The sequence below is a fragment of the Paenarthrobacter sp. YIM B13468 genome (assembly GCF_042788025.1).
GTDB lineage: Bacteria > Actinomycetota > Actinomycetes > Actinomycetales > Micrococcaceae > Arthrobacter > Arthrobacter aromaticivorans.
This window is the reverse complement of sequence record NZ_JBHZPI010000010.1, coordinates 1-56,416: the sequence shown is the minus strand read 5'-3', so window position 1 is coordinate 56,416 and position 56,416 is coordinate 1. Positions and strand designations below refer to the sequence as shown.

Sequence of the window (56,416 nt, the reverse complement as noted above, 5' to 3'; positions counted from 1 at the left end):
CGCATCATCATGGGCATGGCTGATGCCACACGACCCACTTTGCCCATCTTCCACCAACGGTTGGCTCGCATCCCGATCAGGAAGACAGTCACTGTTTCACGCCCGATGTCCGCGGTAAAACGTCCGGGAAAGATCTCCTGTGCCATGTCGCTCCTTTTGGTGGGGAATCGGGGAATCCCCAGTTTCGTAACGATGTTATGAAACGATGTTATGAAACACTTGAAGGCATGGCAAGACCCGTCCTTCATGATCAGCACGTCCAGCAACGGCTTCTGGCAGTGACCGCAGAACTTGTGGACCGCGAAGGTCCCGCGCGGGTCACTCTCCGCGATGTTGCCGCAGCCGCAGACACGTCCACCTCTGCGATCTACTCGCTCTTCGGCGGGAAAGCGCAACTCCTGACGGCCGCCGTCGACGACGGTTTTCGCTCCTTTGGGAAGTCCCAGCAGGCTGCGGCAAAAGACGGACTCCGGGGCCTGGGCAGCGCATACCGCGAGTGGGCCTTGGAGCATCCGGCCCTTTACCGGCTGATGTTCGGTGGTGCACTGGCCGCCTATGTAGATTGCAGCCCGACGCCGGAAGTCGCCTCGGCGTCCATGCTTCCCCTGGTGGAGGCGGTGGTTGCCGCCCAAACGGCCGGGAGGATCCGTTCCGATGATCCCTCCGACATCGCAATGGCCATCTGGGGGCAGGTGCACGGGCTCGTCAGCCTGGAGCTGGCCCAAGTGGACAATCACGGCACGGATTGGGCGGGAATCTACGAGGCCTCCCTCGAAGCAGTTGCCCGCGCGTGGGCCCCGTAAACGCAAAGTGACTGGCAGTAGCGGTTGTTCCCAGCTCTGGGAACAACCACTACTGCCAGTCAGTTGGGCGGGAAACCCCTACGCATAAACGTTCTCCAAGAACGCGCCCCACGCCTTGGCAGTGAGGTCCGAGTCTCCGGATCCACCGAACTCATGCACGGTCATGCCAACCGGCGCACCGAAGGCGTTCCGGCCGAAGAAACGGTACATGGTGTCCGATGTCCTGAGCCCGAGGAAGTTCTCATTCGAGAAGTCCACCTCCCCGCTCAGCCGGCCCACGCCGTCGACGTCCACCTCAAAAGGTGTGCCGGCGGCAAGACCATCCACGCCCAAAGCCTTTTTCAGCTGCACAAATCCGTCGGGAGTCTGCGATGAAGCAGGCGCCTGGATATCCGTGAAGACCACGGGCTTCCCATCGAAATACTGCAGGTACTGGCCCAGGGTGTGGAGGTAAAACTCCGTGTGCTTGCTGGCGCCGTCGTACTGTTCGTCCCAGTTGTCGGCAAAGATCCCGCTGTGGACGTAGTGGAGCTTTGCCCGGCCACCCTCCACAGGCTCCAGGACGTGCTCCAACTGGTTGAACCAACCGTTGGGACCCTCCATCCGCGACACAAGATGGGTGGGATATTCCTCCACCGTTTTCACATCGGGCCACTGATCCGTGGGGAACATCCAGGCCGCCGTGTCCTTGGTGACCGCCTGCCACACCCGCTCGGGAGTGCCCGGCAGTTCGGCGTCCGCCACAATTTCGAATTTCCGGTTGTCAGTCATTGCCTTGTTCCTTTTCTGCTGATTTTTCCGTTGACGGGGTCTTGAGTGCGGGGTGAAGTACGACGACGAGCCGGTGCTTGCGTGCCCCGCTCGCCACTGCGGCAGCACCGCCGTCGTGATACTTATCGACGAGCCGCGTCACCGCTACGCCCAGCTCTTCTGCGAAAGCGGCGCGTTCCGCAGCTGAACGGAAGGTAATTTCGCCGTCGATCGCGAAGCTTGCGAGCTTTTTCTTGGCGGCGGCAGCACCGGAGATGAGCTTCCCCATTTCCTGGACCGTGCGGGAGGCGAGCGCCAGGAGCCAGAAAGCTGAGAACCTGTCGGCAAAGCGTTGCGGATCCGGGGCCACCGAAGCCAGGGCGACGGGCGAGATCAGGTACGAGGCCGCCGTCGCCTGAAGGACGCGTTCGGTGACATTGCCCTTGCGGCGTTCTTCCACAAGCTCCACCAAGCCATGCCGCTCGAGTGCCTTGAGGTGATAGTTGACCTTTTGCCGGGGCAGCCCTACCTTGGCGGCCAGTTGAGTGGCCGACCCCGGAACGGCGAGCTCCTGCAGTATGCGCGTGCGGATCGGATCCAGCGAAGCCTCTGCGGCGGCTGCGTCCTCAATCACTTCGATGTCCAACATGCTTCCAGTATGCCTACCGACAATTTTTATTGTCAAGAACTTTTTTATCGTCGGTTTCCAGCTGCGTTGCGGGGCCTGATTTGCGTGCTCCTCGGGCCCAATGCCACGCAGGGCAGGCCCCACAACGAGAGCCACAGTAGAATTGTCCGGTGATGCAATCCCCCCTTCCCGTGCGCGACGGCGTGAACGCGACCCGCCTGCGCCTCCCGGACGAGGGGCCTTGGGACACCGCGATGGACTACATGATGCATCGCTGGGGACACATTGATCCCCAGGGCATCGAGGACCGCTTCGATGCCGGCGAAATCGTTGGCGAAGGCGGAGTGCGCCTGAACAGGAGCACCAAGCTCGAGGACCACACCTTCATTTGGTACTACCGGACACTCCCTCCGGAGACCCGCCTGCCCGTGGAAATCAACATCCTGCACCAGGACGAACACATCCTCGTGGTGGACAAACCGCATTTCCTGCCCACAACGCCCGGCGGCACGTACATCCAAGAGTCCGCCTTGGTCCGCCTGCGGAACCTCCTCGATCTTCCTGACCTCATTCCGATGCACCGCCTCGACCGCATGACCGCCGGCATTTTGCTGCTCTCAACCAACCCCGAGACCCGCGGCCGGTACCAGGTTCTCTTTGAGAAACGCCAGGTCCAGAAGGAATACGAGTGTGTGTCCGCCGCGGCGCCAGCGGACGGCTATCCCGCCGTCGAATTCCCCGTAGTGGTCCGCAACCGTATGACCAAGTCCCGCAGCTATCTGCTCGCCGAAGTTATCGACGGCGAACCGAACGCGGAAACGCGCATCGAACGGGTCAGGACGTTCGACGCCGGTGACGCTACCGATGGCACGGCTACTTCTCCCCGTGCCCTGTACAGGCTTGAACCGCACACCGGCAAAACGCATCAGCTCCGGGTCCACATGGCATCGCTGGGTCTGGGCATCGTCAACGACGCCTTCTATCCGGACCTCCTGGACAAGGCCCCGGACGACTACAGCAAGCCGCTTCAATTGCTGGCCCGCGGCATCACCTTCGTGGATCCCATCACCAAGGAGCGCGTGGAATACCGTAGCCAACTGGAACTCAGCGAAGCCCACGGCTGAGCCCGCCCCGGAGGGAGAACCTATTCCTTCAGGTTGGGCCCGGGTCTACCATGATTCTGCTGGGCAGCATCCGGGAGCGTCTGATGGATAGTTTCGTTGAGGTCCCAGGCGATAAGACTGCATCCGTCTTCGCCTACTCTGCCGCTGCGGTAAGCGTGGCAGGGGTTCTTACGCTTGGCGCCATGTTTGCCATTGAAGTGCCCAAGGGCGGCCCCTTCGTGTTTGGGACCATCAACGACGCCACCGGAGCTGTATTCAACATCCTTGTGGTTCCGGTGATCCTCCAAGTGCACAAACGGCTTCCCGAATCCCGTTGGAATGGGCCCTTGAAATGGATCACTGTGGGCGCTTGTGCTGCCGGCGCAGCAAGTTCCGCACTGCTGGTGTTCAAAGTCTTGGACTTCACACCATCTACCGTGGTGTCCGTTGCTGCCATTACCGTCCAGGCCGCATGGTTTTTGGTGGCAAACAACAGACTTCGCAGCGTTGATCGATACCCCCGGGAACTGGCACAACTAGGACGGTTCATCGGGGGTGCACTGCTTGTGGGGCTGCCCGTGGCCGGCCTTGGCTACCTGATACCCGGCCCGGAATGGCTGAAATATGCGGTCATGGGGGCTGGCTTCGTTGCCGGGTCGGCCTCGTGGGTGGCGTAGCCATGCTGGTACTTCAAAGCAGGCAGGTTCCTGCGCCATAAGGGCGCGGTGCAACCGGCGGGCGATGCACCTATGGGCCGTCCCGAACCGGCCTGAACGACGAGCAGCCCGGCGGCCGGTCAGGACTGAAACACAGACCGGAAGACCGCCGTCGTATCCTCCGAAAACAGCACGAACTCCACCAACTCAAGGGCGCTGGCGGTCGCGGCATCATCTGCAGTTCCAGATGAAAACAACCTCACGGCTTCGAACGCTACTTCCGCGACCTCTCGGGCATCCCAACCATAGATTCCGGCGCTGATCGCGGGAAAAGCGACGGACCGTGCACCCACCTCCACAGCCGCATCCAGGCTTTCCCGGAAGCAAGAGGCGAGCAGGGCAGGATCGGTTTGGCCAGCGTGCCGGTTGGGACCCACGGTATGAATGACCCAGCGCGCCGGGAGCCTAAATCCGGGAGTCACGACGGCGGCGCCAACAGCTAGACCGTCAGGCACTTTGGTGCGACGAACCTCGCGGCAGGCCTCAAGCAGTTCGGGCCCGGCGGCCCTGTGGATGGCGCCGTCCACTCCTCCTCCACCGAGCAATGACGAGTTGGCCGCGTTGACGATCGCGTCGACGTCGCGCGTGGTGATGTCCGCGTGCATGATTTCGATCTGCATTGCGCCAGTCTCCCGCCGAGCGGCGAGACCGGCAAGTGCGGTACCTTGTGCGAATGGACTTCATCGCCCCCGACACGTGGGGATCCGCAATTTACTTGTGGATCGTTCCCATGGTGCTGGGCGATGCCATCTTCCCGCCGATCCCGTCCGAAATGGTGGTCATCACCGGCGGAGCTCTGGCAGCGGACGGACACGCCAATTTCTGGCTCATCCTGCTGCTCGCAGCTTTCGCGTCCTGGCTCGGAGACATGGCAGTCTACTTGGTGTTCAAGCGGCGGGTGAGCCATGTACTGGACCGCTGGGCGTGGGGCCGGAAAGTCCACCGTGGAATCCACGAGGCCATCGCCAAGGCAGGCCGATCCTCCACTTATGGGGCTATCATCGGTGCCCGGTTCGTTCCTGGCGGCAGGCTCGCAACCTCGTCCGCGGCCGGAATCGCCAACGTCTCTGTCCGCGGTTTCAGCCTCTGCGCCGGACTGGGCGCAGTGCTTTGGGCCGTGTGGCAAGTAGGCCTGGGCTACTTTACGGGCTCTACAACCAAACTCCCGTTCTGGGCCAGCTCACTGATCGGAGTGGGCGTCGGCCTGGTCATCGGCGTAGTGGTGGGGCTGATCGTCACGCGGCGGCGCGGGAACCGCTCCCCTGTTGATGAACCGTTCGACGGCGACGTACCCCAACCGGAATAGCGTCTGCCTATATCGGCGCCCAGCGTCCGCGGCTGCGGCGCAGCACGTAAAGGCTCCCGGTCAGCGCAACGCGTTCGACGGCGTCGCGCATCATGGCAGCCGAGGTCCGGGCTTCGTCGTTCTCACCCGTGTAATCGCGGGCATCCACCATGAAGCGGAGGCTGAGCTGCGGGACCCCTCCCACGATATCGAGCTGGTTCGATTCGACATGATGGCGGGTTTCCAAAGCTTCGATGGCCGCCGCCATGACCGACTCGGGAGGGTTGCCAGGCTTGAGGCCAGTGATCTTCAACTTGGTCTGGAACGACGGCATCCAACAACCCTAACGCTCAGGCGCAGGTGCTTTAAGCCGGAACGCTCCCCCACCCCGATCGACATTTCGAGGGGTGAGAGAGCGTTCGGGAAAAACCAAGAGGATGTGCGAGAGCGTCTAGCCTGTGTTCCGAAGGCCGGCCGCAACACCGTTGACGGTTATCAGCATGGCGCGCTGAAGCCGTTCATCAATCTCTGCGCCGGACACCGATTCCTCGCGCACACGGCGAAGCAGCTCCACTTGCAAGTAACTGATCGGGTCCAGATACTGATCACGGATTTCCAGCGATCGCTTCAGGGTGGGCTGGGCGTCAAGGAGTTCAATCTCCCCGGTCAGTCGCTCGATTTCAGCAACCGTGAGCTCGTACTCGTCCCGGATCATGTGGAACAAGCGGTGCAGTTCCTCAGGAACCAAGGAAGAAACGTAGTGTCCCGCGATTTCCATGTCGGTCTTGGCCAACGTCATTTCGACGTTGGAGATTACCGACCGGAAGAAATGCCAACGATCCATCATTTCCATAAGCTGCTCGGCGTCACCGGCTTCCCGTGCCGCCTTCAGGCCTGAGCCCACACCAAACCAGCCGGGAACGATCTGGCGCGACTGCGTCCAACCGAACACCCACGGGATGGCGCGAAGCCCACCCAGGCCAGCCCCGGAATCGGGACGCTTGGAGGGTCGTGACCCAATGTTCAAGGAACCCAGCTGCTCCACGGGCGTGGACGCCAGGAAATAGGCCGGAAGATCTGCGTCGTCGATCAATGCCCGGTAGCGTGCAAAGGCAGCATCGGAAATGGTTTCCATAACGTTCGCGTAGCGCTCGCGCTCGTCTTCGGAGGTTCGCGGAGTCCGGTGCAAGGCAGAGCCCTGCATGACGGCTGCCAAGGACAGCTCAAGGTTCTCGCGGGCAAGCTCGGGAAGTGAGTACTTGTCCGAGATGACCTCGCCCTGCTCGGTGAACTTAATTTCGCCCTCGAGCACACCATTGGGCTGGGCCATGATGGCGTCATACGTCGGACCACCACCACGGCCTACGGAACCACCACGGCCATGGAACAGGCGGACCCTCACGCCGTGCTTGGCAGCCACATCGCGCAGCTTCCGCTGGGTCTTGTGGATCTCCCACTGGCTGGTCATCACACCGGATTCCTTGTTGGAATCGGAGTACCCGAGCATAATTTCCTGGACGTCGCCGCGGAGACGGACCAGTTCACGGTAGGACGGGTCAGAGAGCAACTGATCCACAATCTCAGCGGACGCGCGGAGCTCCTCCACGGTTTCCAGCAGCGGTGCAAAGCCGATCTTGGCGTGCGCCTTTTCCCCGAAGAGGTCAATCAAACCGGCCTCGCGTGCCAGCACAGCGGCGGCCAGGACGTCATCGGCGCCCCGGGTCATGGAAATGATGTATGTTTCCACAACGTCCGGACCGTAAGTGTGCAGGGCCTGGCGGATGCTCCGGAAGACGTCGTAGGTGCCATCCGCGGCGCCGTCGAGCTTGATCGGGTGGCCGGAGAGTGGACGGCGTGAGGCCAGCTCGGCTCCAAGGAATTCGAAACGTTCCTCACGGGTCAACGAGGCGTATGGCTTCTCGCTACCAAGACGGTCCACGAGCTGTCCGACGGCATCGTGGTGGTAATCGGCATGCTCACGGATGTCCAGGGTTGCCAGGTGAAGGCCGAAGGCTGCGATCGCACGGCGAACACGGGCCAAGGCGCCGTCGGCAACAAGACCCGCAGCGTGGTTCCGGAGCGAGGCTTCGAGCAGGCCGAACTCGGCCAACAGCTCACTTGTGGTGGAGTAGTCCCGCCCGGGCTCATGATAGGTCGAGGCGGAAACGCGGCGGCCCGTATTGATGAGCTTGGCCTTGATACACGTGAGCTTGAGTCGATAAGGCTCCTGGGCATTCAGCTCCAGGATGCGTTTGTCCAGACCGGGGAGGTTCTTGAGGTCCACGTCGATCGAATCCAGCAACTCTTGGTCAGCCCCGAACAACGCGGTGGAGTTGGACAGGACCGAGATCAGCTCGTCGATCAACGCGATACTGATCCGAACCGCGTTCTGGTTCTGCAACTGCAGGATTTCGCGTGTAACTGCCGCGGTAACGTTGGGGTTTCCATCGCGGTCGCCACCGATCCAGGAACCGAAACGCAGCGGCGCGCTGGCGGCCGGCAGGACCACGCCGTGCTCGGCAAGGAGTTCAGAGAGGTCAGTCAGCATCTCCGGCATGGCATCGGTGAGGATGCTGTTCAGGTAATAGATCGCGTTCCGCGCTTCATCCACGGGCGTTGGCCGGACCTGGCGAAGCTCATCGGTCTGCCACATTTGGTCGATGATTTCCGAGAGTTGGCGATCCTGGCGGCGTCGGGCAGAGGTTCCCTCTTCCGTGGGCTGGGCCAAGACGTCAGAGAGCTTGCGGACCTTGTCCAGCACTGAGCGTCGCGAGGCCTCTGTGGGATGTGCCGTGAAAATGGGCCGCACATCGAGCTCGTTCACAACGTCCTGAAGGACCTGCGGGCCAGCCTGGCCGGCAATTTCCGTAACGGCCTTCGCAAGCCAGCCGTCCTTCTCCTGCCGGGTCCTAAGCCCGCGGACCCGGTGGACCTGCTCGGCCGCATTGCTGAGGTGGAAATAGAACGCGAAGGCGCGAACCAGATCCGTCGCCTGGTCCAGTGGCAGGGAGGCGAGCAACTCGCGGACCTGGGCTACGACGTCGTGCGCGCTCCATGGACCGGTCGCGTCCGCCCCGCCCCGTGCGGCTTCTTTGGATTCCTTCGTCAGCAGGCGGACCTGCTCCACGAGCTGCAGCAATTCCGGGCCGTGTTGTCGCACCAGGGACTCACCCAACAGGGTGGAAACGCGGCGCACGTCGGCCCGCAGTTCTGCTGCGAGATCGGTGTCTTGATGGGCAGTGTGAACCATGGATACTTACCTTCGGGATCTGGTTTGGCTCGTACACTGCGCTGGATACTGTGAGCCGGGTTACTAATGTTTCCTACGGGATCTTACCCGCACAGGACTCTACTGCGGGAATACGTCTCAGATTTTGGCGTCCCCGGACTGCTGCTTGGCTATCATGTCGGCCGACGGCGGCAGGACCACCTTCCCGGCGAACAGACTGACCTCTGCGGTGCCCGGGCCGGCTACCAATTTCTCGTGCCTTCGCTGCCGCATCTCCTCGCGGGCTGCCGCGGCCTCAATTTTGGTCGGCGCACCAGTGGACGGCTCGATCATGGAAAGGACACTCCCGAGCGTGCCCGTTGCCCCCTTCGCGGAAACGCCCTTCTGCACCAGCCGTGTGCCAGCCCAAACCGACCCCACAATCAGTGCAAGGCTTACTACTGCCGCCATCACGGATTCCATGCCCATGCGCTCAGGGTACGCCTCGGGATGGGCACCGGACAGACCGTAATTACCGGGCCCAAGCGTTCCGCAAGACCTCCCAATGACCGGCGGTCATGAGGCTTGCGGGTGTCACGGACACGGATGTGGCCCCGCCCCGGGCAGCCTCGCGCAAAGCGGTTTCGAACCTTTCCGGGGAGATCGTGCCGTCATCGGACCAGAGCCCGACAGACAATGACATGCGGGAGCCCGCGCGGCGGGTCAGGGCTTTTGCGAGATCCTTCGTCTGCGGCGAGCGCTCGGCGTTAATTCCTACGTACTCCCAAACGTGGAGCCGATCGAGCTGCTTGAGCAAGAGGTCGTAGTCATGGCCGCTGTCGGCGCGGTCCGCCGACGGTGAATCCCGCGGCGAGCGCACATCCATCTCCAGCCGGACACCATAGGGTTCGACGGCGGCTCCCACCCTGCGCACGATGTCAGCCATGGCTTCGCTCCGCCACGTGCTGATCCGGGCATCCGATTGGTCGATCCCGCCTTCGCGGTTTCTGGGCCAGTCATCTTCTCCGGTGGTGGCTTTGAAGTCATCGAAGTCTTCACTGCCAAAGGTGAAATCATCGAACATCAATTCCGTGAGATTCACCGCCGTGGGCCGGTACTTCTTCGCGACGGCACCAGCCAAGGAAGCCAGTCGGGCACCGGCCTTGCCGTGCCGCAGGGACGACACACTGGCGAAGGCTTTGGATGGCTCACCAGCGATATTCCGACCCGCCAGGGAGGGGTCCTCACTCAGTGCACGGTCCAACAGGACATCGATCGTGAGGATCACATCACGTTCCTTGCCATTTTTCGCCAATGCTGAGATCGCCTCCCCCACGAAGTCCCTGCCTGTGCGGGAAACCTCATAAGAGATCGCGTCGGTTTGGCCGGACCAGGGAAAGGCCGTCCAGTCTGTGCGTCCCACGGAGATCGATACGGCGGTGGCGTCCACAGCTTCCAATCGTTCCGCCAAATCCACAAGGTGCGACGGGTCCTCGTTGATGACGTCCTCAAAGCCAAGATTCACCATGCGGTCCGTAGGACGATGCTCCGGTTCTTCTGCGCATGCAGCGACACCCGTCAACGCAACGCCAAGGAGAACGGAGCCCACCAGGGCAGCACTTAGCCTGGCAACCAGCATCGTGGATCCAAGAGCCTTCATACCCCTGCCTCGTAGCGGGGGCCGGCCTCTGTGGCAGTTACGGAAATGACGCCCGTCCGTTGGAGCTTGTTCCAGACGGCAGGGGTGCCGCGGATCTCCTTGATGATTGCGCTGGCTAAAGCCAGGCCAACGAATACCGAATACAGGGGCCATAGGGGCAGCGTCCATAGAAAGCGAAGGTCCTTCCATGAACGGTTCAGGCCAATGGAGAACACAATCAGAGCCAAGGACACAAACAGTCCCAACCAGCCAAGAATGGCGAGGACTTCAGCGGGTACGGGACCTGAACCGGCAAGGTAGAGGAAAGGCAGCACCGCCAAAATGGCAAGTTGCAGCATAGGGATCACCACCATGGTGATGGCGTTGAACAAAAGAAACATGCCAAACAGCCCGTAACGCCGCCGCCCAAGCATCCCGATATGCATCCGGAGCGTCTGGAGCAGGCCCCGCGACCACCGAACGCGCTGCCGCCACAATCCGCCCATCGTTGACGGCGACTCGGCATAGACCAGGGCTGAGGGCTGGAACCTCACCCGGTAGCCGGCCTTATAGACACGCCAAGTGAGCTCAAGATCCTCACCGAGCGTGTCCTCGTGAAAACCGCCGACCAGTTGGACTACGTCACGGCGGAAGGCACCTATATTCCCGGAGACGATTGGCAGGCAATGCAACAAGGACAAGGCCCTACGGACCAGGCCTGTCCCGACGTGGCTTAGGACGGCAAGCATCATCGTTTGAACGCGATTCAGGTTAACCGGCCGGTCGTCGCCGCATACCGCTCCCACCTTGGCGTGATCAAAACCCTCGAGCATGCGCATCAGGGTGTCGGGGGCAAATATCCCATCGGCGTCGACAAACATCAGGATGTCTCCATTGGCCTCGGCGATGCCATAGTTGAGCGCAGCGCCTTTCCCTGCATTCGCTTGGGAGAGAAATCGGACCCGATCATACTGATCTGCAAGTCCTGCCATGATGCTGGCGGTGGAATCAGTGGAACCGTCGTCCACCAGAATCACTTCCAAGCGTAAATAGCGGCTGGCAAGTATCGACTCGACGCAACTGGTGATCACCACGGCCTCGTTATAGCCGGGCACGATCACAGAGACCAGGGGCCGGTCAGTGATGACGGAATAGCGATGCTTGGCAGAGTTGGAACGGTAAAGCCGGTTGAAATACAAGGCCAGTGGAACGTAGACGATCTTGACCACTCCGAAACTGAGAATCAGCACGCCCCCAACCTGGACAAACGCCAGGGCAGCATCAAGAGGTGTCACGCAGGCCTTCCGGTGATTCGACCGGCGACATATCGGTCCAGGACGTTCTCCAGGAGTTCGGGGGCGAACGCACTGTTTGCACCGAACCTCGCGTTGATCTCCAGTACCACCGGACTTCCGTCCTGCAGGCGGCGCACGTCCACGTCGATGGGTCCCATCAACCCGAGCGCGGTCACGGCTGAATCGGCCAATTGGGCCACATCGGCGCTCTCGGCGCCCTCGACCCTCCTGACAGACACGGCATTACCCACGCGTCCCTCTTTGAGTTCTGTCTTCTCCAGCACCACCACAAGATCGTCCTGATCCGGATCAGGCCGATGGTGGAGGACCACGGGCGCGTACTCCGTTCCCGGCGCGAATCGTTGCACAATCCAGGAATCGTCCAAGGAGGACCAGACGTGGGCGGCGTTCCGGCCGCCGTCGGCTGTCTTTTCCAGTACCTGAACCCCGCGTCCCCCGCGGGAAATGCGTGGCTTGACCACTAGGGATCCCCCTAGCCGCGCCATCGCCTGATCGACAGAGGCGAAATCGCCGGGCAACCCGAAATCGGGGACAGCGACGCCTGCATTGGCGAGGCACGTCATGGTGAGGAATTTGTCATTCGCGATTCGAACGGGTGCGGGGTCGGCAATAAGGACCTCGACATTAGGGGCGAAGCCTTGCCGGGCTTCGGAAACCAGGACGAGTTCATCGCTGACGGTGGGCACCACAAGATCGATGCCATGGGCGCCCACAAGTCCCCGCAGTTCCCACAGATAGTCGGGAGAACTGGAGGCCGATACCAAGGAGACCATGTGAGCCTGGGAACCGTTGACCGCTTGCATATCAACGCCCAGGACCCAATGCCCCAGTTCTCTTAGCTGGCGCGCCAAGGAGGAGCCAGCTGGTCCTCCAACGCCTGTTACGAGTACCCGAACCATCAGAACTCCCCTACGGCCGAGCCAAGCAGTCGAACAGGTTCGAAACCCTCTGCATACGTGGTCTTCACTTGCGAGCCCCTGAACGCTGCGAGGCTGCGTACTCTTTCTGCACTCATGTAAGGCTTGCCCTTTTGGTTCCGGTGCATGGCAACGGCGTGAATCTTTACGTCCACATACCCCGCGATATCCACGAAGACGCTGGGATCGAACTGCCGTGTAGATGAGGGACTCTCGAAGCACAGGATGGAGGAGTGCTGGCGGGCTGCCCGCATGGTCGCACTGTGTACGGCCTGATGGTCCTGGTGATAATCGTTACGGGAATGGGTAATCACAACGTCGGGGCGGAAATCGCCCATCACAGCCTCAATCGCCTGGACCATTTCATCCCCATGTTCCGCGAGGCTGGTGTCCGTAAAGTCGTGGACATGCACCTTGGAGGCACCCATGAAATCCGAGCCTGACGCGGCTTCGGTCACACGGATGGCGCTGTCGCCTCCCTTTCCGCCTGAGCTCATCACCATGGTTCGGACTTCATGCCCGGCATCGGCCAATTTGGCGAGGGTTGCACCGCAGGCCAATTCCAGATCGTCAGGGTGGGCTCCTATGGCCAGCACCCTTCGGGGTTGCAAGGCCACACCGTGGTGAATCCTGAAGGCGGGCGCGACAAGAAAGCCCACAATCAACCCCGCTCCTGTGAGCAGGACTACAACCTCAAGCCACGGGCGGTGCGCCGGCTCCATTGCGCATCCCACCAGTGACAGCAGCAACAGGGCGCCCAAACTTGCCATGGCCCATCGGAGGCCATGCGGCGAGCTGAACCTGCGGACGAACCATTTTTGACCGATCGGGACCAAAGCCCAAACCGCCGCCAACGCGCCCAGCAAGCCTGCAACGGCCAACAACGTTGCTTTCATATTTCCCCTAAATTGCACAGATAAAAGGGCGGCTGCCTTCTCAGGGCACCGCCTCTGAGTTAGTGGCCGACGCAATAGGTTCGTGACGCTGTATCTGGCAATGATTCGTGGTCAGTACTTGTGCACAAATTCGCCCGCTGCAAGACCGCTCCCACTCAAGGAATATGTCAGGACACCGGCGCCCTTTTTACGCTTGGACTGGGCGGACACCTGAAAATGGAGGTCGTTCCGCCGGGCCGAAGCTGTAATGCAAGTGACGGCCGTCCGCCCCTCCATGGAGCAGGACCACCCTTCCGGGGCAAGCAGCGAACTCTCCTGGATCCGTGCATCCATCTCCACTGAGAACACGGCTTTGGCCGGTCCCAGGGGCTGTGAGCCGCCGATCCCAAAATCCACCTCCATGGCCGTCATGCCCGCACCACGGTCCTTGGGTATCCGCACCGACGCTGTCACCGCTACAAGTGACGCGGGAAGGGCTGTTGCCGCTGGCGAGGCCGGGTCCGGCGAGGGAACAGACTGTTGAGGAGCCGGCCGGGATTCAACGCCAGAAGGTACCGGGGCAGCGACCAGGGGGTCGGCCCCAGCGTTTGACTCCTCGGGCCCAGCGTTTGACTCCTCGGGGCCGGTATGTGGCGGCGCTGGCTCTACCGCGGCTGGTGACACAGGCGATGGCAAGCTGGGCATCGGGGTCGCCGTGGGAGGTGGGGCCTGGGCCCCTACGAATGACTCCTGACGGGAGGAACTTGCCTCAATGGCCAACTGCTCCATGGGGACATCCGGCGTCAAGCGACCAACGATTCCAACCGCGCCTAGAGCCAGTCCCAATCCGGCCACGGCTACCATGGCCATTACAGCTGGTTGCCCAATAGCCGGCACCACTATCGCAGCCTTGATGGGGACCAGTCCTCCCAGGAAACCCAGTCCGGCACCCTTGGCTGCCAAGGTGGCGAGAGGTACGCCAGTTACCAGCGGGATAAGCACAGCCCGCATGGTTCCCTGAACGTCCTTTAGTTCCGAGAGGGCGCCGGTGCATTTCGAGCAACCACTAAGGTGTTGACGCATCTTGCGTTCAGCAATCCTTGAAAGTCCTCCTCGAATGAATGTACCGAGTTTTGATGCGAATCCCGCGCAGTCACTGTCCAGTTCTTCCGCCACGTGGGCCTGCAGGTATTGCCGCCTCAGGCCTTCCCGTGCCCGGAGCGCCAGCGCTGACACGGCATTCGCTGACAAACCCAGGAGTGGTGCCACCGCCGCTGGCTTCATTCTTTCCACGTCCAGATACCACAGCACGGCCTGCCACCGTTCGGGAAGGGCACGAAATGCCTTTGCCACCGTATGCGATTCGAAGGCTTTGACTACGGCGTCCGGATCCGGCAACGTACGGTCCAGAATGGCGTCGTCACTGCTGGGCACCGACCGCCCGGCTTTCCGGTTCCGATGATGTGACAGGCGGGTGACAGTGGACAGCAGGTACGCCCTGAAGAAGTTGTCCGGCCCCCGTCCCGCAACCAGGCTCTGCAATACGGCTTGGAAAGCCTCGGCCACAACATCCTCGGCGTCGCTTGGATTGTCCACGTTTCGCCGGGCCACTGTGGACGCGACAGACACATGACGTTCATACAGTTCGTCGAATGCGGACATGTCACCGCCACGCACTAACCCGATAAGATGACCGTCGCTCTCAACTCCTGCGCTGGAAGCGTTGTCAGTACCTGTCCCGGATGCCATTTAAGGCACCCCCACAACGTAAAAAATCGTGCCCATATATACCCAGTGGGCACCAAGCTCAGGTCATGACGCGAATTTGTATAGACTCTTTACCAAAGAGATCCTTATCCCGCTTTTCGTCATGAATCCTTATTCGGACGCACTATTCGGATATGACATCGTTCCGGACAAAATCATTCGCTGAATGCACATTTTCCCGACACCTGTTGATGCGCAGATGGCAGACAACCAGCTATCAGCATGGCTGGCGGTTCCCTGCGGACTGGTTCCTGCCCGAGGTCCGGACGGTGGTGACGTCGCTGGCCACCCGGGCCAGTGTTCCACCTCCTACAGCAAGGTCCTTGGGCGCGGCGCGAGCCCGGAAGGGCGTTGGAATCAGTGAAACCATGACGGACTTCCGCGCCCTCTTCCTTGCAGCAGACCGGAACATGGACATCGAAGCCCTCCAATCCCTGGCTGAAGGATGGGCAGAGGCCGCCGAATCCGCACCGCCGATTTCGTGCACGGACGTTCAGACGGGGCTGGCCACGCAAGCCCATTTCCAGCGGCGTATCCACGAACTCTCCATTTTTGGAACGGCATGTTCCCACCCGTACGCTCTTGCGATCCTGTCACTGCCCCAACCCCTTGAGAGCCGCGGCCATCGCTGGACCCTTCTGGCGCGGCTCGGCGAAACTGTTCAACGGCAGCTGCACGGGACAGGTGCTACGGCCATGTACAAGAACTCCGCTGTCCACGTGCTGTTGCCCCTCTCCGCAGGCAATCTTGGGCAGCTCATGGAGTGCAGGACTGCCATGGAAAGCCTGGGTGAAGGAGCTCTCCGGCCCGCGCGCATGCAGTTCTTCCCGTTGGCAAATGCCCCTTCAGAACCAGCGCCTCAGGATTACATTCCCGAAGCAATGTGAGTGAAGCCTGTTGGTGCCGTCACGAACAGCGTCGAGCCGCCACTCACCATGCGACGAGACACGCTTCCGCATTCGAAGGACCATCCAACACATGAAGAATCAGCTCCATCTAAAGTCCGCCTCCTTGGTGGCCGCACTACTGGCTGTTGTGGTGACAGCCTTCGGACTCGCCTGGTCGGCAGGGCCAGCGAATGCTGCCGTGATCCCGGGCGCGGCGGTCACCATCAGCACGGATTCAGTGGTTACAAACCAATGGGACCAAGTAGACCTGACCTGTCAGTGGTCCGTTCCTGACAACTCGCAGCCCGGCGATACCTTCAACCTGCAGCTGCCGCCGGAACTTCGCTGGTTTGGTGCCGCGTCATTTGATCTAGACAACGCCGACGGCGTAACGGTCGCCAAAGCGGCAGCCAACGATGCCGGACAAGTGGTCTTCACCTTGACCGACTTCGTGGCGGACTATCCCAACAACGTGGGTGGGACGTGTAATTTCAGCACGCAATATGCCGTGCAGCCAGGCACCGGCGAAACGACCGAACTGAACTTCACCGTGGGGTCAACAGTGGTACGCGTGCCTGTCCATGTCGACGGTCCATGCACCCAGGACTGCGATCCCGCTGCCCCTACTTCGGCGGGCAAGTCCATGTGGTGGGCCGACGCTCCGCAAACTGAACTTGAATCCATCTTTTACATGCCTCCAATGCCCTCAGAATCAAACGACGTCGTTGTGACGGACACGCCCGCCGCTGGCATGGAAATCGATTGCGACCACATCACTCCGCGCGTCGGCAGCGTTATCAGCAGCTCCGGAAACATCACCGAGCCAATGGACAACGAGCGATACCCCGCAACTGTCGAGTGCACTCCCCAGGAAGCAACAGTGCGATGGGCGGACCTGCCCAGGGGGGAACGGGTAGAGCTGTTCGTCGTCACCAAAGTGACGGACAGGAAGCTGGACGTCTACACCAACAGCGGAACCGTAAATATTGCGGGTGAAGAAACCCCTGTCGGTGCCGAAACGCGGCGAACACGTGCTGACGGAACAGGCGACGGAACGGCAAGCCCCACGGCAACACCCACACCGACGCCGAGCCCCAGCACTGGAACACCCACACCGACGGCAACACCCACTCCGACGCCGAGCGCCAGCACCGGAACACCCACGCCTAGCCCGAGCCCCAGCACCACAACACCCACGCCTAGCCCGAGCACCAGCACCACAAGCCCGGTACTTGTAGCCACGGACCAGCCGACTCAGCCCGCAGAGGTTCCGGGACCAGCGCGACTTGCTACCACGGGCGCTCAAAGCCCGGTGTTCGTCTTCGCAGCCGCTGCACTCTTGGCGTTGGGATCGTTGCTCGGTTTCCTGGGTGTCCGGCGATCTGGTCGTCGTCAGCACTAAACAACAAGAGGCCGAGTCCGATGGCATCGACATCCCGATAGCCACGCAAGAACGCAAGACAAGACCGCAAGGACTCACAGGCTCGACCGCGAATGGATCTCCAAGCGAACGATGGGCCGTGCACACGATGCGCGGCCCATCGTTGCACTCTTCGGGATTCACACTTGAGGTTGCACGCTCGGGGTTGCGCGCTTTCGGGAATGCGCCGGTGCGGCGCATAGTTGAGGAGATTGCAAAGCCGCCAACCGCGGCTCACACCTGCCGAGGAGAACCATGAGCTCGCCCACCACTGCAACAGACGCCCAGCTTGCCCGTTGGGAGCGGTTCCGAGCGTCACGAAATGCAGCACTGGCCTCGAATCACGGCTGGCTGACGCTGACGTCGTTTCAGTGGCTCGAGTCGGAGCCTGCAGAAGTCGAGTTTGCCCCGGGACTGTGGTCAACGGATGGCACGACTGCAACCCTCACGGCCACCACTGCGGACGGCCTGACCCTCGTTGAGACCGGTGAGAGCGTTGATGGCACAGTGACGGCGACCCTGCAGGATGAAGAGTCCCTCATGTGGGTGCAGTACGGCGGTGCCGACGGGAAGCAGGTGGTGGTGGAGCTTGCGATGCGGGCGGACAAGTATGCCATCCGGACCAGGGACGCGGGCTCGCCCGTTTTTACGGACTTCGCTGGGGTTCCCACCTACGATTACAACCCGGACTGGGTGATTCAGGGTCGGTTCGAACCCTATGACCAGCCCGTGGATGTACCTATCGGAACGGCCAACCCTTTGGTGGACGGCGTTCATCGTTCGGTCGGGGAGGTGGTGTTCCGGGTTCCTGGCGTTGCCCATGAAGTCCGCCTCCATGCTGAGGAAGAGAAGCTCGGCGCCTTGAACGTGACCTTCCATGATGAGACCAACGGCGACACCACGGATGAGTGGAGGAAGGTTTTTATCCCCCGCCCACGCCCGGACGGATCCGTGGTGATCGATTTCAACCGCGCCATCAACTACCCGAGCGCTTTTACCCCCTATGGCACCTGCCCGATGCCGGTCCGCGGAAATTCCATTGATGTCCGCGTTGAGGCTGGCGAAAAGATCCCTCAGGAGTAAAGCGCCTGACTATACGATGGCAGAGACCCCCGTTACTGCCCGGCCCACGATCAATGAGTTGATCTCGTAGGAGCCCTCGTACGTGAAGATGGCCTCGGCGTCGGCAAAAATCTTGGCGATTTTGTAGTCGGTGACGATGCCGTTTCCGCCCAGGATGGAGCGGCCCAAGGCCACGCTTTCACGCATCCGTGCACTGCAGTAGGCCTTTGCGAGAGCCACTTGTGCCATATCGGCACCGCCGTGCAGGGCACCTTGCGCGTCGCGGGAAATGCCCTCTTGGAGTTGGGCTATCCGCACCATCATCCCCATGCTGGCCACGGCGTTGCCGAGCATGTCCACCAGATGCTGCTGGATCAACTGGAACCTGGCAAGGGGTTTACCGAACTGCAGTCGTTCCACCGCATACTGGCGCGCGACGTCGAAGGCTGCCAGCTGTTGGCCTACCGCCTGCCAGGCAACCATGATCCGCGAGCCGCGCAGCAGATGGTTGGTATCGGCAAAACTGCTGATACCGCCGAAACGGTCTGATTCTGCAACGTGCACGTCTTCGAAGAGGATGTCGGCGTTCTGGACTGTCCTCAGGGCAATCTTGTTCTCGATCCGGCTCCGAGTGATGCCCGGCAACGAGGCGTCCACGATGAAAGCCCGCACAGCGCCGTCGCTTTCGTCTTTGGCCCACACCAGCATGTAGTCGCAGAACGTCCCATTGCCGATCCAGCGTTTAGCACCGTTAATCACCCAGTAGTCACCGCCGTCGGAGGCTGCCCTTTCCACACACCGGGCTGTTGTCTGCATACCGCCGGCGACATCGGACCCATGCTCTGGTTCGGTGAGAGCGAAGGCCCCTGTGGTACGGAGGTTTGAGGCGTCGTCGAGGTATCTGTCCTGCTGGGCGTCGCTGCCAAAGTCGTAGAGCGACTCAACGAAGAGATCGTGGTGGACCATGAAGAACGTCGCGATGGAGGTGTCTACGCGGGTCATCTCGGCAATGACCAGCCCGGCGAACAGGTGTGTGTAACCGCGCTGGGCCGGGGCACTGAGGCGAAGGGCCGCGAGCTTGGGCAGGATGTGTTCGGGGAACTCGGCTTTGTCCCACCACTGCCCTGCGTAGGGGGCGATCTCGCTGGCCAGGAAGGAGCGGAGTTCGTTGAGTTTCCGCTGTTCCTGGACGCTGAGGAGAGACTCGAAGTCGAAGAAGTCGGCCGTGGGGAGGTCGGCCGCTGAGGCCGGCACCTTACCCACCATGCCGGCGGGTACTGGCCCGCCGCTGTAGTCGCCCATCATTTCAGGCCCATACGGATGGCGCCGTCCAGCCTGATTGTCTCGCCGTTCAGCATGGCATTTTCGACGATGTGTGCCGCTAGATTGGCGTATTCGGCGGCGCGCCCTAGACGGGCGGGGTGGGGAACCTGCTGGCCAAGGGATTCCTGGGCAGCCGGCGGCAACCCAGCCATCATGGGGGTTTCAAAGATCCCGGGCGCAATGGTGGCAACGCGGATCAGGGAGCGGGCGAACTCGCGGGCAAGGGGCAGTGTCATCGCCGCAACAGCACCTTTGGATGCGGCATACGCGGGCTGGCCGATCTGCCCTTCGAAAGCCGCTACGGACGCCGTGTTGATGATGACTCCGCGCTCCGGTCCGCCCAGTTCCGTGGAAACCGGCTCGCTTTCCACCATTGCTGCTGCTGCCAGGCGGATGACGTTGAAGGTTCCGACGAGGTTGATCTGGATGACCTTGTTGAAGGCTTCAAGGGGCAGAACCCCGTCGCGGCCCAGGACCTTGCCCGGCGTAGCGATGCCGGCGCAGTTAACAACTATTCGCAGGGTTCCCAGTGAAGCCGCGGCATCGACGGCGGCCTGCACCTGGGCTTCGTTGGTTACGTCCGCGGGGGCAAAGACGGCCTTGGGTTCCGAGCCTCCGCGGGTAGAACCAGTCGCGTTGGCAGAACCAGCAGCGTTCAACTCCGCCGCGTAATCCTCACCGGCAGAATTTGGCAGGTCCACCAGCACCACCGACGCCCCGCCGTCGAACAAGCGTTTGGCGGTTGCCGCGCCCAAGCCTGATGCCCCGCCAGTTACCAGCGCGACCGTGCCCTTGATGTCCATCCATCCTCCTTGATGCAGGCTCAAATCCGTTAATGCATGTTAACTGGAATTGTGAGCCAGCGCACCTCGGGCCGCCCGATAGGCTGGTTCAATGCCCACCGAAAGCAACCCCGCCGGCCAGCAACCACCCACAACGGAGGCAGCAGTGTGGGCGATTCGCGCAGACGAGGCCGCCCGTTCCGTCACGCGACTCTTCGGCCGACGGCTGCTTTTCCTCCCAGGCACCCACATCGGCGCCGTCAGCATCCCCTCCCGCGGCATCTGCAGCCTTCTCGGTCCATGGCATTACTGGTGGCAGGCGCACTACGTCGACTGCCTGGTGGATACAGGCCGCCGGGAACTGGCCACCAAGAGAAGGTTCGACGGCGACTCCCGCCCGAGCGCGGGACGGCTCGCTTCCCGGCTGGTCACCACCATCCGCCTCCGGAACTTCTTCAGGTTCGTCAACGATTACTACGACGACATGGCCTGGCTGGCACTGTCCACCCTCCGACTGGAAGAGCTGGCCGAGGAGACGCGAAAGCCCGGACGCCGCCGAAATGCCTATATTCGCCGGAAGCTAACGCTCCAATTCGATTCTGCTTCCACGGATGACTTGGGCGGCGGAACATTCTGGAGCACCAAGAGGGACTTCAAGAACACGCCCGCAACGGCCCCGGTTGCCCTGTACTACGCACGAACCGATCACCGTGAGCGGGCCCAAGCCCTGGTGAACTGGCTGAATGCCAAACTCCTTCACCCCGGCCCCGGCCTTTATCTTGATGGACTTCGCATACGGAATGGGGAGATCGTCCTTGAGGACGCGGTCTACACCTACAACCAAGGGCCAATCCTTGGGGCACTCCTGGAACTGGGCGGCGAGGAGAACCTGGACGGCGCCGCCCGTCTGATCGAAGCCGTTGCCCGGGAACTTACGGTTCCCGGCACCCGGGTAATCCATGGCGATGGAACCGGGGATGGAGGTCTCTTTACCGGCATCCTGATCCGGTACCTGGCGCTCGCTGCCAGGGATCAACGGCTTCAGGATTCCGCCCGTGACATCGCTAAAGTGCTCGTTCTCAACACAGCCCAGGCCTTCTGGGATGGCCGCAGGGAGTCCAGTGGTGATCCCAAATCTCCGGGCCTTACCTTCTCCCCCAACCCCTTGCGACCGGCGAGTGAAACGTATCCGGCGGGGACCTCCGTCGAGCTTTCCACCCAACTGCAGGCGTGGATGACGCTGGAGGCAGCGGCCGCGCTGGAAACTTAGTCCACGCTAATTACGGCACGCAATAGTTCCGTAATTGTTGTGATCCTCATCACTTAAACCCTCGTAGCTTTGGAAGCATAGGTTTGCCTAACCTACGCTTTTCTCAGCGGGCTCCCCAAACCCGTCCCGCTCACACGGACCCAAGCCCAAACTTGGCAATCTGTTCTTTGTTCGCAGAAAGAAGCCCTCATGAAGCTCTCCAAAAACGCGCTGGCGGGAATCGCCCTGCTCGCCTCTGCCGCCCTTGGCCTCACCGCCTGTGGTTCCAACGCCGGCACTCCCGCGGCCTCCGGTTCGCCGTCGTCAGACGCGGCTGCCTCCGGCGACGGCATCACGGTTTACAACGCGCAGCATGAGAGCCTCACCAAGGAATGGGTGGACGCGTTCACCAAGGAAACCGGCATCAAGGTCACCATGCGGCAGGGCTCGGATACCGAACTCTCCAACCAGATCGTCCAGGAAGGTGCTGCCTCCCCGGCAGACGTTTTCCTCACCGAGAACTCACCCGCGATGGCGCAGGTTGAGAATGCCGGACTGTTTGCCGATGTAGACAAGGCGACCCTGGACCAGGTCCCCGCTGAATTCCGGCCTTCCACGGGCAAGTGGACCGGCATCGCAGCCCGCTCCACGGTCCTGGTTTACGACAAGAACAAGATCAGCGAAGACAAGCTGCCCAAGTCGATGCTGGACTTGGCGAAGCCGGAGTGGAAGGGCAAGTGGGCCGCTTCGCCGTCGGGAGCCGACTTCCAGGCGATCGTCGCAGCGCTGCTTGAGCTCAAGGGCGAAGCCGCTACGGAAGAGTGGCTCAAGGGCATGAAGGAAAACTTCAAAGCCTACAAGGGCAACAGCACGGCAATGAAGGCCGTCAACGCCGGCGAAGTGGACGCCGCACTGATCTACCACTATTACTACTACGGCGATCAGGCCAAGACCGGCGAGAACTCCAAGAACGTCACGCCGTACTTCTTCAAGAACCAGGATCCGGGCGCGTTCCTTTCAGTCTCCGGCGGCGGTGTCCTGAAGTCGTCCAAGAAGGCAGCCGATGCCCAGGCGTTCCTGAAGTTCATTACCGGTAAGAAGGGCCAGGAAGTCCTGAAGACCGGCACCTCATTCGAGTACGCCATCGCCTCGCAGGTGGACGCCAATGACAAGCTTGTCCCGATCAAGGACCTGCAGGCGCCCACGGTTGACCCGGCCAAGCTGAACTCCACAAAGGTCACCGATCTGATGACCAAGGCAGGACTCCTGTAATTCTGTGACCACTGATCTATCGGCTCCCGACCTCCCACAGTCGCCCGGGAGCACGACGACGGCGGGCAAGGGCAAGCGCCCTCGCCCGCCATTCGGCGTTTCCACGGTGTCGTTGTTGGCGGTGTTGATCGCCCTGTTTTCCCTGATGCCCCTGGGCTACGTCATCTTCATGACGGCAGCGACAGGCTGGGACACCGCCGTCGCACTGATCGTTCGCCCGCGGGTGGGCGAACTGCTGTTGAACACCATCATGCTGATGGTCCTCACGGTGCCGTTGTGCCTCATCCTGGGGGTGGGCGGCGCCTGGCTGGTGGAGCGAACCAAGCTGCGTGGAAACCGGTGGTGGGCGGTTGCGCTGGCTGCACCGCTGGCCATCCCCGCCTTCGTCAACAGCTATGCGTGGGTCTCGGCTGTACCTTCCCTGCAGGGAATCTGGTCCGGCGTCCTGATCGCCACATTGTCCTATTTCCCGCTGGTCTATATCCCCGCGGCGGCCACGCTGGGGCGATTGGATCCGGCGATCGAACAATCTGCCGCATCGCTCGGACTCGGTACCTGGGCCGTGTTCTTCCGGGTAGTGCTCCCGCAGCTTCGTATCGCAATGACCGGCGGCGCGCTGCTGGTGGCGTTGCACCTCCTTGCCGAGTATGGCGCTTTCGCAATGATCCGCTTTGATACCTTCACGACGGCGATCATGGTCCAGTTCCAGTCGACGTTCAACGGCACTGCCGGAAACATGCTGGCCAGTGTCCTGGTCTTCCTTTGTCTGCTTCTTCTCCTTGCTGAAGTCAAGAGCCGAGGCACAGCCCGCTACGCGCGGATTGGCTCAGGCGCCCAAGCGAAAGCAACACGGGCGCCCTTGGGCGGATACCAGGCTCCGGCTCAGCTCGCTTTGCTGGCCCTGACAGCCCTGGCGTTTGGGCTTCCTGTCTGGTTCGTCCTGCGCTGGCTTTCTGCCGGAGGCGCCGAGGTATGGGCCGCCGACGAATTCCTGCCCGCGCTGCTGCAAACCCTCTTGTACGGGGCTGTCGGTGCCGCAGTTACCACGATCGTGGCTTTTCCCATGGCCTACTTGGCAGTCCGGCATCCCAGCTGGTTCAGCAAGATGCTCGAACTGTCCAACTATGTGACCAGCTCCCTGCCCGGCATTGTGGTTGGCCTCGCCTTCGTCACCGTCAGCATCCGCGCAGTCCCCGGCATCTATCAAAGTGCCGGCGTGCTGGTGGCCGCCTATGTCTTGCTCTTCCTTCCCCGCGCACTGGTCAACATCCGCTCCGGGCTGGCCCAGGCACCCAAGGAGCTCGATGAAGCCGCTCAATCCCTTGGCAAAGCTCCGCTGGTGTCCTTCTTCAGGGTGACGCTCCGGCTCACGGCGCCGGCGGCGGCAGGCGGGGCCGCGCTTGTCTTCCTTGCTATCGTCAACGAACTCACGGCCACCCTTCTTCTTTCGCCCAATGGAACCCGCACCCTGGCGACGGAGTTCTGGAGCAAGAGCAGCGAAATCGACTACGCCGGGGCTGCACCTTATGCGCTTTTGATGATCGTGCTTTCCGCCCCGATGACCTACCTTCTTTTCCAACAGTCCAAGAAAGTAGCCGGACAGTGACCGAACAATCTCCCTCCAGGCTCCCGTCACCGCGAGTGGCTCCCTCCATTGTGCCCACCACCAACACGCACTTGGACATCGCTGAGGTCACAAAGAACTTCGGTTCCCAGGCTGTCCTGAAGGGGGTCAATCTTTCGGTGGCCAAGGGTGGAACCACGGCCATTGTTGGTCCTTCAGGCTCCGGCAAAACCACACTGCTTCGCTTGATCGCGGGTTTTGAGCATCCAGACACCGGGACCATTGCGCTGAACGGATCAACGGTTGCGGGCAATGGAGTGTGGTTCCCTGCGCACAAACGACAAGTGGGATACGTCGCCCAGGATGGGGCTCTTTTCCCGCATCTGACCGTGGGACAGAACGTCGCTTTTGGTCTGGATTCCGGAAAGCTCGACGGCGGCCGCCGGGCCGTTGCTTCCCGTGTCCAGGAACTGCTCGAAATGGTGTCGCTGGACGCCTCGATGGCGAAGCGACGTCCGCACCAGTTGTCCGGTGGGCAGCAACAGCGCGTCGCCCTGGCACGTGCGCTGGCCCGCGAACCGGAGCTCATGTTGCTGGATGAACCCTTCTCCGCTCTTGACGCCGGGCTCCGTGTAGCTACGCGCCGGGCCGTTGCCAAGGTGCTCAACGCAGCCGGCGTCACCACCATCCTGGTGACGCACGACCAAGCTGAAGCTCTTTCCTTTGCCGACCAGGTGGCCATCATGCGCGGCGGAAAACTGGCACAGATCGGCAACCCCTTTGTGGTCTACACGCGCCCAGCAGACCGCGCGACAGCCGAATTCCTAGGCGACGCAGTAATCCTGGACGCGTGGATGGAAGGATCCCTGGCCACCTGTTCCCTGGGCGGAATTCCGGTCCGCCGGCCACCGGCACAGGGCAAAGTTCAGCTCATGCTCCGCCCCGAGCAGATCCGGATCGCACCCGACGGCCCGATCCGGGGCGTGGTTGTGGACACGGACTACTTCGGTCCCGAGACCACCGTTCGAATACAGCTCTCCGCTTACACCGCGGCTGACGGCGTCTTATCCGGGAATGGCCACCGTTACCCCGGCGGAGGCGAGATCATCACCATCCGGCACTGGAACGCGTCCATCACCAAACCTGGAACTGTGCTTAGCCTGCGCGTGGTGGGCGAGGGTGTGGCGTTCCCGCCCGAGGCATGATTACTTAGGCCCTGACGCTACTGGGGCCCTGGCGCCGGGCGTTTCTTCTGCGGGTACGGTGCCTCGTGCCGAGCAAGCATCTCCACAAAATCGGCGATCTTGCGCTCCCTCGTGTCTGCCCTTTTGACGAGGTTGGTCCGGTGTATGAGAGCGAAGCGGTTTTGGGACGTCAGGACGTCGAACATGGCCTGCGCCTCGGGAACAGCCGCGATGGCAGCTGCGAGATCATCGGGAACCACTGAATCCGCGGGTCCGGCATAGGCAGCTTCCCATCGCCCGTCGGCTTTGGCAGCGTCCACGGCGGCCCACCCGGCGGCGGTCATTTTCCCTTCCTTGTCCAAGCGGGCAATGTGCCCAACGTTGCGTGCCGACCAGATGCTGCGGCGGCTCCGGGGTGTCATGCGCTGGAAGTAGCTTTCGGCGTCGCGGCTTTTGGATTGGCCGTCGATCCAGCCGAAACAGAGCGCCTCGTCCAACGCGGCGTCGTAGTCCAACTCTGTGACGTTCCCGCCCTTTTTGTGCAGGACCAGCCACACGCCAGGACTGTCAACCGCGTGCTCCTCGAGCCACGCCCGCCACTCGGTGGCATCCTTGACGATCAATTCTTCGAGCTCGATAGGCATGGGTTCATTCTGCTGCAAACCGGACGGCATAGGCTGGAGGACGGAAGCCGAAATGCCAGTGAAGCCATGCCAGGAGGACCCATGTTGCGAGCCCGCCCCATCCACTTCACCTCACGCCCGGAACAGTGGGCTGAGCTGCTGGAAGCCTTGGGCCTGGTCTCCACCTTTGAGGACAAGGATTGGTTCGAGTTCGACGCCGGCTCCGGTCGCCTTGCGCTGCGTCGCGTACAGCATGACGCAGCGGCGCACGACCCCGCAGGTCCTCAGGATGGCACCACGGTCTTCGGCGTCGAGGTTGGCGTGCTGGACGAGTTTGCCCGGCGCACGCAGGAAGACGGGACCATCGCAGAGCTCACCGAGGCTTCGCACGGCCAGACCGTTCAGGTCACGGCCCGGGATGGCTTCACATTCCTGGCTGACCCCGCCCAACGAGCCGCGGACGGCACCTGGGCCACGTCGGACAAAGCAGACCCTGCTCTTGCCGTTGTAGCCATCTGGGTGAGTCCCGGCGTCGACGATTCCGCGCAGGAGCTTCGCAACATCGGCGCCCGGCCCCGGAGCTCGGATGACGAATCAGCAACCTTCACAACCAAAAACGGCGGAATCCTGCGTGTGATCCACGGTGCGGCTGCGGAGTCCGGCGACCTCGCTTTTGAATACGACGGCGATCTGGACCCTCTGCTGCTCAGACTCCACGAAGCAGGAATAGAGGCGCGGATCAGCGAGGGCGTGCTGTACGTCGCCAACCCTGATGCTGTGGGCGGCTCCGCGCCGGCGTCAATCGTGGTTGAGCGGACGCCGGACGTGCGCAACCAAACATAGCCAGCAGCTTAATGCGGCAGCACCCGGGGGCCCTGCCACCGAACTTCGGCCTGGGATGGGGTAGAACTTAACCATGAGCGTACGTACACCCGACCCGTATCCAGGCTGGCTTTCCGACGAAGACCTCTTCGAAGCCCGCGGCCGTCTTCCCATGGTTTACGTGGAGGCAGTCCCCGTCCGCCTTGATCCGCTCGGGTACGTCAATGAAGTCGGCTCCCTCCTGCAGGGTGACGCCGACGGCAACATGGTGCGCTACCTCGTCTCCGGGCGTGTCCTCTACCGTGAAACCATCCGTGCAGCCCTGCTGCGGCACATGGAAAAAGACCTCGGCCCCCTCGCATTCCCGCAGCTGCCCATCAGCCCTGTTCCCTTCACTGTGGCCGAATACTTCCCCGCGCCGTCCCAGACGGGATTCACCGATGACCGTCAGCACGCAGTGTCGCTGGTCTTCATCATCCCGGTCACTGGGGAATGCGAACCGCGCCAGGACGCCCTGGAACTCACGTGGATGACGCCGCAGGAAGTCCTGAGCGAGGACGTGCAGCAGGAGTTCGAGGGCGGCCGCGGGAACCTGGTGCGCCAGGCGCTGGCTTTCTCCGGCATCGTCCTTTAGCTCGGCATCGTCGTCTAGCTCCGTCGTCGTCCTCTAGCGGGTCCCGACCTCCCTCGGCGGCCGGAGTTTGTAGACTGGACGGCGGACCGCAAGAGAACCAAAGGACTTCCGATGACTCACAGCCCAGCCTCACAGCAATACCGCGAAAAGCAGGCTGGGGACCTGCAACCCGGAGACTTTGTGTTCCTGCCCGGAGACGGGCCCGCCGAGGAAATCGGCACTATCGAGGTCCAGAACGATGATTACGGCGTACCCGCGCTGCTGCTCGTGACAACGGTCGACGGCGCTGCGGTACGGGTCGCTCTGGGGTCCAGTGTGCCCGTGGGGGACGGAGTTTCCGCTGGCTTGGGAACGTCTGGCTCTGGGGCATCTGACTCTTCCGCAGTTGGTGTTCCGGAATCCGAAGCCGCCACCGGCAACAGCACTTCCGCGGAAGACGATGTGGACCCTGAAGCTGGGCCCGCCGTCGTCGTCCCGCCGCGCCCGGAGACGCCGCCTGCGCTCGCGCCGGTCCCGGAAGAGCTCGCGCTCATCCCCGAGCCGGAGGGGACGCCTGAAGCTGTAGTCCGCGCCGCCGTCGCCAATCACAAGGGCAAGAACGGCGTCCAGGTGCTCGCCGAGAGGCTGGCCAAGGGCATCAACACCAAGTCTGGAAGCTGCCTCCGGGACCTCAGTAATTTGGCGTTCGATCTCTGCATCGTGCTGCGCGACCCGGATAATGCGCTGAGGGTGGCGGATCTCCTGAACGTGCTGCCCTTTGACGGCAACCCCGACCGCTGGGCGTCGATTAAACGCGCGCTGGCACTCTCAAGCTTCATCTGCCGGGAGGGCGGGCAAACTGAACGTGCGGCTGTGTACGAGAAATTGTTGCGCGCCCATGAGTCAGAGGAAACGGACCCCTTCAAGGCGCGCATCGCCGCCAAGGTCCGCCAGCGCGCACTGAACGAACCGAATCTGTACGACAAGGAAATCTTTCGCGCAATCGACAACGGCAACCATGAAGCGGAGCGGGAATGGCGCTTCCTTCGCCTCGAATCGCTGCTGTTCCTGCGGGCCCACGGTGGATCCGAAACCCTGGGAGAAGAGGAATTGGGCCGTCGGATCGGCATCGAACTGGATGCAGTGCGCGCCTGATCATTTCAAGACCTGTTTTACGGACGCGAACGGCGGTAGATTCGGGGCCATGACGAACAATCTGAGCGTTGTGGTTAATGCCGACGCGCAGCAGGTTTGGACAATGCTGCGCGAACCCTCGCTGGTGGCTCAATGGCACGGGTGGGAAGCCGATGACCTCGCCGACGAAATCAAACAGATCTACTTCCATCCCGATGTGGTGGAAAATCCGGATCACACCAAGCTGACCGTCCATGGCGGGGATGAATTTGAACTCCACCCCGTTTCCGGCGGTACCGAAGTCAAGGTCACGCGCGCAGCGCTGGACCACGATTCCGAGTGGGCTGAGTGGGACGAGGACATCACCCAAGGGTGGCTCACGTTCCTGCAACAACTCCGCTTCGCCCTTGAGCGGCACCCGCACGGTCATCGGCGAACGCACTTCGTATCGCTTCCCGGCAGTGGTGGTCCGGCCATCGAAAAGCTGGGGCTGGGCGATCTCCCGCCGGTCGGCGATGACTACTCCCTCACACTTGGCACCGGCGAGAAAATCTCCGGCCGCGTGTGGTTCAAGAGCCGGCACCAAGTGGGCCTCACCGTACACAGCTACGCGGAGCACGGCGATGGGCTGCTAATCGTGGCGGAGCAGCTGCCGATTCCGGAGAAAAGGCCCGACGGCGGCTCCATGGTGATTGCCTCCACGTACGAGTTGGGGGCTCACACCTTGGCGGACATCCGGTCGTCGTGGGACAACTGGAAGGCTGAGAACTACAGCTCCTAGGCGGGCTCCGCAGGTTACCCGCGGTAAAGCTGGCACACTTGGTAGCGTGCCAGCTTCCGCTTTCCTGCCCTCGTCCTCTCCGTCCACTGCCTTGCCGGGTACTTCTTCACGGGCATCCGGGTTCTCCTTTTCGGTGGGCCAGCGCCTGACCGAAACGTGTTCGCCGTCGGACGCGTTGGTCGACGCCAATGGCGGCACTTTCCTGGGCCGAACCGGAACTATCACCACCCCGCACGGAACCATCCAGACGCCCGCGTTTATCGCCGTCGGGACCAAAGCGACGGTCAAGGCCGTGCTGCCCGAGTCCATTGCCGGGCTGGGTGCGCAGGCAGTGCTCGCCAACGCCTACCATCTATACCTGCAGCCGGGTCCGGAGATTCTCGACGCCGCCGGCGGGCTGGGCGCTTTCATGAATTGGTCCGGGCCGACGTTCACGGATTCAGGTGGGTTCCAGGTCATGAGCCTGGGCTCGGGCTTCAAGAAGGTCATCGACATGAAGAATGTGGACACGTCGGGGCCCGATGACGCGGTGGCACCTGGCAAGGAACGGCTGGCACACATTGATGACGACGGCGTGTGGTTCAAGTCGCACCTCAACGGGGACCGGCATCGCTTCTCCCCCGAGATCTCCATGCAGGTCCAGCATCAGATCGGCGCTGACATTATGTTCGCGTTCGACGAGCTGACAACCTTGCAGAACTCCCGGGCGTACCAGGAGGAGTCGCTGGAGCGGACGCGTTTGTGGGCACTGCGGTGTTTGGAAGAACATGCCCGTTTGACTTCCGCCCGCGTCGGGAAGCCGTACCAGGCGCTGTTCGGCGTGATCCAGGGTGCGCAATACGAGGACCTGCGCCGAAAGGCCTGCCGGGACCTCGGGGCCATGCCCTTTGATGGATACGGGATCGGCGGCGCGTTGGAGAAGGAGAACCTGGGCACCATCGTGCGGTGGTGCAATGAGGAACTTCCCGAGGACAAGCCACGGCATCTGCTGGGCATTTCCGAGCCAGACGATATCTTTACGGCAATCGAGAACGGGGCCGACACTTTCGACTGCGTCTCACCCACCCGTGTGGCCCGGAATTCCGCGTTCTATACGCCCTCCGGCCGGTTCAACCTATCCGGTGCCCGCTATAAGGCCGATTTCGGACCGCTGCAGGATGACTGCGACTGTTACACCTGCGGAAACTATTCGCGTGCGTACATCCACCACCTCTACAAGGCGAAGGAGATGGTCTCGGCGACACTGATCTCCATCCACAATGAGCGTTTCGTGGTGAAGATGGTGGACGATGCGCGGTTGGCCATCGAGTCCGGGGATTTCTTCGAGTTCAAAGCTGAGACGCTGGGCCGGTACTACTCGAAAGGCAGGGCGTCGTAGCTTAGTACGGCTAGGCCGCGACTACCCCGTAGCTCGGCTCGCGCTTCTTGATCCAGCCAACAACCATTACGGTGACAGGCACGAACAGGAACTCCACGCCGGTCTTGTAGACGAAGCCCACCAAGACGTAGTTGGCGAACATTCCAAAGTCCGTGATGCCAATGACCGAGGCTGCGATGCTGCAGAAAATCAGGGTGTCCACGAATTCACCCACCACGGAGGAACCCATAAGGCGCGCCCAAAGGGTCTTTTCACCAGTGCGTGCCTTCATCTTCACGAGGATCCAGGAGTTGATGGTCTGTCCGGCAAGGAAAGCCAGCAGCGAGGCAAGGACGATCTGCGGCACGGGTCCAAGCGCCCCCTCGATTGCTGCCTGCTTCGCGGTTCCATATTCGTCGTCGAAGCCGGGCAGCGCGATGATCACCCAGTAGCAAAACGAGGCGAACACCGAGAGCGCGAACGACGTGACGATGGCTTTGCGCGCAACCTTGAAGCCATAGACCTCGCTCATTACGTCGCCCAGGATGTAGGCCAGCGGGAACAGGAAGAACCCGCCATCTGTGATGATGGGGCCGAGTACCACTCCCTTGGAAGCGCCAATGTTGGACAGGATCAGCACCACGGCCATGATGGCCAACATGATGCCGAAGTATGGGGAGCCGATCGAAGCGAAGCGGGGTGCGGGCTTGCTCAATGTGCTGGAGCCAGAGGGCGAGGTCATGGGTCATCCATTTCGTAGTGGTTCGCGCAGGCGCCCGTGAAGCACGGCGCCCCGCTGTATTAGCACTGTGGTTGGTGAGGCATTCAGCCCGACACCGGTTTTATTGTCCCACCCCCGGATGCTCTCTCACATCCCACACCGTTTTGGCCCATCCCTCTCTCACATAACCGAGGGCTTTTCTGGATCCTCGCTCACATAATCCCCCCGTTTGGCGAATGCTCGTTCACATCACTCGATCACGCCAATGGTCCTGAGTGGCGACAATGGAAGTCGAAGTATCGGGGAACCCTGTCCGAGTAGTCAGCGTAGGACTGGCCGAATTCCCGCCGAAGCATCTTCTCTTCCCACAACGTGCCAAAGTGTTCCACCAGGATTCCAGCGGGCAGAGTAGCGAGCGTCCAGGGCGAACCTCTGAAGATCCCCACGCCCGAGTGGATCAGCCACCACCCGAGGTACATCGGATGGCGGCTGGCGGCATACGGGCCGGTGGTGACCAGGCCCTCGGGGCGCTCCAACGAAAAGGTGCCGGTCGTTTGGCGCCGACGTTCCGCCACCGCCCACGCGGTAAAACCAACCCCTGCCAGAGCCAAGCCGAGGCCGACGGTTCTGCGCACGGTCCCGGGCGCTTGAACAGGAGCAGCATGCAGACGGTCAAGGGCCGCATCCAGCACCAAGCCAACCACTTGGCCCGGTGGCAGTGGGGTGGTCCGGTAGAGGCTGCCCAAAGCGCGCACTGTCCGGTCGATCGACCCGAGAACGGAGGCCATGCCTGAAGACTAATCGCACCTGGCCCCCGTCCACCAGCCACTCATTTGCGCTGAACGGGACAGCTCGAAATCTCGCGCATAGGCTTCGGAGCAAGCGGCCATGTGAGAGAACATTGCCCAAAACCGGTGATGATCTGCGAGAGGATCACTCAAAACCTAAGGAAGTGTTAGGAAATCGCTTCCGGCGTTGGCTGTGCCCTGTATCACCCATAGTTTGGATTATGTCCTCTTCACCCATGGAGGACCTTTCTTAGTCGACGAAGAGCCATGCGCAAGGACGCCATGAGCACGAGCTTCATGGACAGAACGAACTCATGCAAGACACGGCCGCGGCAAAACGCTGCCGTCCAGGAAGGTTCATTGATGAGCACCCAACAAGTTGCGCCCCTCAGCGAGGCCGCGCAGACACGCAAGGCCGTGAGTAACATCCTCAAAGGCTCCGCGGGCAACCTCGTGGAGTGGTTCGATCTCTACGTCTATACGGTTTTCGCGGCGTATTTCCAGTCGCACTTTTTCAACTCCTCTGACGATCTGCAGGCTGGCCTTGAAGCGATGGCGGTCTTCTCGACGTCGTTCCTCATGCGTCCCATCGGCAGCTGGTTCTTCGGCCGTTACGCCGACCGCAAGGGCCGCAAGGCCGCTCTGACCCTCAGCGTGACCATGATGTCGGCCGGTTCGTTTGCCATTGCGCTCCTGCCAACCCAGGACGTGATTGGGCTCTGGGCATTGATCCTGCTGGTCTTTATCCGCGTTGTGCAGGGCTTCTCGGTGGGCGGCGAATATGGCACCAGCGCCACCTATATGTCCGAGGCTGCCACTGCCAAGCGCCGCGGTTTCTTCTCGAGCTTCCAGTACGTAACGCTCATTGGCGGGCAGATGCTGGCCCTCCTGGTGCTGGTGATCCTGCAGAACACCATGGGCAAGGAAGACCTGACGGCCTGGGGCTGGCGCATTCCTTTCGCGATTGGTGGCGTCGCTGCGTTGGTTGTCCTCTGGCTTCGCCGGTCCATGGAAGAGACGCTTTCCGCCGATCAGCTCCGCGCCGCGCACGTGAAGGTTGAAGGCGAGGCACAGCCGGGGACTATGAAGCTGCTGTTCACCAAGCACTGGAAGCCGCTGCTCATCTGCATTGGCATCACGCTCGGTGGCACCGTGGCGTTCTACACGTACACCAACTTCATCCTGAAGTTCATGAACGATACGTCCGGTATCGCCAAGACCGATACCTCCGTCATCAACTTCTGGGCATTGTTCATCTTCATGTTGCTCCAGCCGGTCTATGGCTTGATTTCGGACAAGATCGGCCGCAAGCCGCTGCTGATTTGGTTCGGCGTTACGGGTGTACTGTTCACATGGCCTTTGCTCTCCACGCTGTCCGGAACCAAGGATCCGTTTATGGCGTTCCTGCTCATGCTGGGCGGCCTGCTCATGGTTGGCGGCTACACCTCCATCAATGCGCTGGTGAAGGCTGAGCTGTTCCCGGCATCGATCCGAGCCCTGGGTGTCGGCCTGGGATATGCGATCGCGAACTCGCTGTTCGGCGGCACGGTTCCGCTGATTGGCGCCGCTCTGCAGAAGGCCGGGCAGGTGGATATGTTCTTCACCTATGTGACTGCCGCGATCTTCATCTCGCTGCTTGTATACATCTTCGCGTTGAAGAACAAGAAGGCCACGCACTTGGACGCCGAGCAGGGAAGCGCCTTCGCCGCGAAGGGCTCTACCTCGCAGGACGCCGACGAGGACAAGAAGGACCTCGCCAACGCCTAAACCTGCTGGGCCAGCGCCTAGAACGGCTGGCTTGTGAGGCCCGTTCTGCGCCCTTTGGACACTCCGAGGGGCGCAGAACGGGCCTCACAACGTTAAGCTCGAGTAGCGAACCAGCCCACCAGCCCACCCCAAAGGATCACACAGTGCACGTGCTCATCGTCGAGGATGACGACGCCATGGCGTCGGCCTTGAGTGCTGCCGTTGCATCCGCCGGCCACAAAGCCACAAGAGTGTCCCGTGGCGAAGACGCACTCCTGGGGCATCGGCACCACGAAGTGATCCTGCTCGATCTGGGACTGCCGGACCTGGACGGCTTGGATGTCCTACGGAAACTGCGCCAGGTAACCCAGGTCCCCATCCTGATCCTGACTGCGCGCGACGACGAGCGCAGTGTGGTCCTGGGCCTTCGATCCGGGGCCGACGACTATCTGGTCAAGCCTGTGAAGCTCGTGGAATTGCTGGCCAGGATCGAAGCGGTGACACGTCGGGCCAACCGTGCTGGGCAGGCTCCACCGCACAGCATCGTGGTGGGAAACGTCAGCGTGGACCTCGACCGCCGGACAGCAGCTGTTGGCGAAAGGGAACTCTCCCTGACCGCAACAGAGTTCGAACTCCTCAGCCTCCTGGCAAGGCACGCAGGATCCGTAGTGACAAGGGAACAGATCCTCGATGCCCTCTGGGGTGACGCTTTCCTCGCAAATTCCCGGTCCTTGGATGTGCACCTCACGGGCCTGCGGTCCAAGCTCCAACTTCCCGGCTTCATCATCAACGTCCGCGGGGTCGGTTACCGCGTCGAGCAGCCGTGAAAATCCGTGTCCTGGCCATCCTGAGCGTGATCTCAGTGCTCATAGTGGTCACCGTGTCCAGCGTGATCCTGACATCGGCCGGCAGGGAGCTCACCCAGGAACTCCAGATCAACCGCGTCACGTCATTGAACCGGTTTGCCCAGCTCGCCAATGACGCTTCGTCGGACAACGACACCACCCAGCTGCAACGCGAAATGGATCGCTATTCCGAGCTCTACGGTGAGGGCATCCTGGTCCGGCTCCAGCAGCAGACAGTGCGCTCAGGGGACCTGCGCGAGGACCGCGCCGAAGTCCGTGACGCCCTGAACCGGGCCAGTTTGAACCTCAGCGACACCACGCTCAGCCCGATCAGGCCCTTCGGATCCGGCACGGAGGTTATCTCGAGGTCCTTCGGCACAGCCAGCCAGGTGCTCGGGGAGGCGGTCCTTGAAGTCAATCCCGAAGCGGCCCGGGAGAAGCTACGGGAGCGGTGGCTCGTCGTCGGGCTTGCGGCGGTTGCGCTCGGGGCGCTCCTCCTGTTGGCAGCGGCCCGCATCACCGGCTGGGTCCTGCGGCCGGTCCATCGACTGAGCCTCGCCGTCCACGAACTTGAGACGACGGGCAAGACGAGCCACCTTCCCGACGCCGGTCCGCCCGAGTTGCGGGAGCTGAGCCGCTCGTTCACCGCAATGGCCAACACAGTGACCGAGAGCATCGATTCGCAGCGCCAACTGATCGCCGACACCTCGCACGAACTACGGAACCCGGTGGGTGCCTTGCGGCTCCGGATCGATCTGCTGCAACTGGCACTGAAGTCGGAGCCCGAGAAAGCCGCCGCGGCAGGCGTGGTTGCTGAGCTTGAGCGTGTGGAGGCAATTCTCGACGGCGTGCTGAAGCTGGCTACGGCGGAACACCGCGCTTTCGAGGGATCGGCGCGCGCGGACCAAGAAGCAGTACACAAACACCATTCGGTGATCGACCCGTTCCCAATCCTGCAAGGAGAGGTGGAGCGGGCGATGCCGGCTGCTGAACGCGCGGGTTCCGTGATCACGCTCGCGCAGCCGGAGCAATCGCTCCACCTCGCCTGCAATCCGGACGAGCTAGCGCATATGGTGGGTGAACTGCTGACCAACGCCATCAAGTACGCCCCTGGCTCCCGGATCACGGTGGCAACGAACCAAACAAAAGGAGGGCTCGCCGTCGTGGTTTCCGACGACGGCCCTGGGCTTTCCGCTGAGCAGCGCACCGCCTCCACAACGCGGTTTTGGCGGGCGCCGCAGCACAGCAAGATCTCCGGGAACGGCTTGGGCATGACGATCGTGGACCGACTGGCGCAGGCGAATGACGCTGAGCTTGTGCTGGAAGGAAGACATCCGCACGGATTGACGGCAAGACTTGAATTCCGGCAGCCGTCCGGAGGCAAGGATGGATAGCCGGATCATGCCAAGGCGGGTTGCGCTCAGGGCCGGTCTGTCAGTTGGATTGGCGGGCCTTTTGCTGCCGGTATCGACCGCTTGCACTCCTGACGAGATGCCGCAAAGGCTGACGGTCGCCGGCGGTGAACCAGGCGGCTTCTATCTGGAGTTCGCAACGTTGTTCGCGGAGTTGCTCCAACGCGAGGGTGTGGCCCAAACCGCCGTGCCGCTGACCACCGGAGGAAGCCTGGAGAACATCCGGCGGGTGTTGTCAGGCGAGGCGACGTTCGCCGTCGCCCTTGCGGATGCAGCTGCCCAGGCTGCGGCCACCCCGCAGCCTGGCGGGAATCTTGTGGCGCTCGGAAAGGTGTACCAAAACTACGTCCACTGCATCGTGCGGGAGGACAGCGGTCTTCGCTCCTTCGCCGATCTCGCCGGGAAGACGGCCGGTGTTGGCGAGGTGGGCTCCGGAACATCGTTGACCGTTCCCCGCATCATCTCCGCAGCCCCGGCTGACATGGGCCTCAAGCAAGTGAATCTCGGGCTGAACCAGGGGCTCGCAGCCCTCCGGGACGGCTCCATTGATGCCCTCTTCTGGTCTGGCGGCGTGCCAACCGCTGCCATCGCGTCCACTGCCAATGAGGTTGGTCTCCGGTTGATCGACTTGTCCGAGCACATCAAGGCCATGCGCGAGCAGTATGGCGTTTTCTACGATCGCGTCCTGATCCCCGCCAAGAGCTACGGGGACGCAGCTGCCACGTGGACCGTGGGCGTGGCCAACCTGCTCCTTTGCCGCAGCGACCTCGCCGATCACGTGGTTTCGGAGACCGTGGAACTGCTGGTGGAACGGGCTCAGGACCTGGTCCCGAAGACGAGCACGGGCGTGCAGTTCCTCAGCCCCGAGACCCTCATCAACACCGCTGGCGTGCCCCTTCACCCAGCCGCCAAGGCAACGTACCGCCGCCTGCACGGCTAAGGCCGCTGCCAGAATCTGCCGGCAGCGAGGCAACTGGCAAGATGGAAGGCATGACTTCAGCCGTTGCCCCTGCCATTGCCCTGACCATCGCCGGCTCCGAAGCGACCGGTGGCGCCGGTGCCCAGGCCGACCTCAAGACCTTCCAGGAACTGGGAGTTTTCGGCATCGCGAACCTCACGTGCATCGTTTCCTTCGACCCACTGGACAACTGGAACCACCGCTTCGTGGCAGTGGACCAGCAGGTTATTGCTGACCAGTTGGAAGCCACGACGGCGGCCTACGGTCCCGTTTCCGGCGCACCATCTGCCCTGGACACCGTGAAGATCGGCATGCTCGGCAGCCCGGCAACCATCAGCACGGTGGAGAAGGCGTTGGCCGATGGCTCTTTCGCGAACGTGGTCCTTGACCCGGTCCTGATCTGCAAGGGACAGGAGCCCGGCCACGCCTTGGACACCGACAAGGCCTTGAAAGCGCAGATCCTGCCGCTGGCCACCTTCGTCACCCCCAACCACTTTGAGGCTGAGTCCCTGTCCGGGCTGACCATCACTGACGAAGAGTCATTGAAGGACGCTGCCATCCGCATCCATGAGATCAGCGGCGCAGTAGTCCTCGCCAAAGGTGGGGTGCGGCTGGAAGGCCCTGACGCCGTCGACGTTTACTACGACGGCGAAACGCTGGAAGTCCTGCGCAGTCCCAAGGTTGGCGACGTCGCTGTGTCCGGTGCCGGCTGCTCCCTGGCCGCGGCGGTGACCGCTGAGTTGGCCAAGGGCGCCACGCCACTGGAAGCTGCCCGCACCGCCAAGGCGTTCGTGACGGCCGGGATCAAGAACCGGGTATCCTCGGGCGCTCCGTTTGATGCCCTGTGGCAGGGCGGATCCCGCTAGCTAGCGGGAGACCTTGCCCATGATCGAGGCGACCGGGCGCAGGAACAGCGGGCGAGCCAGGAACCAAGCGGCCGCCGTAAAGACGATTGAGGCAGCGAAAATGCCGAAGCCCCACCAGCTGTAATCGTTGTTCGAGGCGTACATGTGGTTCAGGTTGTTCAGCGCACCCGTGGCCAAGACCAACGTGACGTGGACGATCACGAACGCCACAAAGTAGATCATCACCGGGAAGTGGATCTGGCGGGCGAGTTCGATCGGGTAGAACTTATTGATCGCTGCCTTCTTCGGCCACGCACCGGACATCCGAAGGCCGGTAATGATGGCCAGCGGGGCGGCGATGAAGACGGTGACAAAGTAGGTCAGCAGCTGCAGGCTGTTGTAGTTGTTCCAGCCGTTCTCAATGGGCCAGTTCAGCGAGGCGTACTGCAGCGCTGCGGACAGCGCGTTGGGGAAGACGTCCCAGTTGGTGGGGATGATCCGCAGCCACTGGCCGGTAGCAAACAGCAGGACGATGAAGATGATGCCGTTCAACACCCACAAGGCATCCAGCGTGAGGTGGAACCAGAGATCCAGGCTGATCTTGGACGGCGCATTCTTGGTCTTGATGAAGCCCTTGTTGTTCCGGGTCCAGTAAGCCGGCGGCCTTGTGGTGGTCCGGACCTGCCAGCCGGAGCGGATGATCAGAACCAGGAAGAACATGTTGAGGAAGTGCTGCCAGCCGAGCCATGCCGGGAAGCCTGTGGGGGTGCCCTCGGGGATCGCTGAGTGTCCAGGGTAGTCCACCAGGAACTGTTGAACGGGTTGCAGCGTCCGGAGCCACTGGGCGATGAGCACCAGGACCAACGCCACCACCAACGCTACGGCGGTAACGACGACGGGTTTGAACCACCTGTTCGACGTGATCCCGGACGACTTGCTTGAAACGGACATCAGGCCGCGTTCCTCTCTGGCTTTGTTTGGCGTGCGACCAGTTGGCGCTCTCTCATAGCGATTCAACCAGTTGCAGCGCGACGGTAAAAACGGCACCCGGGTTTCGGGGCGTTTGACGTCAAAAATCGCAGCATTCGGATACATACCGCAACACATATTTCTAGAACAAGCTTCTAAGATTGTTTCCTTTAGTTGATTGATGGTCAAGGGGTTTGAATGCTTTAAGTCGGGGCTTGGTGAAGGTACGATTCCAGAAAGAAGCCCGACGACCCTCCGGCAAACTGCATGTCGCGGCGAAGGGAGCACCCTTGGTTCGGAAAACATCCAACGCGGCAGTCCATGCTGGCTCGTGGCAATGGAGCCGGACAGCCGCCACCCGAAGGAACCTCCTGGATGCGGCCAAGGAAGTTTTCTGCGAACACGGCTTCACCGATGCCAGCATTTCGGACGTCGTAGCCCGCTCCGGGTCAAGTGTCGGCAGCCTGTATCACCACTTCGGGGGCAAGACCGAACTGTTCCTGGCCCTCTGGGATGATTATCAAAACGAGCATGAAAGGCTCGTCGCCGCGGCTGTAGCAAAGGCCAGGAAGTCAGGCGAGAACGATCCGTTGGCACTCTTCAACGTGGGCAGCCGTAGCTACTTCGACTACACCTGGACGCACCGCGCATTGGAGCGGGTGTTCATCGAGGGCGACACTCCCCCGGGGTTCGAGGTACTGCGGCGTGAACGTGGACGCGAGTGGGTTCGGCAAAACTCCGTGCTGCTGGGCGCCAGCGATGACACTCTGGGCAAGCTCACGGTCGCGGTCATCACGGACATCATTACTCTCGCCGGACAGGAGGTCGCCTTGAGTTCGTCCAAACGGCAGGCGGACGACGTCGTTGAGGCTGCGGCGGTGCTGGTGGGGCGGCTGATTCAATAGCCAACGCTCTCTCACATCCCGGCCGGTTCCGGCGGTTCCTCTCTCACATCCCGGCGGGTTCCGGCGGTTCCTCTCTCACATCCCGGCGGGTTCCGGCTGTTCCTCTTGCACATCCTGCCCCTCAGCGCGGATCAGCAACCCAACCCGTGAACAACGGCATGTCGGTTTCAACGTGCACAATCTCGTAATGGAACGGGTGGTCGAGGATGATTTCACGATCTGCAATGAGGGCGCTTGCGGCATCCCCGTTGAGCTGGGTCACCGCGGATGCGATGGTTCCCTTTTCGGCAACGGTAATGTTGGCTGCTTGTGCCGCTTGAGTAAGTTGCATTCCCTGTTGGATCGCATCGAAATCGGACTGTGTCGCCAGTGTTTTCCTGAGGCCGAGTGTTTCGAAGACCTTCCGCAGTTCAAAGGTCGTCTTGTGGTCCCATTTGGGTAGGCTGATTTGGACCATGTCCAGCGGTGCGTTTTCCAAGCGTCGGGTAACGTCAGATAGCACCTCCGCTGAAACGCCAACTGCACCGGCGACACCCGGCGTACCGCCGTCGGGCAGTACCAGCCTCATCACGAAACCTTCGGCGTACGGGAGGTCAACGGCTTTCCAGCCCGCTCCTTCGGCGTACGCCATGCTGATGCCTCCGTGCATAGTGGGAACGGAGACGACTTCCCCGCCGGCCTTGCGGAAGGGCTGGTCCGACGTGTCGTTCGGGTCGAAGGGCGTTTGCCAAGCCGCGGCGAAGTAGAGCGCGTTGAGCAAGCTGAAGGTGTTGTCGGGATCGTACTGCGCAGGTGCTTCCTTGATCCTGCCACCCGTGTTGCTGCTGACCCATTGGTCAATGGCAGGTTTGGTCACGGCCTCATCCTGGAAGGACACCGGGTACACACCCGTGCCATAGTGCTTGGCGAGCGTGGCCAGAAAGTCCTTTCCGGTGGGGATGCCTTTGTCGACGAACAGGCCGTTGACTGCGTGCATGACAGGTTTGCGCGGCGGGTCGTCCTCGTCCACGCTGCCGGGGTCACCGTCATATTTTTCCAGCGCAGCGAGTACCGCGTTCATCGCTTCGTCGCGACCGTCGATGGGCAAAGCCAGGGCCGAATCCATCTCAGCGGCAGATTCTCCGGATGCTCCGGCTCGCAGCATACTGAGCGCGATCAACAGGCTCGCGGGCGACGAAACAACATTTCCATTTGCGGCATCCTCTCCGTCCGCGAGCAGTGTAGCGCCGAGCTTGCGCGCAGAGGCATTCAGCGCCTCGCGTTGGGCAGCGTAATCCGTCGCTTGGACCGAAACCCGCGTAACGCCGTCGGCCTTCAAGAGCCCGACGTCGGCTGGTTGCGGCGCGCAGGCACTGATTGTCGCCGATCCGCTCGCCAACATGGCTGCCGCTACTACCGCGACCACTTTCCGAACTCGATACATGCCGATCCCCCCATTTGATCTTCTCCTCACATGCTGCACGCTTTGCCTTCGGAACTCACGCGATCTGAGAGAGGGATGGCCAAATGTGGCCGGAATGTGAGCGAGCATCACGGAAAAGCAGGTGGGAAGTGAACGAGCATCGGGGGAATACGGTCAGGATGTGAGAGAGGGTCGGGTCAGCGGGCGGAGTGGGCGGCCAGAAAGCTGTACACCTCGGTTTCGTCCACGCCGGGGAACGCGCCGGGAGGCATGGCAGCCAGCAGGTGCGAATGGGCCCGTGCCGACGGCCAGGCGTTGCCGGCCCACTCGTTCGCAAGCGAGGCAGGTGGCCGCTTGCAGCAGTTCGGGTCCGGGCAGGTAGAAGTAGCACGGGCCGTGGTCTCGCGCCCACGGAACCATTTCACGTGCTGGTACGGCACCCCAATACTCAAAGAAAATTCACCCGCAGCCGAGCGCTCGGTCCGGGCTGTGCACCAGTAAGTACCCGAAGGCGTGTCCGTGTACTGGCTGTATGCGCTGAACTTGTCCGGCACGTCGAACACCGCCCGCGACGTCCAGGCCTTGCACGACGGCTGCCCCTCGATTGCGCCGGTGTGGTCCTGTGGGAAGGTCACGCCGTCGTTCTCGTAGGCCTTGTAGATGATGCCGGACTGGTGTGTCTTCTGGAAGTGCGTGGTGATGCCCAGGTGCTTCGTGGCGAGGTTGGTGAAGCGGTGCGCGGCGGTTTCGTAGGACACAGCAAAGGCATCGCGAATGTCCTCCACGGCGATTTCCTTCGCGGCCTTCGCTTTTTGGAGGAACTCAACCGTGGCCTGCTCCGGAAGCAACAGCGCGGCCGCGAAATAGTTGGTGGCCACTCGTTGTGCCAGGAAATCGCCGTAGTTCCGCGGAGTTTCGTGCCCCAGGACATAGTGGCCGAGCGCCTGCAGAAGCACCGAACGGGGGTCGTGGTCCTGGCGTTGGTTCTGCGTCAGATAAATTCTGCGGTTCTTCAAATCGGTCACAGACCGGGTGGAATGGGGCAAATCACCCACATGGTGCAGGGTGAAACCGAGGTTCTCCGCGATGTCCGCGATGACGTGCTGGCTGAGCGGGCCGGTGGTGTAGCCCACCCCTTTGAGGACCTTCTGCGCCTCCGCCTCATACTCCGGGAAATAGTTACCGCGCTCGCGCATCATGGCACGCAACTCGCCGTTCGCGCGGCGGGCTTCTTCCGGCGTCGCGACCTGCTCGTTAAGTTTGCGTTCGAGCTCCTGAAGCAACCCCACCTGGGACTCCAGCACATCCAGCGGAAGCCGCGAGCTGATGCGGATTTTCGGCAGGTTCAGGGACTCGTACAGGGGTCCACGCTGGTACCGTTCCAGCTCGATTTCCAGGGCCGCGCGGCGGCTGGGCGGCTCGGCCCCCAACAGCTGATCGATGCTCACGCTGAGGGCCGCCGCGAGTTGCTGAAGCAGCCCCAATTTGGGTTCGCGCTTACCGTTTTCGATCAGGCTGAGCTGACTCGGCGCGGTCCCGACGGCGGCACTCAAGTCATCCAGCGTCAGGCCGGCCTGCTTGCGCAGGTGGCGCACGCGGCGGCCAAGGCTAATGACGTCCAGTTCAGGGGACGTTGTGGAGGACGACGGCGGCGCGACTTCGCGATTCCAGCTCACAGGCGACATTTCTTGAGAATACGCGAAGAAGTGCATTTCTTTCCATAGTTTTCCTCTAGAAAGCCTGTTGTAAGTGCAGAAAAGTAGGTCTTACGAAAAAGAAATACAGACCCCGGGTAAGCCGGCCGATGCAGCAAAGGCGCAGCGGAGGCCGGCCCGGGAGCCCTTGGATATTAGGAGACATGCAATGACCGCATCATTTGAACCAGCAGAATCCGCACAGACTGCAGAGCAGCAGGCAGCAGCGCTGGAACTTGAATGGTCCGCCAACCCGCGTTGGGAAGGCGTCACCCGTGATTACTCGGCCACCGACGTCGTCCGCCTCCGCGGTCGCGTCTCTGAAGAGCACACACTGGCCCGCCGCGGTTCGGAGAAGCTCTGGAAGCAGCTCACCGAGGAAGCACCCAACGGGGGCTACAGCAACGCTCTCGGCGCACTGACCGGCAACCAGGCCGTGCAGCAGGTCAAGGCCGGACTCCGCGCCATCTACCTTTCCGGGTGGCAGGTTGCCGCTGACGCGAACCTCTCCGGCCACACCTACCCGGACCAGTCCCTGTACCCGGCCAACTCGGTACCCCAAGTTGTCCGCCGCATCAACAACGCCCTGCTCCGCGCAGACCAGATCGAATACGCCGAGGGCGTCAAGACCGTTGAAGACTGGCTGGTCCCGATCGTCGCCGACGCCGAGGCCGGCTTCGGTGGCCCGCTGAACGCCTACGAACTCATGAAGTCCATGATCACCGCAGGTGCCTCGGGTGTTCACTGGGAAGACCAGCTCGCTTCGGAAAAGAAGTGTGGTCACCTGGGCGGCAAGGTCCTGATCCCCACCCAGCAGCACATCCGGACCCTCAACGCAGCCCGCCTGGCAGCCGACGTCGCCGGTACCCCGACCGTCGTCATCGCCCGCACCGACGCCGAAGCAGCAACGCTAATCACCTCCGATGTTGACGAGCGCGACCAGGAATTCATCACCGGTGAGCGCACTGCTGAGGGCTTCTACAAGGTCCGCAACGGCATCGAACCCTGCATCGCCCGCGCCAAGGCCTACGCACCGTACTCCGACCTGATCTGGATGGAGACCGGCACCCCGGACCTGGAGCTTGCCCGCAAGTTCGCCGAATCGGTCAAGGCCGAATTCCCGGACCAGATGCTTTCCTACAACTGCTCCCCGTCCTTCAACTGGCGCAAGCACCTGGACGACACCACCATCGCCAAGTTCCAGCGCGAGCTCGGCGCCATGGGCTTCACGTTCCAGTTCATCACCCTGGCCGGATTCCACGCCCTGAACTACTCGATGTTCGACCTCGCCCACGGTTACGCCCGCGAAGGCATGAGCGCCTACGTCGAGCTCCAGGAAAAGGAATTCGCCTCCGAAGCCCGCGGCTACACCGCCACCAAGCACCAGCGCGAAGTCGGCACCGGCTACTTCGACGACATCGCCACCGCGCTCAACCCGAACGCATCCACCCTCGCTCTGGTCGGATCGACCGAAGAGGGCCAATTCCACTAACCACACCCGCCCAAGGTGAGCTGTTCGCTTCGCTCACCGGAAGGCACGACGCCGGCACTCACCGAGCGTAACCGCAGCGGCTTGGAGGGGAAACCCGGAAGCGTGCGTAAAAGGGGCCCTGTCCCGGACACCGGCCGAGCCCCGCGAGGCCATGTGGCCGGGATGGGGAATAGCACGCGGAGGGTCTCCCCTCCAAGCCCACCCGCTCAGCCGAGTGCCGCCGTCGAACATTTTCTTAGGAGATTTGAAATGAACAGCTTCACCGACAACTTCACTATTAATGGCATCACGTTGACCGCGCAGCCCATCTCGCGGCAGAACGAGGTCCTCACTCCCGACGCACTTGAGTTCGTCGGCAAGCTTCACCGGGCCGTTGCTGATCGTCGTCAGGAGCTGATGCAGGCACGGCACGCACGGCGCAATCAGATTTCCAGTGGCCAGGATCCGCGGTTCCTCCCCGAGACCGAGGCCATCCGCAACGACCCGAGCTGGCGTGTTGCTCCCCCGGCCCCGGGCCTGGAGGACCGCCGCGTGGAGATCACGGGACCGGTGGATAAGAAGATGACCATCAACGCCCTGAACTCCGGCGCCAAGGTATGGCTGGCCGACATGGAAGACTCCTCCACCCCGACGTGGCGCAACGTCATCCAGGGCCAGCTGAACCTGACCGACGCACTGGAACGCCGCATCGATTTCACCTCCCCCGAAGGCAAGGAATACAAGCTCAAGCCGGCCGGAGACCTGCCCACCATTGTGGTCCGTCCCCGCGGCTGGCACCTGCCCGAGAAGCACATGCTGATCGACGGCAAGCCCATCGCCGGCGGCATCGTGGACTTCGGGCTGTTCTTCTTCCACAACGCCCGCCGCTTGCTCGCCCAGGGTAAGGGCCCGTACTTCTACCTGCCCAAGATCGAAAACCACCTCGAAGCCCGCCTGTGGAACGACATCTTCGTCCTGGCCCAGGACCTGCTCGGCATCCCGCAAGGCACCATCCGCGCCACCGTGCTGATCGAAACCATCACCGCAGCGTTCGAGATGGAAGAGATCCTGTACGAACTCCGGGATCACGCCTCCGGTTTGAACGCCGGCCGGTGGGACTACATCTTCTCCCTGATCAAGAACTTCCGCACCCGCGGACCGCGCTTCGTGCTCCCGGACCGCGGCCAGGTGACCATGACCCAGCCGTTCATGCGGGCCTACACCGAACAACTCGTCCGGGCCTGCCACCGCCGCGGCGCCATGGCGATCGGTGGTATGGCCGCGGCTGTCCCGAACCGCAAGGACGAAGCCGCCAACACCGCCTCGTTCGAGAAAGTCCGCGCCGATAAGACCCGCGAAGCCAACGACGGCTTCGACGGCTCCTGGGTTGCCCACCCGGACCTCGTACCCGTGTGCCGCGAAGTGTTCGACTCCGTGCTCGGCGACAGGCCGAACCAGCTGGACCGCAGCCGCGAGGACGTCACCCCGGATGACCGCGCACTGATCGACATCGCCAGCACCGAAGGCACCATCACCGAGGCCGGCGTCCGCCTGAACATCGAGGTAGGCATCCGCTACATCGAGTCCTGGCTCCGCGGCAACGGCGCCGTCGCCATCCACAACCTCATGGAAGACGCCGCAACCGCCGAGATCTCCCGGTCCCAGCTCTGGCAATGGATCCACTCCCACGCCATCACCGATCACGGCGAGATCATCAGCCGTGAATGGGTCCAGGACATGCTGGACGAGGAATACGCCCGACTGGAACGCTTCGACGGAGACCGCTTCGCTGACGCCCGCGCCATCTTCGAAGAAGTCACCCTGGCCGAGGAATTCCCCACCTTCCTGACAATCCCGGCCTACGCCCGTTTCCTCACCGAGGCCCGTGAAGAGGCCACGGAGGAGGAACTCGTCGCCGCCTAGCTGAACTGGTCAGCGACAAACCAAGCCCCGACGCTGGGCTGCCTGCACTCTTCGCAACAAGTGACCCCGATGGTCGGGGAGGCAGCCCAGCAGCGGGGTTTCTCCATGCCACCGCGGGCCCGGAATGCGACCGGCCTCGCACCGATTCGATGGCCAGCTTCACACAAGACGCTTCCTACCGTCTAATGCGCAGCGCACCCCCGAATCGGGTAGGGAAGGACAACGCCGACGGCGGCGCTCACTTACCCCTGTCGGGCCACCCAGCGCACGGACAACGTAACGCACACACAGAACGCGAGCACCGAACCGAGGATCACCAGCAGCGGCACGGTCCAGCCCTCGGACACGCCATGGACGTAGCCGATGACGGTTGGCGCCAGCGCTGCAACCAGGTAGCCCACGCCTTGGACGACGGCGGACATCTTCCCTGCCGAGGCTTGGTCCCTGGCGAACTTGATGATGGCGATGAACACCACCGTGATGCCGCCACCCTGCGCAATGCCTCCCATGGAAGACCACATCCACCACAAATCAGGCGCCAGGAGCAAGCCCACGGGAACCGTCAGCCATAGCGCACTCAAGGTGACGGCCACCGTCGTCGTGCTGGCGAAGCGGGCCAGGAGCGGTACACCCAGCCCGCCCACAATCGCGAAGATCTGGAACAGTGAGGAGCCTGCGCCGGCCTCGGCGGCGCCCATGCCGAGTTCGTCGGACAGGAAGCTCGGCAGCCACGCTGTGACCCCGTAATAGGAGAACGCTTGACCGGCGAAGCCAAGTGTCAGGCCTGCCGTCAACCAGCCAACTCCTGCAACCGCAGTGGACGCGGAGCGGTCGGGCGCAGGAACTGCGGCTGGAACCAAGGCTCGCTGGAATCCGACAGTCGGTATCCAGAACAAGATGGCTGCCAGCGCCAGGAGAGCACTCGCCGCCAGGGAGAGCCGCCAGCCCACCAGTTCCGCGAGCGGTGCAGTAGCCACGGACGTGAGGAACGATCCGATGTTCAGGGCTGCGGTGTACACGCCCATCGCTGTAGCTTGGCGCCGTGGAGCGAAGTCCCTGCGGATGATGAGCGGCACGGCGATATTGCCGATCGTAATAGCCACACCGATGATGACTGTCCCCACCAGGACCGGCACGCCACCGCCGCTGGACCGGATCACGACGCCGGCCAGTACGCCGAGCAGCGTGAGCATGACGGCAAATTCGGCACCGAGCCGCCGCCCGGCCAGCGACGCCAACGGCGAGGCGAGCGAAAAACAGAGCACGGGGATACCAGTCAGCAGACCCAGTTCAACAGGCGAAAATCCGAGATCGGCCTGCAGCGAATCCACCACTGGGGCCACTGCCACGAACGGCCCACGCATGTTGAGCGCGATCAGGCCGATGCAGGCGAGGATCAACCATCCCCGGGGAACTTTGGCGAGGAACTGGCTCATGGGTTGCGCTGGAAGGTGGCGGGAAACGTTTTCATCACCTTCATTGCTATCACGCCGCCACCGGCCATCCGGTCACAAACGGCGCCTATCCCGCTGCTTGGAGCGTGGCTTCAATCACTGCCGGTGAGAGCACGTACTGCGTCACCATCTGGCTGGCGCCCAGGATTGCAGCGCGATCACCAGCCATGGAAATACCGATCCGCAAGTGAGTGGTGGCCAACGGCAGCGAACGCCGGTACACAACTTCGCGAATGCCGGCAACCAGGTGTTCGCCAGCCTCTCCCACACTGCCGCCGATGACGATCATGGACGGATTGAGCAGGTTGACCACGGTGGCCAGCACATCGCCAACGTCCCGTCCCGCCTGCCGGAGGGCCTGGATGGCCTGCAAATTTCCCTCGGCTACCAGCCGGAGGACATCAGCTCCCGTTGCCGCTTCGAGACCTTGCGCCTTGAGTTGGCGGGCGACGGCGGGACCTGAGGCGAGCGCTTCCAGGCAGCCGTAGTTGCCGCAACGGCAGAGGACGTCGTCGCCGCGGGGCACGCGCACGTGGCCGAGGTCCCCGGCGGTGCCGTTGGCGCCGCGCTGCAGCTGGCCGCTGCTGATGATGCCTGCGCCGATGCCTGTAGCGACCTTGATGAACAGGAAATTCTCGTGGTCGGGCCAGTATGCGGTGCGTTCGCCGAGCGCCATGATGTTGACGTCGTTGTCCACTAGAACTGGAACGGGCAGCGAGCGCTGGACGTAGGGAACGACGTCGAATCCGTCCCAGCCCGGCATGATGGGTGGCTTGACCGGCCGTCCGGTGGCGTGTTCCACGGGTCCGGGCAGTCCGATGCCAATGCCTGCAAGGTCGCCGGGTTCGCGCCCGGCTTCGGTGAGCAGCTCGCGCCCGGCTTTGATGACCTGGCCAAGCACGATGTCCGGGCCCTCGGCGACTTCCTGCGTCAGCCTGCGTTCGGCGAGGACGCTTCCACCGAGGTCGGTGACGGCGACAATCACGTGGGTGGCTCCGACGTCGACCGCCAGGACGACGCGGGCGGCGGGGTTGAAGGCAAAGCGCGACGGCGGCCTGCCGCCACTGGATGTGGCCTCCCCGGCAGGCCCCACGAGGCCGGATCCGATCAGGGCGTCGATCCGCGAAGCGACGGTGGAGCGGGCGAGTCCTGTGGTGAGGGCAAGTTCAGCGCGGGTCCTTGCTTGGCCGTCCCGGAGGAGCTGGAAGAGGTCCCCGGCACGAGAAAGGTTACCGGCATCCTGCGCGGGGGCGTCTTTTACGCCTTGGTGTCCGGGTGCTGAGGTCATGCAATTAGTGAAGCACGATTGCTTTTGCGTGTCATGCAGCAGAAGCTTGTCGGCAATATTTCAACTTTTGCTTGACGCTCGACAAAAGTCCCCCTAGGTTGTGAGGAGCAGCACATCACCCCCTTGGATGCCGGAAATCAACGGCATCAATTTGCCTCCACCCACAACGACGAGGAGAGACAGTGTCATATTCGATCCAGCTCTACACGGTCCGAAAGGCCCTTGAAGAGGATCTGGCGGGAACCATCCAGCGCTTGGCCGACATCGGATTCACCATGGTTGAGCCATACCGCTTCGTTGCCAAGGCCGACGAACTCAAGCGGGCATTGACGGAGAACAACCTCACCGCCCCGTCCGGCCACGCTCCCTTGCTCAGCGATGACCAGGACGCAATCTTTACCGCTGCGCAGCAGCTGGGCATCGGTACTGTCATTGACCCGCATGTCCCGATCGAGCGCTGGAACACCATCGAAGACATCAAAGCAACCGCGGAACAGCTCAATGCGGCCGCCGCCAAGGGAGCCGAATACGGTGTCCGCGTCGGTTATCACAACCACTGGTGGGAAGTTGAATCCGTCATTGACGGCAAAACGGCAATCGAACATCTGGCCGACCACCTCAACCCCGAGGTCGTCCTGGAATTGGACACGTATTGGGTAGCAGTAGGTGGCCAGAACCCCGCCGAGCTCTTGGCACGGCTTGGTGACCGCGTCAAGTTCATTCACATCAAGGACGGTCCCGTGACCTCGGACCCGTCGAGCCAGCTCGCCGTTGGTGCCGGCCAGATGCCTATTTGGGACGTGTTGGGCGCCGCCGGCTCCCTTGAGGCAGCGGTGGTGGAACTGGACGACTTCCAAGGCGACATGTTCGACGCCGTGGAAGACAGCTACAACTACCTCAGCGCCGGGAAGGTGTCCGCATGAGTAACGCAGCAGGAATGGCCGTTGGTTCCCTGACGTCCGGCCCGGTGGGTTCAGGCCCCGTGGGCGTAGGCATCATCGGCGCAGGTGTCATCAGCAAGCAGTATCTGGACAACCTCACAAGCTTCCCCGATGTTCGCGTTGTGGCGATCGGTGACTTGTTCGAAGAGGCCGCAGCCACCCGCGCCAACGAGTACGGCATCCCCGTGCACGGTGGCATTGATGCTGTCCTCGGCCACCCGGAGGTGGAGATTGTCATCAACCTGACCATCCCCGCTGCCCACGTGGAAGTCGCTACACAGGCTGTCAACGCAGGCAAGCACGTGTGGAGCGAAAAGCCATTCTCGCTGGACCGTGAAAGTGGCCTTGGCTTGCTCAAGGCAGCCGACGCCGCCGGCGTCAGGTTGGGTTGTGCTCCGGACACGTTCCTCGGCGCCGGCCTCCAAACTGCCCGCCGCATGATCGAACGCGGCGACATCGGCACTCCGCTGACGGCACTGACCCTGATGCAGTCCCCGGGTCCTGAATCCTGGCACCCGAACCCCGCGTTCCTGTTCCAGGACGGCGCCGGCCCTCTGTTCGACATCGGCCCCTACTACCTGACAACGCTCGTGCAAACCTTTGGCAGCATCCGCAAGGTAGGCGCTTTCGGTTCCAAGTCCCGGGAGACACGTGTGATCGGCTCGGGTCCCAAGGCCGGCGAGACGTTCGAGGTCACAGTCCCTACTCACGTCAGCTCCATCCTGGAGTTCGAGAACGGTGAATCTGCGCAGAGCATCTTCAGCTTCGATTCCCCGCTCAAACGCGCAGGGTTTGTGGAGATCACCGGTTCCGAAGCCACCATCGCTTTGCCGGACCCGAACAACTTCGACGGCGACATCAGGATTTGTGCGCTCGGTTCCGACGACTGGACAACCGTCCCTTCAGTTGGCTCAACTGCCAGCCGTGGAGCCGGTGTCCTGGAGATGGCCCGCGCCATCCGTGAGGGCCGGCCACACCGTGCCCAGGGTGAACTTGCGTTCCACATCCTGGACACTATGGCCTCCATCGCAGAATCAATCGACAACCGGGCCTTTGTGGATGTGGAAAGTTCTGCAACACAGGTCCCTGCGCTGCCCGAGGATTGGGATCCCACAGCAGCAACGCTCTCAGCCTAGTTTCAGCCAGCACCAGCTCGACGACGAGAAAACCGGAGCATCATGAAGAATCCCATGAAAGTCCTATCGGCAGTTGCCGCGACAGCAGCTTTGGCACTGGGTCTCAGCGCCTGCGGTGGCGGCGGTAGCAGCCCACAAGCAAGCAGCGACACCATCACCTACTGGGCATCGGACCAAGGCAACAGCCTGGACGACACTGCAGCCAAGCTGAAGCCCACGCTGGATCGTTTTACGGAAAAAACCGGAGTAAAGGTACAGCTGGAAGTCATCAGCTGGACTGACCTCTACAACCGCATTCTTACCGCAGTTACCAGTGGCGACGGCCCGGACGTCCTCAACATCGGCAACACGTGGGCCGTGACCCTCCAGGAGACGGGCGCTTTCGAGCCCGTGGAAGGTGAACTGCTGGAGGCCGTTGGTGGCAAGGACCGCTTCCTGAAGACCAGCTGGTCCACCGGTGGCGCAGAGGGCAAGACCCCCACGTCTGTGCCGCTCTACGGCTTGGCCTACAACATGTATTACAACACCAAGCTGTTCAAGGAAGCCGGCATCGAGAAGGCCCCCACAACTTGGGACGAGTTTGTGGCCGATGCCAAGAAGCTCACCAAGGACACCAACGGAGATGGCAAGCCCGATCAGTGGGGCTTCACCGCAGCCGGTGCATCCGTTTCCGCCAACTCGCACCAAGCGTTCGTTCGGGGCCTGCAAAACGGCGGCACCTTGTTCGACGGTGACGGAAAGCCCACGTTCGACAGCGATCCGCAGGTAGAGGGCGTCAAGCAGTTCGTGGACCTGATGGCCACGGACAAGGTGATGTCGCCGTCGGACGCTGAACTGAGCCAAGGCAGCCAGAAGGTGGACAACCTCATCAACGGCAAGGCCGCCATGATGTTTGACCAGAGCCCGCTGAAGAACTTCGCTGCTCGCGACTTCAAGGACTGGGGTGTAGCCCCGATCCCCATGATGACCGCCGGAGCTACCGGTGACCGCGGCACCCAGAGCCACGTGGCCGGTATCAACCTCAGCGTCTTCAAGAACAGCGACAACAAGGCAAATGCCATCAAGCTGGCCGGGTTCCTGACCAGCGACGAAGAGCAGATCGCCCTCAACAAGGCCTATTCCTCCCTGCCGGTAGTCACCGCGGCGTCGAGCGATGCCGCCTTCCAGACCGAAGAGGTCAAGGCCAAGAATGACGCCCTGTCCAACCACTCCCTGCCCATGCCGCTGATCGCCAAGGAGGGTCAGATGGAGACCCTCACCGGCACGGCAATCAAGAACCTCTTTGCCAAAGCGGCAACGGGAACTGTTTCCGAAGACGACATCCGGGCGGCCCTCAAGGACGCCAATAACCAGATGGCCGCGGCCCAGTAACCAGGCCCAGTGAGCGGGGACGCCACCATAAAGTGGTGTCCCCGCTCCGGCAAAGGAGTTTCCATGTCCCATTCAGCATTGGACAGCGGCCCCGCCGCTGCAGGCAGCACCGCTGCCGTTGATCCCGAGCCCGGGAAACCACGGGCCGCAAGCACACCGCCGGTACGTAAACGGCGTCGCTCATTCCTCCCCTACGGCTTGATCCTTCCGGCTGCGATCCTTGAACTCCTGATCCACATCGGCCCGATGCTCCTTGGGATCTGGATCGCGTTCATCTCCCTGACGCAGCTCAACCTCACCAACTGGCTCAACGCACCGTTCGTAGGGCTACAGAACTTCATCAACGGGCTCAACCCGGAAAGCACCATCGGCCAGGCTTTCTTCAGCACGGTTGGCCGCACGCTGGGCTACACCATCCTGGTTGTCGGCTTCTCCTGGGTGCTCGGCATGGCAGGCGCAGTTTTCCTCTCCTCCAATTTCAAGGGACGTGCTCTTCTTCGCACGTTCTTCCTGGTCCCCTACGCACTCCCGGCCTATGTAGGAACCATTGCCTGGGCCTTCATGTTCAACCAGCGCGATGGTGCCGTGAACCAAATCCTGGTGGACACGCTTCACCTCTTCGGCGACGAACGCCCCTTCTGGTTGCTGGGCGGGAACTCCTTCGGAGCCATGGTGATCGTAAACGTGTGGCAGCTGTGGCCTTTTGCGTTCCTTATGCTCATGGCGGCCCTGCAGAACGTTCCCACCGACGTCTACGAGGCAGCGGCCATTGATGGCGCCACACTCTGGCAGCAGTTCCGTCGCATCACGTTGCCCATGGTCCGTCCGGCCAATGGGGTCCTGCTCATGGTGATGTCGCTGTGGACCTTCAACCAGTTCAACGTCCCCTTTGTCCTGTTCGGAGCCACTTCCCCCAAGGAAGCCACCCTTATTTCCCCACTGATCTACCAAAACTCCTTCGGCAGTTGGAACTTCGGCCTGGGCGGCGCAATGAGCGTGTTGCTGCTGATCGCATTGTTCATTGCCTCCGTCTTCTACATCCGCATGGTGCTGCCCAAGGGAGCCGACAATGATTGAGACACGCAACTTCCGGATCCTCAGGAACGTGGTCCTGACCATCCTGTCCCTCTGGGTAGCGGTCCCGCTCTTCGTGGTGGTCTCCACCTCGCTGAAACCCCTCAAGGATGTCTCCGGGCTCTTCCAGTGGATCCCCCGCGAAATCACGGCGTCACCCTACCTGGACATCTGGAGCACGGTTCCGCTGGCCAAGTATTTCCAGAACAGCCTCATTATCACCGTCTGCGCTACAGCATGCTCAGTGACAGTGGCCGTCCTTGCTGCCTACGCCATTGCGCGGCTGCAGTTCAAGGGAAAGCGTGCTTTCAGCCTGACTGTCCTATCCACCCAGATGTTCCCCGGAATCCTGTTCCTCCTGCCGCTTTACTTGATCTTCACGCAGATCCGTAACATGACCGGCCTGCAGCTTCAGGGCTCCTACCTCGGGCTGATCATCACGTACATGACATTCACTTTGCCCTTCGCCATCTGGATGCTCAGCGGCTACTTCGCCTCGATTCCGAAGGAACTGGAAGAGGCTTCGATGATCGATGGCACCGGCAGGATGGGAGCACTGTTCCGTGTGATCCTCCCTGTTGCCAAGCCTGGCATCATCACAGTTGCCGTGTATTCATTCATCTCCGCATGGGGCGAGGTTTTGTTCGCATCTGTGCTGACCAACGAGGCCACAAAAACACTGTCCTTGGGGCTCAAGGCCTACGCCAGCGAATCGGATGTGTTTTGGAACCAACTCATGGCTGCTTCGGTGGTGGTCAGCCTGCCCGTCTTGATCGGATTCATCCTGGTGCAAAAACACTTGGTGGCGGGTCTGTCATCCGGGGCAGTTAAGTAGGTTCACTGTTAATAGACCGCAACCGACAGTACGAGCAACACCGAGGAACACCGGGCGATCACCGGGAAGGAAGCCATGTCCTATTCACTCCAGCTGTACACCCTCCGCAACGCCATCCAGGAGGACCTGCCTGGAACCATCAGGAGGGTCGCCGAGATCGGCTTCACGCAGGTGGAGCCTTACAACTTCGTGGCCACCGCTGCCGAACTCGGCAAGGCCTTGAAGGAAAACGGCCTCACCGCCCCATCCGGCCATGCGCCGCTCTTGAGCCAGGACCAGGACGAGATCTTCGCGGCCGCTAAGGAACTGGGGATCACCACCGTGATTGATCCTTTCCTCCCTGCGGAACACTGGCAGGACGCAGAGACCATCCAGTCCACGGCCGCGGCTCTGAATGCGGCAGCGAAGAAGGGCGCCGAGTACGGCATCCGCGTTGGTTACCACAACCACGCGTGGGAGCTGGAGTCCACCATCGAAGGCAAGACTGCCTTGGAGTACTTCGAGGGACTGCTGGATCCGGAACTCGTCCTTGAGGTGGACACGTATTGGGCTGCTGTCGGCGGCCAGGACCCGGTTGAATTGCTGGCCCGCTTGGGTGACCGGGTGAAGTTCATCCACATCAAGGACGGTCCGGCCACCACGGACACCAAGGCCCAGCAGCCCGCGGGCCAGGGATCGATTCCGGTGCTGGACGTGATCGCTGCCGCCAAGTCCCTGGAAGTTGGCGTGGTGGAGTTCGATGACTACTCCGGCGATATCTTCGAGGGCATCACCGAGAGCCTGAGGTATCTGACGGCCGCGGCAAGCGTTCAGGCAGCCGAGGGAACTGTTTCCGAGGAGGCAGGGGCATGAGCTTCACTCCGTCAAACCGCAAGGGTCCCGTAGGCATCGCCTTTATCGGTGCGGGCAACATCAGCAAGCAATACCTGGACAACCTCACCACCTTCCCGGACGTGAAGGTCCTGGTCATCGCGGACCTGTTCGAGGAGGCAGCCAAGGCACGTGCCGAGGAATACGGCATCCCCGAGTGGGGCGGCGTAGACAAGGCACTGAACCATCCCGACGTCGAAATCATCGTGAACCTGACCATCCCGGCAGCGCACGTCGAGGTTGCAACCGCTGCGGTCAACGCGGGCAAACACGTCTGGACGGAGAAGCCGTTCTCCCTGGACCGGGAATCTGGACTGGGGCTGCTCAAAACGGCAGATACCGCGGGCATTCGCCTCGGAACGGCGCCGGACACCTTCCTCGGTGCGGGCCTGCAAACCGCCCGGCGCATCATCGAACGCGGAGACATCGGCACCCCGTTGACCGGGATGACCACATTCCAGACGCCGGGCCCCGAGTCCTGGCACCCGAACCCTGCGTTCTTGTTCCAGCACGGTGCGGGCCCCCTGTTCGACATGGGCCCGTACTACCTCACCACTCTGGTCCAGACCTTCGGCTCGGTGCGTAAGGTAGCCGCCGTCGGCTCCTCCGCAAAGGCGACCCGGATCATTGGTTCCGGTCCGAAGGCCGGGGAGGAGTTCGCCGTCGAGGTCCCCACACACGTCTCCGC

General features: G+C 62.0%; 53 protein-coding genes (1 of these 53 cut by a window edge). 31 read left to right on the top strand and 22 right to left on the bottom strand.

Translation table 11 applies throughout. The annotated features are described in order from the left end of the window. Nucleotides 1-146, bottom strand: partial view of a DUF4188 domain-containing protein gene (locus tag ACFX4T_RS11340; RefSeq protein ID WP_377651895.1) — the beginning only. 358 nt of this gene lie to the left of the window's left edge; 146 of the gene's 504 nt are visible here — the first part of the coding sequence; it begins with the start codon at nt 144-146; the stop codon falls past the left edge of the window. Nucleotides 147-227: 81 nt separating this feature from the next. On the opposite strand from ACFX4T_RS11340, the gene ACFX4T_RS11335 reads away from it, so the two are divergent. Next, nucleotides 228-803 (top strand): TetR-like C-terminal domain-containing protein, encoded by a 576-nt coding sequence (locus ACFX4T_RS11335; RefSeq protein WP_377651894.1) that lies wholly within the window; start codon nt 228-230, stop codon nt 801-803. Between the two features lie 78 nt (nt 804-881). On the opposite strand, the gene ACFX4T_RS11330 is transcribed toward ACFX4T_RS11335, so the two are convergent. Beyond that, nucleotides 882-1,574 (bottom strand): SRPBCC domain-containing protein, encoded by a 693-nt coding sequence (locus tag ACFX4T_RS11330; protein WP_377651892.1) that lies wholly within the window; start codon nt 1,572-1,574, stop codon nt 882-884. Then, on the bottom strand, nt 1,567-2,202 hold the full coding sequence (locus ACFX4T_RS11325; protein WP_377651891.1) for an ArsR/SmtB family transcription factor: 636 nt from the start codon (nt 2,200-2,202) through the stop codon (nt 1,567-1,569). The genes ACFX4T_RS11330 and ACFX4T_RS11325 overlap by 8 nt, the downstream gene beginning before the upstream one ends. A gap of 152 nt (nt 2,203-2,354) precedes the next feature. Here ACFX4T_RS11325 and ACFX4T_RS11320 point away from each other — a divergent pair, with 152 nt between their 5' ends. Together ACFX4T_RS11320 and ACFX4T_RS11315 are read left to right on the top strand one after the other, a co-directional pair. Beyond that, on the top strand, nt 2,355-3,305 hold the full coding sequence (locus tag ACFX4T_RS11320) for an RluA family pseudouridine synthase (protein ID WP_216922776.1): 951 nt from the start codon (nt 2,355-2,357) through the stop codon (nt 3,303-3,305). A gap of 83 nt (nt 3,306-3,388) precedes the next feature. After that, nucleotides 3,389-3,961, top strand: a complete 573-nt coding sequence (locus ACFX4T_RS11315) for a hypothetical protein (protein WP_377651889.1) — start codon at nt 3,389-3,391, stop codon at nt 3,959-3,961. A 119-nt stretch (nt 3,962-4,080) separates the two neighbouring features. On the opposite strand, the gene ACFX4T_RS11310 is transcribed toward ACFX4T_RS11315, so the two are convergent. Next, nucleotides 4,081-4,620, bottom strand: coding sequence for an O-acetyl-ADP-ribose deacetylase (locus tag ACFX4T_RS11310; RefSeq protein WP_377651887.1), 540 nt, complete (start codon nt 4,618-4,620; stop codon nt 4,081-4,083). Nucleotides 4,621-4,673: 53 nt separating this feature from the next. Between ACFX4T_RS11310 and ACFX4T_RS11305 the strand changes: the two genes are divergently transcribed. Beyond that, nucleotides 4,674-5,306, top strand: coding sequence for a DedA family protein (locus ACFX4T_RS11305; RefSeq protein WP_377651886.1), 633 nt, complete (start codon nt 4,674-4,676; stop codon nt 5,304-5,306). Nucleotides 5,307-5,313: 7 nt separating this feature from the next. On the opposite strand, the gene ACFX4T_RS11300 is transcribed toward ACFX4T_RS11305, so the two are convergent. From ACFX4T_RS11300 to ACFX4T_RS11265, 8 genes are all read right to left on the bottom strand, one after another. Next, nucleotides 5,314-5,619 (bottom strand): hypothetical protein, encoded by a 306-nt coding sequence (locus ACFX4T_RS11300; protein ID WP_216921592.1) that lies wholly within the window; start codon nt 5,617-5,619, stop codon nt 5,314-5,316. Between the two features lie 117 nt (nt 5,620-5,736). Then, nucleotides 5,737-8,535, bottom strand: a complete 2,799-nt coding sequence (gene ppc / locus ACFX4T_RS11295) for a phosphoenolpyruvate carboxylase (protein WP_377651884.1) — start codon at nt 8,533-8,535, stop codon at nt 5,737-5,739. A gap of 117 nt (nt 8,536-8,652) precedes the next feature. Continuing rightward, on the bottom strand, nt 8,653-8,982 hold the full coding sequence (locus ACFX4T_RS11290) for a hypothetical protein (RefSeq protein WP_377651882.1): 330 nt from the start codon (nt 8,980-8,982) through the stop codon (nt 8,653-8,655). 43 nt (nt 8,983-9,025) lie between these two features. Continuing rightward, a complete protein-coding gene (locus ACFX4T_RS11285; RefSeq protein WP_223947929.1) occupies nt 9,026-10,153 on the bottom strand; it encodes a hypothetical protein in 1,128 nt (375 codons plus the stop codon). Then, complete coding sequence (locus ACFX4T_RS11280; RefSeq protein WP_377651881.1) at nt 10,150-11,427, bottom strand: glycosyltransferase; 1,278 nt, start codon at nt 11,425-11,427, stop codon at nt 10,150-10,152. Before ACFX4T_RS11280 ends, ACFX4T_RS11285 begins: the two co-directional genes overlap by 4 nt. After that, complete coding sequence (locus ACFX4T_RS11275) at nt 11,424-12,347, bottom strand: ATP-grasp domain-containing protein (protein WP_377651880.1); 924 nt, start codon at nt 12,345-12,347, stop codon at nt 11,424-11,426. The genes ACFX4T_RS11280 and ACFX4T_RS11275 overlap by 4 nt, the downstream gene beginning before the upstream one ends. Continuing rightward, nucleotides 12,347-13,261 carry a PIG-L deacetylase family protein gene (locus tag ACFX4T_RS11270; RefSeq protein WP_223947926.1) on the bottom strand — a complete coding sequence of 305 codons (915 nt, stop codon included), beginning with the start codon at nt 13,259-13,261 and terminating at the stop codon, nt 12,347-12,349. The genes ACFX4T_RS11275 and ACFX4T_RS11270 overlap by 1 nt, the downstream gene beginning before the upstream one ends. A gap of 111 nt (nt 13,262-13,372) precedes the next feature. Continuing rightward, the gene (locus tag ACFX4T_RS11265; RefSeq protein ID WP_377651879.1) at nt 13,373-14,989 is read right to left on the bottom strand and encodes a sigma-70 family RNA polymerase sigma factor; all 1,617 of its coding nucleotides are present in this window, start codon (nt 14,987-14,989) and stop codon (nt 13,373-13,375) included. Nucleotides 14,990-15,198: 209 nt separating this feature from the next. Between ACFX4T_RS11265 and ACFX4T_RS11260 the strand changes: the two genes are divergently transcribed. The 3 genes from ACFX4T_RS11260 to ACFX4T_RS11250 all read left to right on the top strand — a co-directional run bounded on the left by ACFX4T_RS11260 (nt 15,199) and on the right by ACFX4T_RS11250 (nt 18,397). Beyond that, on the top strand, nt 15,199-15,894 hold the full coding sequence (locus tag ACFX4T_RS11260; RefSeq protein WP_377651878.1) for a hypothetical protein: 696 nt from the start codon (nt 15,199-15,201) through the stop codon (nt 15,892-15,894). Between the two features lie 91 nt (nt 15,895-15,985). Next, nucleotides 15,986-17,296: an Ig-like domain-containing protein gene (locus ACFX4T_RS11255; protein ID WP_377651877.1), complete on the top strand. Its 1,311-nt coding sequence runs from the start codon at nt 15,986-15,988 to the stop codon at nt 17,294-17,296. 273 nt (nt 17,297-17,569) lie between these two features. Beyond that, complete coding sequence (locus ACFX4T_RS11250) at nt 17,570-18,397, top strand: DUF1684 domain-containing protein (protein ID WP_377651876.1); 828 nt, start codon at nt 17,570-17,572, stop codon at nt 18,395-18,397. A gap of 9 nt (nt 18,398-18,406) precedes the next feature. Here ACFX4T_RS11250 and ACFX4T_RS11245 read toward each other — a convergent pair whose 3' ends face one another. Further along, nucleotides 18,407-19,678 (bottom strand): acyl-CoA dehydrogenase family protein, encoded by a 1,272-nt coding sequence (locus ACFX4T_RS11245; RefSeq protein ID WP_377652042.1) that lies wholly within the window; start codon nt 19,676-19,678, stop codon nt 18,407-18,409. Further along, complete coding sequence (locus tag ACFX4T_RS11240; RefSeq protein WP_377651875.1) at nt 19,678-20,502, bottom strand: SDR family NAD(P)-dependent oxidoreductase; 825 nt, start codon at nt 20,500-20,502, stop codon at nt 19,678-19,680. Before ACFX4T_RS11240 ends, ACFX4T_RS11245 begins: the two co-directional genes overlap by 1 nt. 91 nt (nt 20,503-20,593) lie before the next feature. On the opposite strand from ACFX4T_RS11240, the gene ACFX4T_RS11235 reads away from it, so the two are divergent. The 4 genes from ACFX4T_RS11235 to ACFX4T_RS11220 all read left to right on the top strand — a co-directional run bounded on the left by ACFX4T_RS11235 (nt 20,594) and on the right by ACFX4T_RS11220 (nt 25,771). After that, nucleotides 20,594-21,751 carry a glycoside hydrolase family 76 protein gene (locus tag ACFX4T_RS11235; protein WP_377651874.1) on the top strand — a complete coding sequence of 386 codons (1,158 nt, stop codon included), beginning with the start codon at nt 20,594-20,596 and terminating at the stop codon, nt 21,749-21,751. A 189-nt stretch (nt 21,752-21,940) separates the two neighbouring features. Beyond that, nucleotides 21,941-23,002: an iron ABC transporter substrate-binding protein gene (locus tag ACFX4T_RS11230; RefSeq protein WP_377651873.1), complete on the top strand. Its 1,062-nt coding sequence runs from the start codon at nt 21,941-21,943 to the stop codon at nt 23,000-23,002. Nucleotides 23,003-23,006: 4 nt separating this feature from the next. Continuing rightward, a complete protein-coding gene (locus tag ACFX4T_RS11225) occupies nt 23,007-24,608 on the top strand; it encodes an ABC transporter permease (protein WP_377651872.1) in 1,602 nt (533 codons plus the stop codon). Then, the gene (locus ACFX4T_RS11220) at nt 24,605-25,771 is read left to right on the top strand and encodes an ABC transporter ATP-binding protein (protein ID WP_216921631.1); all 1,167 of its coding nucleotides are present in this window, start codon (nt 24,605-24,607) and stop codon (nt 25,769-25,771) included. The genes ACFX4T_RS11225 and ACFX4T_RS11220 overlap by 4 nt, the downstream gene beginning before the upstream one ends. A 17-nt stretch (nt 25,772-25,788) precedes the next feature. Here ACFX4T_RS11220 and ACFX4T_RS11215 read toward each other — a convergent pair whose 3' ends face one another. Beyond that, a complete protein-coding gene (locus tag ACFX4T_RS11215) occupies nt 25,789-26,394 on the bottom strand; it encodes a YdeI family protein (protein WP_377651871.1) in 606 nt (201 codons plus the stop codon). 81 nt (nt 26,395-26,475) lie between these two features. Between ACFX4T_RS11215 and ACFX4T_RS11210 the strand changes: the two genes are divergently transcribed. The 5 genes from ACFX4T_RS11210 (at nt 26,476) to tgt (ending at nt 31,101) form a co-directional block, all read left to right on the top strand. Next, a complete protein-coding gene (locus ACFX4T_RS11210; RefSeq protein ID WP_223947916.1) occupies nt 26,476-27,216 on the top strand; it encodes a hypothetical protein in 741 nt (246 codons plus the stop codon). Nucleotides 27,217-27,289: 73 nt separating this feature from the next. Then, nucleotides 27,290-27,829, top strand: coding sequence for an NUDIX hydrolase family protein (locus tag ACFX4T_RS11205; protein ID WP_216921639.1), 540 nt, complete (start codon nt 27,290-27,292; stop codon nt 27,827-27,829). A 111-nt stretch (nt 27,830-27,940) separates the two neighbouring features. Then, nucleotides 27,941-28,963, top strand: coding sequence for a DUF6707 family protein (locus ACFX4T_RS11200; RefSeq protein ID WP_377651868.1), 1,023 nt, complete (start codon nt 27,941-27,943; stop codon nt 28,961-28,963). Between the two features lie 49 nt (nt 28,964-29,012). Beyond that, nucleotides 29,013-29,723, top strand: a complete 711-nt coding sequence (locus tag ACFX4T_RS11195; RefSeq protein WP_377651867.1) for an SRPBCC domain-containing protein — start codon at nt 29,013-29,015, stop codon at nt 29,721-29,723. 46 nt (nt 29,724-29,769) lie between these two features. Then, complete coding sequence (tgt, locus tag ACFX4T_RS11190) at nt 29,770-31,101, top strand: tRNA guanosine(34) transglycosylase Tgt (protein WP_223947913.1); 1,332 nt, start codon at nt 29,770-29,772, stop codon at nt 31,099-31,101. 10 nt (nt 31,102-31,111) lie between these two features. On the opposite strand, the gene ACFX4T_RS11185 is transcribed toward tgt, so the two are convergent. Continuing rightward, nucleotides 31,112-31,822, bottom strand: coding sequence for a queuosine precursor transporter (locus tag ACFX4T_RS11185; RefSeq protein ID WP_377651865.1), 711 nt, complete (start codon nt 31,820-31,822; stop codon nt 31,112-31,114). Nucleotides 31,823-32,058: 236 nt separating this feature from the next. Further along, nucleotides 32,059-32,589 (bottom strand): methyltransferase family protein, encoded by a 531-nt coding sequence (locus ACFX4T_RS11180; RefSeq protein ID WP_377651864.1) that lies wholly within the window; start codon nt 32,587-32,589, stop codon nt 32,059-32,061. A 363-nt stretch (nt 32,590-32,952) separates the two neighbouring features. Between ACFX4T_RS11180 and ACFX4T_RS11175 the strand changes: the two genes are divergently transcribed. From ACFX4T_RS11175 to ACFX4T_RS11155, 5 genes are all read left to right on the top strand, one after another. Next, complete coding sequence (locus ACFX4T_RS11175) at nt 32,953-34,356, top strand: MFS transporter (protein WP_377651862.1); 1,404 nt, start codon at nt 32,953-32,955, stop codon at nt 34,354-34,356. A 143-nt stretch (nt 34,357-34,499) separates the two neighbouring features. Beyond that, nucleotides 34,500-35,162: a response regulator transcription factor gene (locus ACFX4T_RS11170; protein ID WP_377651860.1), complete on the top strand. Its 663-nt coding sequence runs from the start codon at nt 34,500-34,502 to the stop codon at nt 35,160-35,162. Further along, the gene (locus ACFX4T_RS11165; RefSeq protein WP_377651859.1) at nt 35,159-36,574 is read left to right on the top strand and encodes an ATP-binding protein; all 1,416 of its coding nucleotides are present in this window, start codon (nt 35,159-35,161) and stop codon (nt 36,572-36,574) included. The genes ACFX4T_RS11170 and ACFX4T_RS11165 overlap by 4 nt, the downstream gene beginning before the upstream one ends. Nucleotides 36,575-36,581: 7 nt before the next feature. Next, a complete protein-coding gene (locus tag ACFX4T_RS11160) occupies nt 36,582-37,532 on the top strand; it encodes a TAXI family TRAP transporter solute-binding subunit (protein ID WP_377651858.1) in 951 nt (316 codons plus the stop codon). 50 nt (nt 37,533-37,582) lie between these two features. Next, the gene (locus ACFX4T_RS11155) at nt 37,583-38,416 is read left to right on the top strand and encodes a hydroxymethylpyrimidine/phosphomethylpyrimidine kinase (protein WP_377651857.1); all 834 of its coding nucleotides are present in this window, start codon (nt 37,583-37,585) and stop codon (nt 38,414-38,416) included. On the opposite strand, the gene ACFX4T_RS11150 is transcribed toward ACFX4T_RS11155, so the two are convergent. Next, a complete protein-coding gene (locus tag ACFX4T_RS11150; RefSeq protein ID WP_377651855.1) occupies nt 38,417-39,346 on the bottom strand; it encodes a cytochrome b/b6 domain-containing protein in 930 nt (309 codons plus the stop codon). It abuts the gene before it with no gap. A gap of 308 nt (nt 39,347-39,654) precedes the next feature. Here ACFX4T_RS11150 and ACFX4T_RS11145 point away from each other — a divergent pair, with 308 nt between their 5' ends. Then, a complete protein-coding gene (locus ACFX4T_RS11145) occupies nt 39,655-40,269 on the top strand; it encodes a TetR/AcrR family transcriptional regulator (protein ID WP_377651853.1) in 615 nt (204 codons plus the stop codon). 121 nt (nt 40,270-40,390) lie between these two features. Here the strand turns inward: ACFX4T_RS11145 and ACFX4T_RS11140 are convergent, their stop codons facing one another. Beyond that, the gene (locus tag ACFX4T_RS11140) at nt 40,391-41,692 is read right to left on the bottom strand and encodes a serpin family protein (RefSeq protein WP_377651851.1); all 1,302 of its coding nucleotides are present in this window, start codon (nt 41,690-41,692) and stop codon (nt 40,391-40,393) included. 176 nt (nt 41,693-41,868) lie between these two features. Further along, nucleotides 41,869-43,383, bottom strand: a complete 1,515-nt coding sequence (locus tag ACFX4T_RS11135) for a helix-turn-helix domain-containing protein (RefSeq protein WP_377651849.1) — start codon at nt 43,381-43,383, stop codon at nt 41,869-41,871. A 151-nt stretch (nt 43,384-43,534) separates the two neighbouring features. Here ACFX4T_RS11135 and aceA point away from each other — a divergent pair, with 151 nt between their 5' ends. Continuing rightward, nucleotides 43,535-44,857 carry an isocitrate lyase gene (gene aceA, locus ACFX4T_RS11130; protein WP_377651848.1) on the top strand — a complete coding sequence of 441 codons (1,323 nt, stop codon included), beginning with the start codon at nt 43,535-43,537 and terminating at the stop codon, nt 44,855-44,857. A 249-nt stretch (nt 44,858-45,106) separates the two neighbouring features. Continuing rightward, complete coding sequence (gene aceB / locus ACFX4T_RS11125; protein ID WP_377651847.1) at nt 45,107-46,759, top strand: malate synthase A; 1,653 nt, start codon at nt 45,107-45,109, stop codon at nt 46,757-46,759. 242 nt (nt 46,760-47,001) lie between these two features. Here aceB and ACFX4T_RS11120 read toward each other — a convergent pair whose 3' ends face one another. Then, on the bottom strand, nt 47,002-48,195 hold the full coding sequence (locus ACFX4T_RS11120) for a CynX/NimT family MFS transporter (RefSeq protein ID WP_377651845.1): 1,194 nt from the start codon (nt 48,193-48,195) through the stop codon (nt 47,002-47,004). An 85-nt stretch (nt 48,196-48,280) separates the two neighbouring features. Continuing rightward, nucleotides 48,281-49,501, bottom strand: a complete 1,221-nt coding sequence (locus ACFX4T_RS11115; RefSeq protein ID WP_377651844.1) for an ROK family protein — start codon at nt 49,499-49,501, stop codon at nt 48,281-48,283. A gap of 182 nt (nt 49,502-49,683) precedes the next feature. On the opposite strand from ACFX4T_RS11115, the gene ACFX4T_RS11110 reads away from it, so the two are divergent. From ACFX4T_RS11110 to ACFX4T_RS11080, 7 genes are all read left to right on the top strand, one after another. Then, nucleotides 49,684-50,424, top strand: coding sequence for a sugar phosphate isomerase/epimerase (locus ACFX4T_RS11110; RefSeq protein ID WP_223947902.1), 741 nt, complete (start codon nt 49,684-49,686; stop codon nt 50,422-50,424). Continuing rightward, nucleotides 50,421-51,578, top strand: coding sequence for a Gfo/Idh/MocA family protein (locus ACFX4T_RS11105; RefSeq protein WP_377651843.1), 1,158 nt, complete (start codon nt 50,421-50,423; stop codon nt 51,576-51,578). The genes ACFX4T_RS11110 and ACFX4T_RS11105 overlap by 4 nt, the downstream gene beginning before the upstream one ends. 42 nt (nt 51,579-51,620) lie before the next feature. After that, the gene (locus ACFX4T_RS11100) at nt 51,621-52,949 is read left to right on the top strand and encodes a sugar ABC transporter substrate-binding protein (protein ID WP_254185943.1); all 1,329 of its coding nucleotides are present in this window, start codon (nt 51,621-51,623) and stop codon (nt 52,947-52,949) included. 63 nt (nt 52,950-53,012) lie between these two features. Next, entirely contained in the window at nt 53,013-54,026 is a 1,014-nt protein-coding gene (locus ACFX4T_RS11095) for a carbohydrate ABC transporter permease (RefSeq protein WP_377651842.1), read from the top strand. Then, on the top strand, nt 54,019-54,858 hold the full coding sequence (locus tag ACFX4T_RS11090; RefSeq protein WP_377651841.1) for a carbohydrate ABC transporter permease: 840 nt from the start codon (nt 54,019-54,021) through the stop codon (nt 54,856-54,858). Before ACFX4T_RS11095 ends, ACFX4T_RS11090 begins: the two co-directional genes overlap by 8 nt. Before the next feature lie 75 nt (nt 54,859-54,933). Continuing rightward, entirely contained in the window at nt 54,934-55,710 is a 777-nt protein-coding gene (locus ACFX4T_RS11085; protein ID WP_377651840.1) for a sugar phosphate isomerase/epimerase family protein, read from the top strand. Continuing rightward, nucleotides 55,707-56,416, top strand: a 710-nt coding sequence (locus ACFX4T_RS11080) for a Gfo/Idh/MocA family protein (protein WP_377651839.1), incomplete at its 3' end; no start/stop codon positions are given. The genes ACFX4T_RS11085 and ACFX4T_RS11080, both read left to right, overlap by 4 nt.

Bases quoted from the DNA above. Each gene is read 5' to 3' on its own strand.
- ACFX4T_RS11335 (WP_377651894.1), top strand. From the start codon at position 228: ATGGCAAGACCCGTCCTTCATGATCAGCACGTCCAGCAACGGCTTCTG.
- ACFX4T_RS11330 (WP_377651892.1), bottom strand. From the start codon at position 1,574: ATGACTGACAACCGGAAATTCGAAATTGTGGCGGACGCCGAACTGCCG.
- ACFX4T_RS11325 (WP_377651891.1), bottom strand. From the start codon at position 2,202: ATGTTGGACATCGAAGTGATTGAGGACGCAGCCGCCGCAGAGGCTTCG.
- ACFX4T_RS11320 (WP_216922776.1), top strand. From the start codon at position 2,355: ATGCAATCCCCCCTTCCCGTGCGCGACGGCGTGAACGCGACCCGCCTG.
- ACFX4T_RS11315 (WP_377651889.1), top strand. From the start codon at position 3,389: ATGGATAGTTTCGTTGAGGTCCCAGGCGATAAGACTGCATCCGTCTTC.
- ACFX4T_RS11310 (WP_377651887.1), bottom strand. From the start codon at position 4,620: ATGCAGATCGAAATCATGCACGCGGACATCACCACGCGCGACGTCGAC.
- ACFX4T_RS11305 (WP_377651886.1), top strand. From the start codon at position 4,674: ATGGACTTCATCGCCCCCGACACGTGGGGATCCGCAATTTACTTGTGG.
- ACFX4T_RS11300 (WP_216921592.1), bottom strand. From the start codon at position 5,619: ATGCCGTCGTTCCAGACCAAGTTGAAGATCACTGGCCTCAAGCCTGGC.
- ppc (WP_377651884.1), bottom strand. From the start codon at position 8,535: ATGGTTCACACTGCCCATCAAGACACCGATCTCGCAGCAGAACTGCGG.
- ACFX4T_RS11290 (WP_377651882.1), bottom strand. From the start codon at position 8,982: ATGGGCATGGAATCCGTGATGGCGGCAGTAGTAAGCCTTGCACTGATT.
- ACFX4T_RS11285 (WP_223947929.1), bottom strand. From the start codon at position 10,153: ATGAAGGCTCTTGGATCCACGATGCTGGTTGCCAGGCTAAGTGCTGCC.
- ACFX4T_RS11275 (WP_377651880.1), bottom strand. From the start codon at position 12,347: ATGGTTCGGGTACTCGTAACAGGCGTTGGAGGACCAGCTGGCTCCTCC.
- ACFX4T_RS11270 (WP_223947926.1), bottom strand. From the start codon at position 13,261: ATGAAAGCAACGTTGTTGGCCGTTGCAGGCTTGCTGGGCGCGTTGGCG.
- ACFX4T_RS11265 (WP_377651879.1), bottom strand. From the start codon at position 14,989: ATGGCATCCGGGACAGGTACTGACAACGCTTCCAGCGCAGGAGTTGAG.
- ACFX4T_RS11260 (WP_377651878.1), top strand. From the start codon at position 15,199: ATGCGCAGATGGCAGACAACCAGCTATCAGCATGGCTGGCGGTTCCCT.
- ACFX4T_RS11255 (WP_377651877.1), top strand. From the start codon at position 15,986: ATGAAGAATCAGCTCCATCTAAAGTCCGCCTCCTTGGTGGCCGCACTA.
- ACFX4T_RS11250 (WP_377651876.1), top strand. From the start codon at position 17,570: ATGAGCTCGCCCACCACTGCAACAGACGCCCAGCTTGCCCGTTGGGAG.
- ACFX4T_RS11245 (WP_377652042.1), bottom strand. From the start codon at position 19,678: ATGGGCGACTACAGCGGCGGGCCAGTACCCGCCGGCATGGTGGGTAAG.
- ACFX4T_RS11240 (WP_377651875.1), bottom strand. From the start codon at position 20,502: ATGGACATCAAGGGCACGGTCGCGCTGGTAACTGGCGGGGCATCAGGC.
- ACFX4T_RS11235 (WP_377651874.1), top strand. From the start codon at position 20,594: ATGCCCACCGAAAGCAACCCCGCCGGCCAGCAACCACCCACAACGGAG.
- ACFX4T_RS11230 (WP_377651873.1), top strand. From the start codon at position 21,941: ATGAAGCTCTCCAAAAACGCGCTGGCGGGAATCGCCCTGCTCGCCTCT.
- ACFX4T_RS11215 (WP_377651871.1), bottom strand. From the start codon at position 26,394: ATGCCTATCGAGCTCGAAGAATTGATCGTCAAGGATGCCACCGAGTGG.
- ACFX4T_RS11210 (WP_223947916.1), top strand. From the start codon at position 26,476: ATGTTGCGAGCCCGCCCCATCCACTTCACCTCACGCCCGGAACAGTGG.
- ACFX4T_RS11205 (WP_216921639.1), top strand. From the start codon at position 27,290: ATGAGCGTACGTACACCCGACCCGTATCCAGGCTGGCTTTCCGACGAA.
- ACFX4T_RS11200 (WP_377651868.1), top strand. From the start codon at position 27,941: ATGACTCACAGCCCAGCCTCACAGCAATACCGCGAAAAGCAGGCTGGG.
- ACFX4T_RS11195 (WP_377651867.1), top strand. From the start codon at position 29,013: ATGACGAACAATCTGAGCGTTGTGGTTAATGCCGACGCGCAGCAGGTT.
- ACFX4T_RS11185 (WP_377651865.1), bottom strand. From the start codon at position 31,822: ATGACCTCGCCCTCTGGCTCCAGCACATTGAGCAAGCCCGCACCCCGC.
- ACFX4T_RS11180 (WP_377651864.1), bottom strand. From the start codon at position 32,589: ATGGCCTCCGTTCTCGGGTCGATCGACCGGACAGTGCGCGCTTTGGGC.
- ACFX4T_RS11175 (WP_377651862.1), top strand. From the start codon at position 32,953: ATGAGCACCCAACAAGTTGCGCCCCTCAGCGAGGCCGCGCAGACACGC.
- ACFX4T_RS11160 (WP_377651858.1), top strand. From the start codon at position 36,582: ATGCCAAGGCGGGTTGCGCTCAGGGCCGGTCTGTCAGTTGGATTGGCG.
- ACFX4T_RS11155 (WP_377651857.1), top strand. From the start codon at position 37,583: ATGACTTCAGCCGTTGCCCCTGCCATTGCCCTGACCATCGCCGGCTCC.
- ACFX4T_RS11150 (WP_377651855.1), bottom strand. From the start codon at position 39,346: ATGTCCGTTTCAAGCAAGTCGTCCGGGATCACGTCGAACAGGTGGTTC.
- ACFX4T_RS11140 (WP_377651851.1), bottom strand. From the start codon at position 41,692: ATGTATCGAGTTCGGAAAGTGGTCGCGGTAGTAGCGGCAGCCATGTTG.
- ACFX4T_RS11135 (WP_377651849.1), bottom strand. From the start codon at position 43,383: ATGCACTTCTTCGCGTATTCTCAAGAAATGTCGCCTGTGAGCTGGAAT.
- aceA (WP_377651848.1), top strand. From the start codon at position 43,535: ATGACCGCATCATTTGAACCAGCAGAATCCGCACAGACTGCAGAGCAG.
- aceB (WP_377651847.1), top strand. From the start codon at position 45,107: ATGAACAGCTTCACCGACAACTTCACTATTAATGGCATCACGTTGACC.
- ACFX4T_RS11120 (WP_377651845.1), bottom strand. From the start codon at position 48,195: ATGAGCCAGTTCCTCGCCAAAGTTCCCCGGGGATGGTTGATCCTCGCC.
- ACFX4T_RS11115 (WP_377651844.1), bottom strand. From the start codon at position 49,501: ATGACCTCAGCACCCGGACACCAAGGCGTAAAAGACGCCCCCGCGCAG.
- ACFX4T_RS11105 (WP_377651843.1), top strand. From the start codon at position 50,421: ATGAGTAACGCAGCAGGAATGGCCGTTGGTTCCCTGACGTCCGGCCCG.
- ACFX4T_RS11100 (WP_254185943.1), top strand. From the start codon at position 51,621: ATGAAGAATCCCATGAAAGTCCTATCGGCAGTTGCCGCGACAGCAGCT.
- ACFX4T_RS11095 (WP_377651842.1), top strand. From the start codon at position 53,013: ATGTCCCATTCAGCATTGGACAGCGGCCCCGCCGCTGCAGGCAGCACC.
- ACFX4T_RS11090 (WP_377651841.1), top strand. From the start codon at position 54,019: ATGATTGAGACACGCAACTTCCGGATCCTCAGGAACGTGGTCCTGACC.
- ACFX4T_RS11085 (WP_377651840.1), top strand. From the start codon at position 54,934: ATGTCCTATTCACTCCAGCTGTACACCCTCCGCAACGCCATCCAGGAG.